The sequence below is a fragment of the Comamonas sp. genome (assembly GCF_009360615.1).
Classification (GTDB): Bacteria; Pseudomonadota; Gammaproteobacteria; order Burkholderiales; family Burkholderiaceae_C; genus Comamonas.
The window spans coordinates 1-53,799 of sequence record NZ_SPEY01000095.1 but is presented as its reverse complement, the minus strand read 5'-3'; the positions used below and the strand labels follow the sequence as shown (position 1 = coordinate 53,799).

General features: G+C 61.4%; 66 protein-coding genes (1 of these 66 only partly in view). 45 read left to right on the top strand and 21 right to left on the bottom strand.

Annotated elements, in window-relative coordinates:
* The 3 genes from rpoH to E2583_RS21510 all read right to left on the bottom strand — a co-directional run.
* Window positions 1-861, bottom strand: partial view of an RNA polymerase sigma factor RpoH gene (gene rpoH, locus E2583_RS21520; RefSeq protein ID WP_291598474.1) — the 5' portion only. It extends 84 nt beyond the left edge of the window; 861 of the gene's 945 nt are visible here — the first part of the coding sequence; the start codon lies at window positions 859-861; its stop codon lies off the left edge, out of view.
* Window positions 862-887: 26 nt separating this feature from the next.
* Entirely contained in the window at window positions 888-1,286 is a 399-nt protein-coding gene (locus E2583_RS21515; protein WP_291598472.1) for a hypothetical protein, read from the bottom strand.
* A 222-nt stretch (window positions 1,287-1,508) separates the two neighbouring features.
* Window positions 1,509-2,252 carry an IclR family transcriptional regulator gene (locus E2583_RS21510; protein WP_291598546.1) on the bottom strand — a complete coding sequence of 248 codons (744 nt, stop codon included), beginning with the start codon at window positions 2,250-2,252 and terminating at the stop codon, window positions 1,509-1,511.
* 230 nt (window positions 2,253-2,482) lie between these two features.
* Here E2583_RS21510 and E2583_RS21505 point away from each other — a divergent pair, with 230 nt between their 5' ends.
* The 5 genes from E2583_RS21505 (at window position 2,483) to E2583_RS21485 (ending at window position 7,085) form a co-directional block, all read left to right on the top strand.
* Window positions 2,483-3,436 (top strand): tripartite tricarboxylate transporter substrate binding protein, encoded by a 954-nt coding sequence (locus tag E2583_RS21505; RefSeq protein ID WP_291598544.1) that lies wholly within the window; start codon window positions 2,483-2,485, stop codon window positions 3,434-3,436.
* Between the two features lie 23 nt (window positions 3,437-3,459).
* Window positions 3,460-4,329, top strand: a complete 870-nt coding sequence (locus E2583_RS21500; RefSeq protein WP_291598471.1) for an amidohydrolase — start codon at window positions 3,460-3,462, stop codon at window positions 4,327-4,329.
* Between the two features lie 98 nt (window positions 4,330-4,427).
* On the top strand, window positions 4,428-5,360 hold the full coding sequence (locus E2583_RS21495) for a tripartite tricarboxylate transporter substrate binding protein (RefSeq protein WP_291598470.1): 933 nt from the start codon (window positions 4,428-4,430) through the stop codon (window positions 5,358-5,360).
* A 38-nt stretch (window positions 5,361-5,398) separates the two neighbouring features.
* The gene (locus E2583_RS21490) at window positions 5,399-6,052 is read left to right on the top strand and encodes an RraA family protein (RefSeq protein ID WP_291598542.1); all 654 of its coding nucleotides are present in this window, start codon (window positions 5,399-5,401) and stop codon (window positions 6,050-6,052) included.
* 208 nt (window positions 6,053-6,260) lie between these two features.
* Entirely contained in the window at window positions 6,261-7,085 is an 825-nt protein-coding gene (locus E2583_RS21485) for a DUF5677 domain-containing protein (protein ID WP_291598469.1), read from the top strand.
* 68 nt (window positions 7,086-7,153) lie between these two features.
* On the opposite strand, the gene E2583_RS21480 is transcribed toward E2583_RS21485, so the two are convergent.
* The 17 genes from E2583_RS21480 to E2583_RS21400 form a co-directional block, all read right to left on the bottom strand.
* Window positions 7,154-7,528: a Mor transcription activator family protein gene (locus E2583_RS21480; protein ID WP_059441391.1), complete on the bottom strand. Its 375-nt coding sequence runs from the start codon at window positions 7,526-7,528 to the stop codon at window positions 7,154-7,156.
* A 13-nt stretch (window positions 7,529-7,541) separates the two neighbouring features.
* Entirely contained in the window at window positions 7,542-8,153 is a 612-nt protein-coding gene (locus E2583_RS21475) for a gp16 family protein (RefSeq protein ID WP_291598467.1), read from the bottom strand.
* Between the two features lie 76 nt (window positions 8,154-8,229).
* Complete coding sequence (locus E2583_RS21470; RefSeq protein ID WP_291598465.1) at window positions 8,230-8,391, bottom strand: hypothetical protein; 162 nt, start codon at window positions 8,389-8,391, stop codon at window positions 8,230-8,232.
* Window positions 8,388-8,780, bottom strand: a complete 393-nt coding sequence (locus E2583_RS21465) for a DUF2528 family protein (RefSeq protein ID WP_291598462.1) — start codon at window positions 8,778-8,780, stop codon at window positions 8,388-8,390. Before E2583_RS21465 ends, E2583_RS21470 begins: the two co-directional genes overlap by 4 nt.
* Window position 8,781: 1 nt before the next feature.
* A complete protein-coding gene (locus E2583_RS21460) occupies window positions 8,782-8,961 on the bottom strand; it encodes a hypothetical protein (RefSeq protein ID WP_291598460.1) in 180 nt (59 codons plus the stop codon).
* Window positions 8,958-9,584: a DUF3164 family protein gene (locus E2583_RS21455; RefSeq protein WP_291598458.1), complete on the bottom strand. Its 627-nt coding sequence runs from the start codon at window positions 9,582-9,584 to the stop codon at window positions 8,958-8,960. The genes E2583_RS21460 and E2583_RS21455 overlap by 4 nt, the downstream gene beginning before the upstream one ends.
* A 14-nt stretch (window positions 9,585-9,598) precedes the next feature.
* Entirely contained in the window at window positions 9,599-9,880 is a 282-nt protein-coding gene (locus E2583_RS21450) for a hypothetical protein (protein WP_291598457.1), read from the bottom strand.
* A 16-nt stretch (window positions 9,881-9,896) separates the two neighbouring features.
* Window positions 9,897-10,301: a hypothetical protein gene (locus E2583_RS21445; RefSeq protein ID WP_291598456.1), complete on the bottom strand. Its 405-nt coding sequence runs from the start codon at window positions 10,299-10,301 to the stop codon at window positions 9,897-9,899.
* On the bottom strand, window positions 10,301-10,540 hold the full coding sequence (locus E2583_RS21440; protein ID WP_291598454.1) for a hypothetical protein: 240 nt from the start codon (window positions 10,538-10,540) through the stop codon (window positions 10,301-10,303). Before E2583_RS21440 ends, E2583_RS21445 begins: the two co-directional genes overlap by 1 nt.
* Complete coding sequence (locus E2583_RS21435) at window positions 10,537-10,719, bottom strand: hypothetical protein (protein ID WP_152668618.1); 183 nt, start codon at window positions 10,717-10,719, stop codon at window positions 10,537-10,539. Before E2583_RS21435 ends, E2583_RS21440 begins: the two co-directional genes overlap by 4 nt.
* 13 nt (window positions 10,720-10,732) lie before the next feature.
* Entirely contained in the window at window positions 10,733-11,992 is a 1,260-nt protein-coding gene (locus E2583_RS21430; RefSeq protein ID WP_291598451.1) for an AAA family ATPase, read from the bottom strand.
* 17 nt (window positions 11,993-12,009) lie between these two features.
* Window positions 12,010-13,797 (bottom strand): integrase, encoded by a 1,788-nt coding sequence (locus E2583_RS21425; RefSeq protein ID WP_291598449.1) that lies wholly within the window; start codon window positions 13,795-13,797, stop codon window positions 12,010-12,012.
* 21 nt (window positions 13,798-13,818) lie between these two features.
* A complete protein-coding gene (locus tag E2583_RS21420; protein WP_291598447.1) occupies window positions 13,819-14,823 on the bottom strand; it encodes a hypothetical protein in 1,005 nt (334 codons plus the stop codon).
* A gap of 17 nt (window positions 14,824-14,840) precedes the next feature.
* Entirely contained in the window at window positions 14,841-15,146 is a 306-nt protein-coding gene (locus E2583_RS21415; protein WP_059441382.1) for a hypothetical protein, read from the bottom strand.
* The gene (locus E2583_RS21410; protein WP_291598444.1) at window positions 15,143-15,622 is read right to left on the bottom strand and encodes a hypothetical protein; all 480 of its coding nucleotides are present in this window, start codon (window positions 15,620-15,622) and stop codon (window positions 15,143-15,145) included. The genes E2583_RS21415 and E2583_RS21410 overlap by 4 nt, the downstream gene beginning before the upstream one ends.
* Window positions 15,609-16,106: a hypothetical protein gene (locus E2583_RS21405; protein WP_291598442.1), complete on the bottom strand. Its 498-nt coding sequence runs from the start codon at window positions 16,104-16,106 to the stop codon at window positions 15,609-15,611. Before E2583_RS21405 ends, E2583_RS21410 begins: the two co-directional genes overlap by 14 nt.
* On the bottom strand, window positions 16,103-16,348 hold the full coding sequence (locus E2583_RS21400; protein ID WP_291598440.1) for a DNA-binding protein: 246 nt from the start codon (window positions 16,346-16,348) through the stop codon (window positions 16,103-16,105). Before E2583_RS21400 ends, E2583_RS21405 begins: the two co-directional genes overlap by 4 nt.
* 162 nt (window positions 16,349-16,510) lie before the next feature.
* Between E2583_RS21400 and E2583_RS21395 the strand changes: the two genes are divergently transcribed.
* The 35 genes from E2583_RS21395 (at window position 16,511) to E2583_RS21225 (ending at window position 48,054) form a co-directional block, all read left to right on the top strand.
* Complete coding sequence (locus E2583_RS21395; RefSeq protein ID WP_291598438.1) at window positions 16,511-16,945, top strand: helix-turn-helix domain-containing protein; 435 nt, start codon at window positions 16,511-16,513, stop codon at window positions 16,943-16,945.
* Between the two features lie 2 nt (window positions 16,946-16,947).
* Window positions 16,948-17,676, top strand: coding sequence for a hypothetical protein (locus E2583_RS21390; RefSeq protein ID WP_291598436.1), 729 nt, complete (start codon window positions 16,948-16,950; stop codon window positions 17,674-17,676).
* Window positions 17,677-17,709: 33 nt separating this feature from the next.
* Window positions 17,710-18,249 (top strand): hypothetical protein, encoded by a 540-nt coding sequence (locus tag E2583_RS21385; RefSeq protein WP_291598434.1) that lies wholly within the window; start codon window positions 17,710-17,712, stop codon window positions 18,247-18,249.
* A 614-nt stretch (window positions 18,250-18,863) separates the two neighbouring features.
* Window positions 18,864-19,271 carry a putative holin gene (locus E2583_RS21380; RefSeq protein WP_291598432.1) on the top strand — a complete coding sequence of 136 codons (408 nt, stop codon included), beginning with the start codon at window positions 18,864-18,866 and terminating at the stop codon, window positions 19,269-19,271.
* Between the two features lie 3 nt (window positions 19,272-19,274).
* The gene (locus E2583_RS21375) at window positions 19,275-19,898 is read left to right on the top strand and encodes a transglycosylase SLT domain-containing protein (RefSeq protein ID WP_291598431.1); all 624 of its coding nucleotides are present in this window, start codon (window positions 19,275-19,277) and stop codon (window positions 19,896-19,898) included.
* Window positions 19,895-20,422, top strand: coding sequence for a hypothetical protein (locus E2583_RS21370; protein WP_291598430.1), 528 nt, complete (start codon window positions 19,895-19,897; stop codon window positions 20,420-20,422). Before E2583_RS21375 ends, E2583_RS21370 begins: the two co-directional genes overlap by 4 nt.
* On the top strand, window positions 20,419-20,643 hold the full coding sequence (locus E2583_RS21365) for a TraR/DksA family transcriptional regulator (RefSeq protein WP_291598428.1): 225 nt from the start codon (window positions 20,419-20,421) through the stop codon (window positions 20,641-20,643). The genes E2583_RS21370 and E2583_RS21365 overlap by 4 nt, the downstream gene beginning before the upstream one ends.
* Window positions 20,640-20,945, top strand: a complete 306-nt coding sequence (locus tag E2583_RS21360; RefSeq protein WP_059441371.1) for a DUF2730 family protein — start codon at window positions 20,640-20,642, stop codon at window positions 20,943-20,945. The genes E2583_RS21365 and E2583_RS21360 overlap by 4 nt, the downstream gene beginning before the upstream one ends.
* Window positions 20,946-20,954: 9 nt before the next feature.
* A complete protein-coding gene (locus tag E2583_RS21355; protein ID WP_291598426.1) occupies window positions 20,955-21,248 on the top strand; it encodes an ArsR family transcriptional regulator in 294 nt (97 codons plus the stop codon).
* 1 nt (window position 21,249) lies between these two features.
* Entirely contained in the window at window positions 21,250-21,795 is a 546-nt protein-coding gene (locus tag E2583_RS21350) for a phage protein Gp27 family protein (protein ID WP_291598424.1), read from the top strand.
* A complete protein-coding gene (locus tag E2583_RS21345; protein WP_291598422.1) occupies window positions 21,795-23,459 on the top strand; it encodes a hypothetical protein in 1,665 nt (554 codons plus the stop codon). The genes E2583_RS21350 and E2583_RS21345 overlap by 1 nt, the downstream gene beginning before the upstream one ends.
* 166 nt (window positions 23,460-23,625) lie before the next feature.
* Window positions 23,626-25,212, top strand: coding sequence for a DUF935 domain-containing protein (locus E2583_RS21340; RefSeq protein WP_291598420.1), 1,587 nt, complete (start codon window positions 23,626-23,628; stop codon window positions 25,210-25,212).
* A complete protein-coding gene (locus E2583_RS21335) occupies window positions 25,212-26,459 on the top strand; it encodes a PBECR2 nuclease fold domain-containing protein (protein WP_291598419.1) in 1,248 nt (415 codons plus the stop codon). Before E2583_RS21340 ends, E2583_RS21335 begins: the two co-directional genes overlap by 1 nt.
* A gap of 109 nt (window positions 26,460-26,568) precedes the next feature.
* Window positions 26,569-27,045, top strand: coding sequence for a phage virion morphogenesis protein (locus E2583_RS21330; protein WP_291598418.1), 477 nt, complete (start codon window positions 26,569-26,571; stop codon window positions 27,043-27,045).
* Window positions 27,046-27,117: 72 nt separating this feature from the next.
* A complete protein-coding gene (locus tag E2583_RS21325) occupies window positions 27,118-28,260 on the top strand; it encodes a phage protease (protein WP_291598417.1) in 1,143 nt (380 codons plus the stop codon).
* A gap of 37 nt (window positions 28,261-28,297) precedes the next feature.
* Entirely contained in the window at window positions 28,298-28,708 is a 411-nt protein-coding gene (locus E2583_RS21320; RefSeq protein ID WP_275054441.1) for a hypothetical protein, read from the top strand.
* Between the two features lie 29 nt (window positions 28,709-28,737).
* Window positions 28,738-29,631, top strand: a complete 894-nt coding sequence (locus tag E2583_RS21315; RefSeq protein WP_291598416.1) for a Mu-like prophage major head subunit gpT family protein — start codon at window positions 28,738-28,740, stop codon at window positions 29,629-29,631.
* Between the two features lie 33 nt (window positions 29,632-29,664).
* Entirely contained in the window at window positions 29,665-29,916 is a 252-nt protein-coding gene (locus tag E2583_RS21310; RefSeq protein WP_291598414.1) for a hypothetical protein, read from the top strand.
* An 11-nt stretch (window positions 29,917-29,927) separates the two neighbouring features.
* Complete coding sequence (locus tag E2583_RS21305) at window positions 29,928-30,464, top strand: DUF1320 domain-containing protein (protein ID WP_291598413.1); 537 nt, start codon at window positions 29,928-29,930, stop codon at window positions 30,462-30,464.
* Window positions 30,461-30,886: a hypothetical protein gene (locus tag E2583_RS21300; protein ID WP_291598412.1), complete on the top strand. Its 426-nt coding sequence runs from the start codon at window positions 30,461-30,463 to the stop codon at window positions 30,884-30,886. The genes E2583_RS21305 and E2583_RS21300 overlap by 4 nt, the downstream gene beginning before the upstream one ends.
* Entirely contained in the window at window positions 30,883-31,086 is a 204-nt protein-coding gene (locus E2583_RS21295) for a hypothetical protein (protein ID WP_291598410.1), read from the top strand. Before E2583_RS21300 ends, E2583_RS21295 begins: the two co-directional genes overlap by 4 nt.
* 2 nt (window positions 31,087-31,088) lie before the next feature.
* Window positions 31,089-32,027 carry a phage tail tube protein gene (locus tag E2583_RS21290; protein WP_291598408.1) on the top strand — a complete coding sequence of 313 codons (939 nt, stop codon included), beginning with the start codon at window positions 31,089-31,091 and terminating at the stop codon, window positions 32,025-32,027.
* A 54-nt stretch (window positions 32,028-32,081) separates the two neighbouring features.
* A complete protein-coding gene (locus tag E2583_RS21285; protein ID WP_291598406.1) occupies window positions 32,082-32,567 on the top strand; it encodes a hypothetical protein in 486 nt (161 codons plus the stop codon).
* Entirely contained in the window at window positions 32,471-32,920 is a 450-nt protein-coding gene (locus tag E2583_RS21280) for a DUF1799 domain-containing protein (RefSeq protein ID WP_291598540.1), read from the top strand. Before E2583_RS21285 ends, E2583_RS21280 begins: the two co-directional genes overlap by 97 nt.
* A 4-nt stretch (window positions 32,921-32,924) precedes the next feature.
* Window positions 32,925-39,002 carry a phage tail length tape measure family protein gene (locus E2583_RS21275; protein ID WP_291598405.1) on the top strand — a complete coding sequence of 2,026 codons (6,078 nt, stop codon included), beginning with the start codon at window positions 32,925-32,927 and terminating at the stop codon, window positions 39,000-39,002.
* On the top strand, window positions 39,003-39,887 hold the full coding sequence (locus E2583_RS21270; RefSeq protein WP_291598403.1) for a hypothetical protein: 885 nt from the start codon (window positions 39,003-39,005) through the stop codon (window positions 39,885-39,887). It abuts the gene before it with no gap.
* Complete coding sequence (locus E2583_RS21265) at window positions 39,884-41,563, top strand: pyocin knob domain-containing protein (RefSeq protein ID WP_291598401.1); 1,680 nt, start codon at window positions 39,884-39,886, stop codon at window positions 41,561-41,563. Before E2583_RS21270 ends, E2583_RS21265 begins: the two co-directional genes overlap by 4 nt.
* 10 nt (window positions 41,564-41,573) lie before the next feature.
* Complete coding sequence (locus E2583_RS21260) at window positions 41,574-41,996, top strand: hypothetical protein (protein ID WP_291598400.1); 423 nt, start codon at window positions 41,574-41,576, stop codon at window positions 41,994-41,996.
* Window positions 41,996-42,517: a hypothetical protein gene (locus tag E2583_RS21255; protein WP_291598398.1), complete on the top strand. Its 522-nt coding sequence runs from the start codon at window positions 41,996-41,998 to the stop codon at window positions 42,515-42,517. The genes E2583_RS21260 and E2583_RS21255 overlap by 1 nt, the downstream gene beginning before the upstream one ends.
* Before the next feature lie 80 nt (window positions 42,518-42,597).
* Entirely contained in the window at window positions 42,598-43,041 is a 444-nt protein-coding gene (locus tag E2583_RS21250; RefSeq protein WP_291598396.1) for a hypothetical protein, read from the top strand.
* A gap of 244 nt (window positions 43,042-43,285) precedes the next feature.
* Entirely contained in the window at window positions 43,286-44,215 is a 930-nt protein-coding gene (locus E2583_RS21245; protein ID WP_291598394.1) for an NAD(P)-dependent oxidoreductase, read from the top strand.
* A 26-nt stretch (window positions 44,216-44,241) separates the two neighbouring features.
* Window positions 44,242-45,243: a tripartite tricarboxylate transporter substrate binding protein gene (locus E2583_RS21240; protein WP_291598392.1), complete on the top strand. Its 1,002-nt coding sequence runs from the start codon at window positions 44,242-44,244 to the stop codon at window positions 45,241-45,243.
* A 26-nt stretch (window positions 45,244-45,269) separates the two neighbouring features.
* Window positions 45,270-46,247, top strand: a complete 978-nt coding sequence (locus E2583_RS21235; protein WP_291598390.1) for a tripartite tricarboxylate transporter substrate binding protein — start codon at window positions 45,270-45,272, stop codon at window positions 46,245-46,247.
* The gene (locus E2583_RS21230) at window positions 46,244-47,122 is read left to right on the top strand and encodes an amidohydrolase (protein ID WP_291598539.1); all 879 of its coding nucleotides are present in this window, start codon (window positions 46,244-46,246) and stop codon (window positions 47,120-47,122) included. Before E2583_RS21235 ends, E2583_RS21230 begins: the two co-directional genes overlap by 4 nt.
* 11 nt (window positions 47,123-47,133) lie before the next feature.
* Complete coding sequence (locus tag E2583_RS21225; protein WP_291598537.1) at window positions 47,134-48,054, top strand: SMP-30/gluconolactonase/LRE family protein; 921 nt, start codon at window positions 47,134-47,136, stop codon at window positions 48,052-48,054.
* A 138-nt stretch (window positions 48,055-48,192) separates the two neighbouring features.
* Here the strand turns inward: E2583_RS21225 and E2583_RS21220 are convergent, their stop codons facing one another.
* The gene (locus E2583_RS21220; RefSeq protein WP_291598388.1) at window positions 48,193-49,137 is read right to left on the bottom strand and encodes a LysR family transcriptional regulator; all 945 of its coding nucleotides are present in this window, start codon (window positions 49,135-49,137) and stop codon (window positions 48,193-48,195) included.
* Window positions 49,138-49,253: 116 nt separating this feature from the next.
* Here E2583_RS21220 and E2583_RS21215 point away from each other — a divergent pair, with 116 nt between their 5' ends.
* The 5 genes from E2583_RS21215 to E2583_RS21195 form a co-directional block, all read left to right on the top strand.
* Window positions 49,254-50,231, top strand: a complete 978-nt coding sequence (locus E2583_RS21215; protein WP_291598386.1) for a tripartite tricarboxylate transporter substrate binding protein — start codon at window positions 49,254-49,256, stop codon at window positions 50,229-50,231.
* 2 nt (window positions 50,232-50,233) lie between these two features.
* Window positions 50,234-51,283: a 4-hydroxythreonine-4-phosphate dehydrogenase PdxA gene (locus tag E2583_RS21210; RefSeq protein WP_291598384.1), complete on the top strand. Its 1,050-nt coding sequence runs from the start codon at window positions 50,234-50,236 to the stop codon at window positions 51,281-51,283.
* A gap of 60 nt (window positions 51,284-51,343) precedes the next feature.
* On the top strand, window positions 51,344-52,516 hold the full coding sequence (locus tag E2583_RS21205; RefSeq protein WP_291598383.1) for an L-rhamnonate dehydratase: 1,173 nt from the start codon (window positions 51,344-51,346) through the stop codon (window positions 52,514-52,516).
* 11 nt (window positions 52,517-52,527) lie between these two features.
* Window positions 52,528-53,457 (top strand): dihydrodipicolinate synthase family protein, encoded by a 930-nt coding sequence (locus E2583_RS21200; RefSeq protein ID WP_291598382.1) that lies wholly within the window; start codon window positions 52,528-52,530, stop codon window positions 53,455-53,457.
* 113 nt (window positions 53,458-53,570) lie between these two features.
* A partial coding sequence (locus E2583_RS21195; RefSeq protein WP_291598380.1) for an aldehyde dehydrogenase family protein occupies window positions 53,571-53,799 on the top strand: 229 nt, incomplete at its 3' end.

Here is a 53,799-nt window from a genome sequence, read left to right as displayed (position 1 = left end):
TTCGGCAGCCAGCTCATGCAGCGTCATGCCGCCGGAGCCGTCGTCATTGACCTTGAGCCAGCGCTCTTCAACGATGCGGCGGCTGCGGTCATCCAGGCCCTCCAGGGCCATGACCAGACCATCGGTCGCCAGATGATCGCGCTGACGCGATTCAAGCATGGCGGTAGGCTCGTGGCTGGCGTCGGCCAGGTAGGCGATGGGGCCGAAGGCCTGCTCTCCGTCGTCGCTGGGAGAAGGATCCAGCAGCACATCGCCGCCGGCCAGACGGGTTTCCATCTCGATGACTTCCTCGCGCTTGACGTTGAGCTTGGCAGCGACAGCGTCAATTTCGTTCGAGGTCAGGGTTTCGCGCAGGGCCAGTTCATCGTCGGCCATGGCGGCATCGGACTTCAGCTCATGCTTCATCGAGCGCAGATTGAAGAACAGCTTGCGCTGGGCCTTGGTCGTGGCGACCTTGACCATGCGCCAGTTCTTCAGAATGTATTCGTGGATTTCCGCCTTGATCCAGTGCATGGCGTAGCTGACCAGACGCACACCCTGATCAGGGTCGAAGCGTTTGACAGCCTTCATCAGGCCCACATTGCCTTCCTGAATCAGGTCGCCGTGAGGCAGGCCATAGCCCAGGTACTGGCGCGAGATGGAGACGACCAGACGCAGGTGAGACATCACCAGACGCCCGGCGGCGTCCAGATCATTGTGTTCTTTGAGCTTGCGAGCGTAGTCCTGCTCTTCCTCAAGGGTGAGCATTGGCATACGATTGACCGCCGAGATATAGGCATCCAGGTTGCCCAGCGGAGGTACCAGCGCCCAGGGGTTCGCGGGCGCCAGGGCAGTAGCAATGGCGCCGGAGGCAGTTTTCATTGCAGGTTTCCTTTCTTCCATGATCTTCATATTAGCACTCCGTTAGAGGGAGTGCTAAAGACAAAGTTCCCACAGCTTTTGTTGGTTTTTTCAGGGCGCTGGCCGCTGGTGCCGATTTTTCCAGGGCCTGCTGCTTTTTGCGCCGGGTTGGGTATTTCGGCAGAGGGCGGGATTTTAAATGTTTGATTTGATTGGATATTTGCAGAGCTCCGAAGAGCGGATTGCAAATGAATGTGATTGATTTCGAGGAAAATTCCTGAAGGCAGGTCTTTCAGCAAAGCGACGTACCACAGCGCCAACCCTGGCATCGTGGATGTCGTGGCATCTGTCTGGGCTTGCGCGGTCTGTCTCAGGCTTTTTGCGCTGTGCCGCTTCTCGGGATTCGAGAGCAGTGTGCCGAACCTGCACGGAGGGGCTGACTGCATGGCCTGGCACTGCAGGCATGAAGTTCACGGACCGATGCGCATGGAGGTCCAAGATACTGGCAGCCGGGAGGCTGCCTCGGTGATGCGGGCTGCGCATCGTCATCCATGCCCGGTGGCTGCCGGTGAGCGCCCTCTGGGGACGCTGTGAACGCCGCCGACGCTGCGGGCAGCGCTCTTCGACGCCTCGGCCAACAGGTGAGGCATTGCCGGGCATGCACAGGATTAGGGATGCCAGCGGCTGGGCGAAAGCGCCGCCGCAGAGGTGGCCGTGTTCCCCGCCAGCGCATAGGAAAGCTGGCGAGCCGTATCCATGACTGAAGGAGCCAGTTGCTCCAGCTTGTTCGGCGGCAGCCGCAGCTCCGGTCCCGAAATGCACACTGAACCCAGCAGTCTTCGATTCATGCCGAAGACCGGGGCAGACACGGTCGAGACCCCAGGTTCGCGCTCGCCGATTGACCATTGATAGCCTTGCTTGCGAATCTGCTCGTATATTCGTCCCGGCTCGCCGGAAAACGCGAGGATCACTCGGCCCGGCGAGCCCTGGTCGAGAGGAAGCCCTTCGCCCATGCGCACGTGGTGGCGCAATGCCTGCTGTCCTTCGACACGGACCAGACACGTTCGCACATTGCCTTCGCGGACATAGAACGCGGCACTTTCCCCGCTGCTCTGGGTGAGCAGGCGCAGGGCCGGCTCCAGCACGTTTTGCACATCAAAGCCGGCCTGATAGCGCGCACCTAGCCAACCCGTCGAGGGTCCGAGGCGCCATTCACCGTCATCGCGTTGAACCATGTAGCCCGACATGGCCAGGGTTCGCGCGAGCCGCAACACCGTCGTTTTGTGCAGTCCACACCGACGGCTGAGCTCTGCCAGAGACAGGTGGGATTCGCCCAAGGCAAAGGCATCGAGGACTTGCAGCGCGCGTGTCACAGCGATCACGCCGCCTTCGGGGCCGGAATGAGGAGCCATGTTTGCAGCGCTCGCGATGCGGGCTTCGTTGCGATCGGCCAAAGGCATTTCAGGGTTTTCCACGTCTAAATTGTTTCGCTGTGCGCAACGCAATTGTACTGCGTGAAACGTTTTCACAGAATTGCGCCATGCGGTGCCCGTGGCTGGAGATGCCGTGCATTACATGAGGAGACTTTGCCATGCGTTTTTCGATGTGTTCCCCGAACTGGGCTGCCCATGTCGGCACCGCAATGCTCGGCCTGGTAGTTGCAGCCTTTCCTGCGACGTCTGCATTCGCACAATCCGACTACCCCAACAAGCCGATCAGGCTGATCGTTCCGTTTCCCCCTGGCGGCGGAACCGACATGATTGCGCGCGCAGTTGCACAGAAGGTGGCCGAGCAGAACAAGTGGAACGTGGTGGTTGAGAACAAACCAGGAGCGGGCGGCAATTTGGGGGTTGATGCTGCCGCCAAGGCCGCACCTGACGGCTACACCCTGGTGATGGGTCAGACCAGCAACTTGGCGATCAACCCGACGCTGTATCCCAAGCTCCCTTACAAGCCTTTGACTGACCTGGCGCCCGTGGCGCTGGTGTCTTCCTCTCCCATCGTGATGGTGGCATCGGTCACATCACCGTTCAAGAGTTTCGGTGACGTGATGGCGGCTGCAAAAAAAGCGCCCGACTCGTTGACCCTGGGCTATCCGGGCAACGGAACCGTCGCTCATCTGGCGGGAGAAATGGCGGAGAACGCAGCGGGTATCCAGCTGCGTCATGTGCCCTATAAAGGGGCGGCCCAAGCTCTTACGGACGTGATGAGTGGTCAAGTGGCGCTGTACATGTCTTCCATTCCCACGCTGCTGGGGCATGTCCGAAGTGGCAAGGTGCGTCCGATTGTCGTGACATCGGCAAAGCGCTCTAGCCAGCTGCCGGACACTCCGACACTGGCCGAGGCGGGCTACAAGGAGTTCGATGCCATTTCCTGGTTTGGCATCCTGGCACCGGCAGGTACGCCGGCCGCAGTCGTCCAGAAGATCAATCAGGCGGTCAATCAGGCCCTCAAGCAGCCTGACGTGGCCGAGAAGCTGCGCTCCGAAGGGGGCGAGGTACTGGGAGGCAGCCCAGAACAGTTCGCGCAACTGCTGCGAACAGAGATTCCTCGCTGGGGACAGATTGTCAGGAAATCCGGCGCAAGCTTGGACTGAGCCACATCGTTGGTGAGTCGATCATGGAGAACGTGCCCTTCTCTGCGGGTCATCTCGGTCCCGCAAGTCCAGTGCCTTCCGGTGCCTGCGATTGCCATGTGCATGTGTATGACGCGAGCTACCCTGCCGCATCCGGTGCCAAGCTTCTGCCTCCTGACGCGTCTGTTTCGGACTACCGGCAGCTCCAATGCAGATTGGGTCTTTCTCGGGTGGTACTGGTGACGCCATCCACCTACGGGACAGACAACCGTTGCATGCTGAGCGGCCTGGCCGCACTCGGATCCGCGGCGCGAGGCGTCGCAGTCATTGATGGCCTGGAGAGTGACCTGGAGCTGTCCCGCCTGCATGAACAGGGGGTCCGCGGCGTTCGCCTCAACCTGTCGTTAGGCGTTTCCGGCTGCGTCGATCAACTGGTGTCTCTGGCACAGCGCATCGCGTCTTTGGGATGGCATCTGCAGTTGCTGATGCCGCCGGATCTGTTGGCATCCAAGGCCGATGTCCTCAGACACTTGCCAGTCTCACTGGTTTTTGACCACATGGGGCGCATCTCGCCAGCACAGACGGGCATCCATCCCGCACATCGCCTGATTCTCGAGCTGATGGAATCCGGGCATGCATGGGTCAAGCTCTCTGGAGGCTACATCGTCAGCGAACAACGCAGCGTGGAAGACCCTGCTCTTGATGACCTGGCAGCCAGCTATCTGCGCGCTGCCCCGCAACGGGTGCTTTGGGGGAGCGACTGGCCACATGCCACAGCCAGTGCCGGGATGCAGGCCATGCCCGATGACGCACGTCAGGTTGATCGGCTGAGCGAATGGCTGAAGTGCACTGAAGGCGCTCCTACGCTGAAGCAGGTGCTGGTTGACAACCCCAGCGCGCTCTACGGCTTCTAGCTCACTGCGCGAAAAGGAACCATCCAATGATTCATCGCTCATTTTCCTGTCGCAGCGGCGGCATCTCACGTCGTCGCTGTCTTGCCGCGTTGGGCGGCATGGTGGTCGCCGCACAAGCGTCGGCTCAGGACTGGCCGTCAGGTCGTGTCATTACCTGGGTGGTGCCCTATCCACCTGGCGGCAGTACCGATGTATTGGGCCGCAATATCGCTCAGCGTCTGGGCGCGTCTTTGAGCACAACGGTTATTGTGGAGAACAAGCCAGGTGCAACTGGAACCATCGGCGCGGCCTTTGTCGCCAAGGCATCTGCCGATGGCTACACGCTGCTTGGCACCTCGATTGGTCCTCAAGCCATCGCCCCGCACCTGATGGGAAAGCTGCCGTACGACCCGATCGCCGGCTTCGAGCCCGTGATCACCATCGGCACCATTCCGCATGTCCTGGTGGTCGGCACGAATCAGCCCTTCAAGTCCGTGGCAGAGCTGATTGCCGCCGCAAAGGATCAACCCGGAAAACTCGCCTTTGCCTCGGGCGGCAACGGCACGATCCTGCAGATGCAAGGCGAGCTTCTGCAGCAGCAATCCGGCGCAAGGTTTATTCACGTTCCCTACAAGGGCGACACCCCCGCATTGCAGGACACGCTTGCCGGGCAGGTGCAGTTCATGTTCGCTCCCGCTGCTGCAGCCTTGCCTCACGTGCTGTCAGGCCGATTGCGTGCGCTGGCCGTGACGTCCTCCAGGCGCTTGAAGGGGTTGCCGACGGTGCCCACCATGGGCGAGGAGGGGTGGAAGGACTTTGTGGTGGAGCAGTGGCAAGCCGTTTTTGCGCCAGCCCATACACCTGTCGCCATCGTTCAGCGCCTGAACGGCGAAATCGCACGAACGCTCAAGGATCCCGCCGTTGTCGCAATGGCGGACAAGCTGGGCGTAACCCTGGTCGGGGGGACGTCGCAGCAATTGGCCGAGCTGCAAAAAGCTGATTCAGCAAAGTGGGCCCAGGTCATCAAGGACGGAAATATCAAAGCCGAATGAAGTCGGCCCCCATCACCTTTTCTCACAGAAAGCACACCATGAGCCAAACTCCAGAAATCATTCGTGACATCGAGCGTGTTGACGCCGAAGTGGTTCAAACCGCAGCGACGTTCCAGGCTGCCATCCTTGCGGACGTCGCCGGTCGCCGCGGCACCATGCATGCCCGCGTGGCGCCGGTGCATGAGCGCATGCAACTCGCAGGTCCGGCATTCACCGTCGAGGTTCGGCCTGGCGACAACCTCATGATCCATGCAGCCATTGCCCTCGCACGGCCTGGCGACATCCTGGTGATCGATGGCAAAGGGGACCAGACCGCCGCGCTGATGGGCACCCTGATGCTGAGCGCCTGCAAGAAGCGTGGGTTGGGGGGCGTGATCGTCGATGGAGCCATTCGTGACAAGCTCGAAATCCTGGAGCTGGACTTTCCGGTGTTCAGTGCCGGCTTCAATCCGGCGGGCCCGACCAAGTTCGTTCCCGGACGCATCAATCATCCTGTCTCGTGTGGCGGTGCAACGGTGAATCCCGGAGATCTGGTGGTCGGCGATGCCGATGGAGTGGTCGTCATCGAGCGGGCCAAAGCGCCTGCGATGATGGCATTGGCTGTGAAAAAGGTGGCTGATGAAGCGGCCCGTATCGAGGCGATCTCGCGCGGTGACACCGCAGCCAAATGGCTGCCGGCTGAAAGGGAGTGAGATAAAGATAGAGGGAGAGGCGTGATAAATCGAAACGTTGTGGGACTTACCGCGACGTAGTGCAATGGCAACCTGAAATTGAGTTGCAGCCATTGAAACTGCTTAGGCCCTTGAGGCTGAGCCAATCAGGGTCCCTCAGCGCTCAGCAGTTCCAGATGGGCTGATGACCCAGAGAAAGCCCCTTCTGTCATCTGGCTATAGTGACGCCATGAACTACGCCCAAGACTACTCGACACTTCTCAAGCTCTTCGTACGGCTCGTGGAGACTCAAGCAGGAAGAAGCATCGGGAAGAATGAGGAATGGCTGAACGACGCGCAGGTGCTTTCTGTGAAGCTCTTCCGGCACCTTGCCTCAATGCAAATACTAGCGGCTGGTGCGCAATTAAGAGGTGAAGCTGGCACTGCAGCTTTTATAGATCATGCGTCTATTAAGGTGATTTGCCGTGCAGCGCTGGAAACATACCTTGTTTTCTTCTACGTCTATGGTCAGGATGACGAGTCTCTTTGCAAGTTCAGGCATACGACTTGGCGGCTAGCGGGGCTGTGTGACCGCCAGAAGTTCCACGTTACGACCCAAGAGCATCAGGACGTACTATCTGAAGAAAGTTCACTGATATCACAGTTGCAGGCCGAGGTTCAGGCATCTCCCTGGATGAACAAATTCACCCCAAAGCAGCAGCGGGAGATTCTTAAGGGCAATTGGCGGCCTGCAGCTGACTGGAATGATCTAGGCGCAGACGCGGGTTTTCATCCTAAGTATTTCAAGAACGTTTACAGCTACCTCTGTAGCTACTCACATGCAAGCTATCTGAGCGCGCTTCAGGTTGGCCAAGCGAAATCCCGAGATACGCAAGAGCAGCTTTCACAAACGATCCTTGGAATTGGCGTTGTGCTCATGGCGCACTTTGCTTTTAGCTATTCGGGGCTATTTGGCGCTGCAAAAGCAGCGCTCCATGCTGATCAGGAATCAGCCAGGATTGCAGAAAAGTGGTGCATTGGTCATAGCGACATGGCTACGCACTACGGTAGCTGAGCCAGAGCCCTTGCAGCACTAAGCCCGCGCTCTATGTGGAATAAAAGAAAGGCCCCAGATCTGGGGCCTTAGTCGTTGAAGAGGTCTCTGTTACGGCGGTCAGTTGCCGCCGCCATACGCTTTCTGACCCGGTCTAGCAGCTTGCGCATGCTGCGTTCGTGCATATCGTACTTTCGGGCAAGGTCCGCGATGTTGTAGCCGTTGAACTCCGCGTAGATTTCAGCTTCGCGCTGGCTGAGCTTCCACCGGTAGTCCTTGGGGATGTTGATCAGCTGGCCGCCCCAATAATCAGCCAGGTGATCTGTCAGCGAGCCCGCAACCAGGTCGGCCGCTGGGCCGGAGACATGCTCCTGCAGGTGCTTCTTGGCCACGTCCATCAGGTCCGCCAGGAACTGGTTCCTGCGGATCGCCATGTTGGAGTCACGGTCGACGTGAGTGGCCATTGAAATCGGGTCTTCAGATGAGGAATGGACGCCCTGCGGCAGTGCGTAGATTCTCCCATGCTTCCCACTGCACATCAAACCCTTCGCCCTCGTCCGAACGCTTAAAACCGCGAGCAGCGCAGCCAGTCTGCTCTTCGTTCAGCAGCCCCTTGTGATACCTCTCTCGTACTTCCTGCTTGAGCGTGGCCACGGCCGCAGGCAGATAGCGCATGGCCCACTTTTTCAGGGACTCAATCACCGTTTCAACGCGGCGGCCGCTGCGCATCCACTGCACGTCATCCACCTTCGCAATGCGCTTCACATACGCTGTCAACGCCGCTTCTGATGGGTCTTGCACGGCTCCCAGCTCGTGCAGGAACAGCCACAGGGCGCGCACCTTGCTGGCGTCCTTGCCGGTGGCCTGTTTGCGATCGGTTTTTGTCGATCGCACCTTGAAACCTTGGGCTTTGAGATAGTCCAGCACCTTCTGCATGCCGTCGATGGGCATGGCCGCAAGGGAGTCGTTACCGCCTTGGGCGAACAGGATGCCGCGATAGTTGGGTTCGTCCAGGCTCAGGTCGCGGCGGGCTACCTGAATCAGTTTGATGAGCCGGTTGCGGTATGTGGTTTGCGTTGTTGTTGCCATTTTTGACTCCGTTGGGGTATGAAAAAGCCCCCATGGCTCAGCGGCTGCATGGGGGCTTGAGTGGTGGCAGCCGACGTCAATGCACCTGGCGGATCTCGTCGGCCATGGTCTGCGCTGCGGCGATCCAGGCCTGGCGCATAGGCTCTGCCATTTCGTTCCAGGTCACGACGGGAACCGGCGTCAGGCGGTGGCGGAAGGCCTCGTAGGCGGCTTTAGCGATAGATTCAATGCTCTTCATGCTGCAATCTCCAGCTCAACATCGTCAAAGCCGACACTATCGGCAGCAACCTGGATGACCGAGATGCCCAGCTCCTCAGCCTTGGGCCAGCCTTCGCCAAAGTCATCAATGACCTCTTGCGCAGTCCGAAGTCCGGCTGCAGGGGAGCTGTTGGAAAAGTCCCAGCCGCCTTGCTCCATGGCAAGAGAAATAGTCCGTGCACCGAACATACGAATGATGACTCGCACCACATCCTTGCCCTCTTTCAGAAGGCGGTAGCTGGAATCGCTCCAGAAATCATTGATCTCTGTTGCCAGCTCGACCGTCAGGATGCTGTGGTCAACCTGCAGAGTGACCTCGGCATCGTTAAACCAGGATGCCTTCACTGCGTACGTTTTGATATTGCTCATGTCAGTCTTCCTTTAACTCTGCGGCGGTTTTCTCAACCTGGTCAGCCAATGCGCCGAGCTGGTTGACGCAATATTGGTCAATGTCTTCCCATTGCTCGGCCATCGTCATCAGCTGTTCTTGCATGGTCTTCAGACGGCGGGTGTGGCGTGCGGCCAGTTGCTTTTTGGTGGGGGTGCTCATACCGCCGCCAGATCCAACGGAACTGCCTCGTACTGCCCAGACGCCCCCACGCGCCGATAGACGCGCACATAGGTGGCCGTGCCAACGGCCTGGATGCTGCCGCGAATGGCCTCCATGGCGCGCTTCCACTCGCCGTCATCGATCTGCACACGCATCAGGTCGAGCACGGCGGCGGTCTTGAGCTGGCCTTTGCTGTCGGCGGCAAAGGCGCGATCCACAATCACGCGGATATTGGCATCGGCGCCCTCGCTCCAGCGGGCGATGCAGCCGTGGATCAGGGCCTTGGCGGCCTCGATTTCCTCGGTGAACTCGATGCGGTCGGCCACCACGCGCTGCACCCTGAACTCACCGTCGTAGGTTGTCACAGACACATTGCCCTTCTCGCCGCCCAGCGTCACGTCGTAGCGCTCGCCGGCAATCTTCACCAGGTCGGCGATATCGGCTAGCGACTCATCCTTGAAGGCCTTGAGTGCGGCATTCAGCGCGATGGCCTTGGCGGTCAGGCGGCGGGCCGTCTCGTCTCGCAGCAGATCCTGCTCGCGCACCTGGTCGCGCGGCACCAGGTGGCCACGTGCGTTTTTCATGTAGCCGGGAGGAATTTCGGGAATATTTTGTTGAGTCATTTGTCGTTACTCCTTCAGTGCAAATTGGTCGATTGGGCTGGGTTAGGTACGGGCAAGGGCTGAAGCCCTTGCATCAGCTCTCCCGCATAGGCCGCCATGGCCATGGAAAGTTGCCCCTGGGCTTCCGCAGGTAGTTGGCTGGCAACGCTACGATGCACACTCATCACTGCTTGCATGACTACGCCAGTTGACAAAGTGCGGCCGCTCAGAACTGCCAGAAACTCGATTGCCAACCTGTTTGACTCCAGCTCAAACTGCTCTAGCGTCATCTGCGGCATTTCTTGTGTGGTGCTCATCGCTCCTGATCTCCTCTCAACAGCGCACGCCACGGCTGGCAATTGCGCTGAAATCCAGTGATCCCTGACGGGGTGGCGTGAATGGCTTGGGCTTGTAGTCCTCGCCCCCCATCACATTGATTTCTCGTCTTGCAGGCATTTCGCCCATGGGCTTGGGCGTTCCCTTGCTAGTCCTTCCTGGTGTCAGGCCCAGGTCAAACAGTGGCGCGGCCACGCTGCAGATGTTCCAGCGCAGCTCCGGTGCGTCTTCCACAATCTCCAGCCAGCCGCCTGTGCGCAGATTGCGCAGGCGTTTGACCAGGTCGCTTTCCAGTTCGCCCGTCACCGGGCGCAGCTGCGCGAGGTTCTGCGGGCCATGAGCCTTGATGTGGTCCAGCAGGCGCTTGCTGTCCTCACTCAGGCGGTTCTTCTTCAGTGCCATCAGATCACCCCCATTCCCAGCTCAAACTGCACATAGCCCGCCAGCGAACCCAGGCAAGCGGCGGCGGCCGCCACCATCGCGCCCAGCAACACAAAGTGGCCGATGGAGTCAGAGGGATGCCTGCCAAGCGCCGCCTGGAGCAGACCCTTGAAAGCCTGCAGACCGCGCTCCAGGCGGGCGCGCAGGCCGCGCTTGCGGTAGCACTGGACTGCGCCAGGCTCAAAGAAATAGCGCTTCATGCAGATACCTCCTCTTGAACACGACGGATTGCGCGGTTGGGCAAGGCCTTGCCGTTGAAGCGGTACCAGTCCTGGGTGGCTTCAAGAACGGCCGTAGCCCGGTCTGCGCTGAATGCGCGCTGCAGCACGCGGGCGCGGCGCTTGATCCATACAAGGCGCAAGGCCTTGTAAGCAGCCATGGATGCCACTTTTTTATGCATCGCCGGCCCCCTGGAACGCTGCATGAATCAAGGCCGCATCCACCTTTTCGGCACCAATCAGCACTGCCTGGTTCATGGCGCGGGTAACCAGGTTGTTGACAGCCAGAGGGTGGCACTTGGACACGTCCTGGGCGGTGCGCTTGCCGCCAAAAGTGCGGTTTTCGGTGCGGCGCAGCGCAGTGCGGATGGCGTCGATGGCGTCAGGCTCCAGCACCCGCGCCATGTCATGGCCAGCGCACTTGAACTTGTGCTGCAGGTACGCGCCCAGGTTCTGGTCCAGGGGCGGCAGCGTCACCAGCTCACAGCGCTGGACCACCTCGCGCACCTCTGCAGACTTCTCGCTGAGCTTCTCGGCCAGCTCGCTCTGGCCCACCAGGATGATTGACAGTAGCTTGCTGAACCCGTCTTCCAGCTCGTAAAAGCGCTTCATGGCCTTCAGCGTGGGGGTGGCCAGGTCGTGGGCCTCCTCAATGATCACCACATGCTTGCGGCCAGCGCGGGCGCTTTCCTTGAGCAACTGGTGCATCTGCTCGGTGCGGGCCTCCACCGAAACGCGTGCGCTCTTGCCGGGTGCAACGTTGCGGATGATGGCCCCGGTGATATCGGCGGCCACCAAGGGGCGGCCCGACTTAGAAGCGCTGCTGGTATTGACCACATAGGGCTCAATCACCGTAATGGGCGCGCCGCTGGTGTTGATCCACTCCTGCAGGTCCTTACGGATGGTGCTCTTTCCCGCACCGGAGTCACCCACCACACCCAGCATGCCGCCATGGCTGGCGGTCTGGCGAACGGCTGCCCGGACATAGCGGATGTCTTCGCTCTCAAAGACGTCAGCGCTGGAGCGGAGCTCGTCAATAAAGGGGTCCTTTAGAATCTTGAAGTGTTGGCGGGCCTCTTGGGTCAGGCGTTGGTGGCGAACATACATCTCTTGGTCCTCTTGTGTTGTGGCCTTCTGGCCGTGGGAATGAAGGGCACCTGGTGCGCTGCAACGCATCGGGTGCTCTCCCTCGAATAACTCGTCAAAGGCGTGAAGTACCTGCTCTTCGGTGGCACCGTGGCAGCGCAGGAACTCTTCAATCAGCGGCCGCAAGGCCGTCTCGTTGGTCTTGACCGACCTGGGCCACTTGCCGAACTTGCAAATCAAGTTGATCGTGGCCGGGGACACACGGCAGTGCCGTGCCAGGTGGGCTTGGGACTGCTTGAGCTGCACCAACGTGGGGTACAGGTTCAGCTTCACGTACTCACTGCTCATAGGGTTGGGCTCCTCCTTCAGACAGCACGCAGGCCACCGGCAGCGCGAATCGGCTGATCCTGGTCGGCATGGGCCGGGTTCTTGAACTGCTCAATCAGCGCCTGCAGCTGGTCCTCTGGCACGCCATCCTTGAAGCGGCTGCGCATGAACTGGTTTTCTGCAGTGGTCAGGTTGCGGCCCAGCTCGGTGCGAATGCGCAGCATCACGGTCACCGCGCTCAGCAGCGCAGGCGCTGCAGGCTGGGCGTGGGCCGGGGTGGCGATATCCACACCAGGGCGCTGCAGATAGCTGGGCTGTTGCACTTCCTGCAGGTAGCTGTGCGACTTGATCTCGCCGCCGAAGGGCACCACCTTTTTCTGGCGTGCCTGGTCGGCGTCCTGGCCAGGGAAAGCCAGCTCGTCCATGGCCTTGCCAGACTTCTCGGCGGGCGTGTCGGCGTGGGACTTCATTTCCTCGCCAAACACGGCGGCAGACAGCGAGCGGCCAAAGGCGTCGTACTCCAGCTCGGGCTCTACGCGGTACACCAAAGGCTCGCCGTCATAGCGCGGCAGCTCAATCTGGATGGCCAGCTCGCCATACACCAGGGGGCGCACCGCCACCATGTCGCCCACGTTCACGCCATCCATGCCCTTGAGGCTGTATGTCATGGAGCGGTCGGCCTTGGGGTGCTTGAAGCTGATGCACTGGTGGCCATCCACCTTGCGCTCGGCCTCCTTGCCCGTCATCAGAGCCTGGCACACATCCACCGGGGGCAGCAGGCGCAGCTGGTCAGACTTGATCAGCTGCCACAGGTCATAGCGCGCTACGGGCACCGTCAGGCCGGTGCGGCGCAGACGGGTGTCCTGGCCGGGAATCAGATTGGCGTTGTAGGACTCGCTCCAGGCCTGGGCAGCGCGGTTGAGGCCTGCCACATCGTCCACAGGCTCAAAGCGCAGGCGGCATTCAAACTGGGTCTCAACAATGTTGTTACCGCCTTCCACGCCGCCCTTGGCGCGGGCGTTGCCCGCCTCATGGGTGCGGCTTTCGCATTCCAGGCTGCGCAGCAGGCACTGGATTGCCGTCGCCATGTTCGCGCTGCCCTTGTCCCAGTACAGGTACTTGGGCACGCCATGAAACAGACGGCCTTCCTGCTGGCCCCAGGCATGCATCAGGAAGCTGAACATATTGGCCTGGCTCTCGCCTGCAGCCTCGCAGTACCAGACCTGAATCGCGCCGCTGGCCATATCCCACAGCACGTAGCGCCAGACCTTGAACTTCACCTTGGCAAAGTTCTCCAGCTTGTTCTTGTAGAACTCGCGGTCTTCCATGATCTGCTGGCGACCGTTCAGGTAGTACACCAGGCACAAGCTGGGGTCCACTTGATGCACATGGTTCGGGTGCAACGCACGCATCTGCTGTGCGGGTGCAGCCTGCTGCTGGGCTTCCACATTCAGGGAGCGGTCGCGCATCAGGCGGTTCAGGTGGGCGTTGCTCACACCAACCTCCAGGCCATTGGCCTCCAGCACACTGCGCGCCACAGGCGTCTTCATGGTCTGCTTGCCGTTGTCGCGCACGCTCTCTCGCTGCATCGTGGCCAGGGTCAGCAGCGCATCGCTATCCACGCTGGTGCTGCCCTTGTCGGCGCGGGCCTTGCGGCCGCTTTCCCAGCCAGCCACCGCCTTCAGATGGCGATAGATGGTCTGTTTGCTCATGCCCAGAAACTGGCCTGCGTCGTCCAGCAGTTGGCCTGCGCCACCATGGGGGGCAGCATCCAATTTGCGCGCCAGCTCCCGCAGGTAGTCACAAATCGCTGGTGTGAGTGCCATGGAATCGTCCTCCGCCATGACTTACTCAACCTGAGCCTGGCCAGCTTGGCCGGGGATCACACCGGGCTGCATCACATAGGTGTGAGCGGCTTGGATTTCGTGGCCGAAGCGGTCAAAGACCAGGTGCTGCAGGCTGCCAACTGCTGCAGCAATGCGCTCGGCGTTGTCGTGCAGCTTCTGCGCCAGGGCCACCAGCTCGGCGGGCATGGGGACTGCGTCACCGGGTTCATAGCCCGGCTGCTTGACCATCTCGTCCATCCACCATTGGTCGATGGACTTAATCTGGCCGCTGATCTGCAGCAAGGCCTCAGATGCTGCCTTTTGCACCTTGTCGACGTCTTCGCTGATCTCTTCCAGCCGCTCCGACAGAGGCGGCGGGGCCTTGGGGCCGCCAGCCTTGAGGGCCTTCTCAGCCTTTTCGGCGCGCTCGCGCTCCTTGGTTTGCTGCTCGCTGGCGTACTTATGGTCCTGCTTGGACTGGCGCAAGGCCAGGCGCAGCTCCTTGACGGACATTGTGGCAATGTCATCCAGCTTCAGTTCGCCGCTTTCGCCAGTGAGTGCCAGCTCATCAATCTGTTCATCCTCCAGGACCAGCATTTCAAACAGCTTGGTTTGGTTGCCGATGGCCTTGGTCAAATGCGTCGTCAACGCCGCATTTGAGAACTTGGCAGCGGCTTGCATGAAGCGCTGCGCTACACGAGTTTCAAGACCAAGAACGTCCAGTCGGCTCATAAAGCTGCCGTGTTGGCAAGCTGCTTTCAAGGCAGTAAGACCGCGTCCAACCTCCAGGCAGGCCTCCACGCTGCGGCGCATATTGGCAGCGATATCGCGCTGGATCAGGTCGGGGTCAATGCAGTCACCGGGGAGCTGGTAGCCAACCTGCAGGGCCACGGCCCGCACGCGGGCCTGCATCTGCATTTCATCGATTGCCAAGGCGTCCTGAGCACCTTCGATTTGAGCGACAGCCTTGGGGCTCAGCACGATATCGGTCACGGGTTCTTGTGTTTTTGTTGCTGCACGGGGCATGGGTCATTTCTCCTGAATTAGTGGGAAGTCATGGACTGGCGGCGCTCGTCAAAGCGGCGCTGCGCCCGGTCAAATGAGTCAGCGACCTTGAAGGTCAGACGGGTGAACTTCGATGTGGGGTAGAAGCGCTCTGTTTCCTCGCATTTGCGGCACCAGCCGAAGGCAATGAGGGTCTTGGTGGCTCGGGTGATCACCACGGCGGTGGTCTTGCAGGCCTCAGCCAGGTCCTTGTTGGTGACGCCTTGCTCGGCGAAATCGCACAAGACCTCCATCACAAGCAACACAGGCTGGGCGCTTTTGGTAGTAGCGGGGGACATGCTCATGACCCAAACTCCAGTTCTGGCGCGATGTACTGGCCCACGTTGTGGTGCTGAAAAGCGACCTGTTCCAGGTGACGCTGCAGCAGCTCCATCAGCGCAGCGGTGTCCACCTTGGTGGGGTCGGCGTAGAACGCTGCCAGCTGGGACATGGCGTTGGAGCAGTCCGTAGTGATCTGCATCAGCTCTGCCTGGCTGGCCTTGTGGCCCTTGGGCATGGCGATGACCATCCGGCCGGATGATGCAGCGAGCCACTCGCTCACAAAGTAGGCCCCGCACACCATCTCAAAGGTAGGGATCAGCACCGCAGGCATGCGGCCTTTGCTCAGCCAGCCATACAGTGTTTCCTCAGTCACGTCGCCCATCAACTCGGCAATGCGGGGCACAGACAGCTGGCGCTTTTCCAGCGCAAAGTCTTTGCAAGCACGCATGGCATCACGCAAGTTGTTGGCACGAAAGCGTTTCCAGTTACGTGCGGCCATTGGAAGCACCTCCCAGAAGCTTGTTCAAAACAAAAATCCGCATGGAAATGCGCGACGCATAGACACTGGGGACCAGCAACAACCTGGAGCGAACCAATGGGCGAAAACGTCGAGACTTCCCTGCTTGAGAGACTGGTAGAGCGCGCAGTGCAAAAGCAACTGCTGCCGCTTCAAAATCAGCTGTGGGCACACCACTGGCTGCTGACGGAGATGGCAAGGCAACTACCCCGGCCTGCGTTGCTGGCGACTGCTCAGCGGCTGGAACAGATGCGCCAACTTGCGCCACCGCAACAAAGGGAGGCGTTAGAGGACGTTGAGCACCAATGGCACCAGTACCTTTGCCAGCTAGGTGCTTTGATAGATGGCGAAACGCCTCCAACACTGAGCCCAGGGCAGCCAGTTCCTGCACGTCAGCGACCGGTACTGTGAGTGCATGGCAGTACGCAAGCCACGCATCGCTAAGGCGATAGAGCGGGCTCTTCATGCTGCAGCGCCCTGCATAGCCAACGGTGAAACGCGTGCAGGACGGGTGGTCACAATGCCTTCCTTCATGCCCAGCAAGACGGCAATGTTGTGGCTTTCGCCACGCAGGCACTTCTTATTGCCCGCCAGGACCTCTCGGACCAGGCTGTCGCTCTTCTTGTTCTCACGAGCCCACTGGGCAATCGTGATGCCTTGGTACTCAAGCCATGCGCGGGCTTCAGCGGGGGTGCGTAGCTTCTTCATGTCAAAATGTGTCTGTTGATGTGAATAGGTGCAGTTGCTCTGTGGAAGGGGCTGCTGCTTTTTTTGCCCTTAGTGCGGTGTAGTTAGGTCGCACTAGGTTGGCGTTGGTGCGATTATGGTTCAATTATTTGAACCATGCAATATTCATGGTGCAGATTTTTTATGAACTTGCATGAACGCTTGAAAGCCGAACGTGAGCGGCTAGGCTTCACGCAGCCAGATGTGGCCACGCTGACCAAGGTGGGTAAAACCACAGTCATCAATTGGGAGAAAGGCAGTTCTTCTCCGACGGCTGTTCATTTGGAGCAGCTAGCAAAGGTCGGGATGGATGTGCTCTTTGTCGTGACCGGCGTCCACGCGGGTGGAGTCGCTCCGGCTCCGACCCTTTCAGCGGAAGAGAGCACCATGCTGAGTTACTTTCGCAAAGCGAGCGCCGCTGTGCGAAAGGCCGCCTTAGGAGCATTGATTGGTGCTGAACCCACCGCTCTAAAGTCCAAGAAGGAAACGAGCGAACCGCGATATACGGTGAGCTTTGGCGGAGCCCAGATCGGTCAGGCGGCTGCGGGTGACATCGTCAACAAGGGGAGACGGAAGTAGGCATGGATACAGGGAGCGTTCGTTTCACCGGCAAGGTAGAACAAGCGGCAGCAGGAGACGTAATAAACAAAGCGCCGCAATACAGCAACTCGGTCAACGTAAATATCGCTCCAGGCGTTGCCCCTGTGAGGTCTGGCGAATACCTGACTTCGCAGCAAAAGGACGTTCTCGGCAAGTTGGTGCTGGAGATAGCTGCCCTGAAAAAATGCGAGCAACTGCTGGTCTGGCGTGGCGTTCTTGCGCGAGCCAACGCAAAAAGGGTCAAAGAAATTCCTATCGAGGAATATCGACAGCTTGAAGACTTCTTGCGCTTGCAGTTGGCCGAATTGGCAGCTTCTGCTGTGGTGCAACCAGTTCCTGTAGTTGCACCTCAATCCGTACCCGCTTCTGCTGATCCGTCCCACCCATCACCTGCAGAGAAGGTGATTTATCCGCAATCTCATCCGCCTGTTTCTAAAGTGCCTCTTTGGCTTGCTGCCTGCGGCTTGCTACTGGCCGTTGCCTCTGGCGCTGCGGTTATTGACACCCGCTCCCAACTGGGCCAAATCTCGGACCGAATGATGCAGCAGAGCTGTCAGTATGCTGGACAGCCTTACTCTCTTGGGAGCGTAGTCTCCCACGCGGGTGGGCCTATGCGCTGTGAAGTGGCCGAGGGAGCTTTGGATGCCTTTGCACGCTGGAATCCAGCAGGTACTCAGCGTTCAAGCCGGTCGGCTGTACAAGCGCGCTAGACCATTTAGCCGACATATTGACCGGGGGAGAGCATGCCTAGAAACGTCAAATTCAGTGGCCATATCAGCCAAGCTTCGGCGGGAGACTTCTACTACTTTGGCGATTCACCACACACAGTTCATGAGTGGGCCGTTCAAAGAGATTTTCAGAAAGCAACAGGGATTACTTGCAGAAGAGATGCCCGCGAGTGGCTAACGGATCTGATGCAGGTTCACGGGTTTACTGGGCGGGAGCTGGGCAACGCTTGGCGCTTTGGCTCTATCGGCTGGGACAAACGGACAAATGAGCCCAGAGTAAAGATCAGCAGGGCTGAACCTTACTTTGCGTGGTTCTGTATTGCCATAGTCACGCTTTACTTTGCTGCGGTGGCCTCAGTCTTAGTGATTGGGCCTGCCTCTGAGCATAAGTTTGCAGTGCCGATATTGAATGCAACTGGCCTTATGTATTTAGGCGTGATCGTCTTGTTAAGAAAGGCGCTCATGGAACCGCGTGCTGTTGCTCTTCGCATCAAGGGTGCCGTTGCGGTCACAGCTAATGATTCATTGCAAGATGTGGAAAAGGGGAACCTGTGACGCGAATATCTAGCCTTGCTTTCATCACCTTGACGATTACTGCCTCACCGGCATTTGCGCAGAAAAAAGTAGACCCGCTACCTTCTTTCAAAAAGTTAGCCGTGGCCTGCCAGGCTCAGGCCCGTAGCTGGCCCTCCGACACCGTGCGACTGGTCAAAGACCAGTGGGTTCGCAACTTCTTGGAGGTGGGCTCAATTTCCCACGACGTTAAGCGTACAGACTCGCTCATCTCGCCTTTCACGGGTTACATCAAAGTTGAATCGGTAAGCCACTCCATACGTCGTGCAACTGAAGACGAGGCACGAGCAGCAGGAAAGCAAGACGGCTCGACTTATCGCCGGACCGACGTCCTTCACTATGCGTTTCAAGACTCAAAATGGAAGCTGGTGAATGGCTCAACGCAAGGGGAAATGAGACTTCCCGGCGAAGTGGACTTTAATGACCCTATAGGGGTCGTGAAGCTTGACGCAAGCGACATCTCTAACAGCCCCCGCTGGGCTCGCTGCGTGCCCTAAGATATTGGCGGGCCATAGTGCCCTCGGCCAAAAGACCAATCCCACTCTGACGTCCAGAGTGTGGGCTTTCAAACCCGAAAGTTCACACCGAGGACGTTCATGTCATCCACTTCCGCCCAAAGCCCCCGCAAGTCCAGACTGCCGCGCCTGACCCTTTGGTGGTTTATTGCCACGGCGCTCTCGTTGGCTGTCTTTTGGATAGCCCCTCAGCAGCTGCCGGTCAGCCTTTACAAGCTCAACCTGATCTCATTGGCTGCCCTGGCTGGTTACTGGATTGACCGCGCGGTCTTTTTCTATGCCCGCCCCAATCTGGACGCGCTACGCCTGCTGAGCCATCCCGGCACCGCTCAGCCAGCCGAATACAGCTCTGATCCAGCCTCTCCTGGCGAGTCATGCGTGCTTGTGTCCTGGCCGGATGCTGCCCCTCTGTACTTCATGCTGGGCTGCATGCTGCGCCGTGCGCTCATCATGTCGGCCGCCATTCTTGCCATCAGCCTGGGCGGTTGAGCCATGCACAGCCGTCATATCCGTGCTGCCATCCTGGTAGGCGTGGCGGTGCTCTCGGCCGCGCTGGGTTACTGCCGCAGCGCGCAGGCCCAGGTGCCAGCTGCCGCCCAGCCGCATAGGGCGTTGCTGGTACGCACTGCCAACTCCATCTGGGGCTTGGGTGCCCCGGTGGCAGTCTTCGCCGCACAGGTACACCAGGAATCTGCCTGGAAGCCCGAGGCCGTCAGCCGTGTTGGTGCTCGTGGATTGGGCCAGTTCATGCCTGCAACTGCTTCCTGGTGGTGCGAGCTGAACAAGCTGGCTCCGGCCGACTGCCAGCCTCACAACACCACCTGGGCCTTGCGCGCCCTGGTCGGCTACGACAAATACCTCTACGACCGCACGCCCACTCACTACGGCGCTTACGACCGCATGTGGGTGGCCCTGCGCGGCTACAACGGCGGGCTTGGCCATTGGCAACGTGAAGCAGCGGTTTTCGGGGCCGCCCAGCCCACACGGCAGCAAGTAGATGCGGCCTGCGGCAAAGCCCGCCGCGCGGCCGTCCATTGCCGTGAAAACCTCGGCTACCCCCAGCGCATCCTGGTCGAGCTGCAGCCGCGCTATCTGAGCTGGGGGCCTGGCCTATGAAGCCCGCAGCGCGCTATCTGCTGGTGGCTCTGGTGGTGGCCGCAGCTTACTGGGGCTTCGGCCTGTACCAGGACCATTTGATCGCCCAAGGTGATGCCCAAGGCGCAGGTCGCGTGCAAAAGGCCTGGGACGACCAGGAACGCCTGCGCAGCCAGGTCACCGCTGCAGGCAACACCCTGCGCCAACGCAATGCCGAGAAAGTCGCCCATGACCAAACCGAACGCGCTGCGGCCAGCCAGGCTGCTGCTGACTCTGCTGCCGCTGCTTTGCGCAGCTTGCGCGCAGAGCTTGCCCGCCTCAAATCCCGCGCCAATCCTTACCCAGATGGAGATCCCGGCCTTACCGCCTGCGCTGGCGAAGCCGCCACCGCCCGAGAGCTATTCGGAGAAAGCGCAGAAGCGTTTGTCGACCTGGCTGCAGAGGCTGACCAGCTCCGAGACCAAGTCGCAGGACTGCAGCAGTTCGCAGTCAGCGTCTGCCACGCAGGACAGCCCCTGCAGCCCGCCGTAGGAGCTGCAGATTGACCGACTTCTTTGACCGTGCCCAGGCCCGCGAGCTGCAGTTGCGAGAGGACGCGCTGCGAGACCAGGTGCGCCGCGCAGGCCTTGTGGGTAAGACCATGGCCGACTCGGCCACAGAGTGCATCGACTGCGATGCCCAGATCCCCAAAGCCCGCCGCTGGGCAATGCCAGGTTGCCAGCGGTGTGTGAAGTGCCAGTCCATTTTTGAGCAGCCAAAACCATGAATTTTTCCGACATGACATTCAGCTCCGAGGCCGTGCGTTGGCTGGTCATGGCCGCGCTGGGCGTCTATTCCTGGTTCGTGGGCCGTCAGGCAGCCAGTGCGGCCGAGCTGCTGGACCTACGCACCCGCATCACCACACTGGAAGCCCAGATGAAACAGGTTCCTAGCCAGCAGCAGCTGCACGAGCTGGGCACCAATCTGGCAAGGCTGGCGGGCTCTGTCGAGGCCGTCAGCCAGCGCATGGACCCCATGGCACGCGGGCTTGAGCGTGTCGAGAGCTATCTACTCCACAACTCGAAATAGAGCCAAGACATGAGCAACTACGCCCAAGTCCTTACCGAAGACCGTCGCCTGGTCATCCTGCGGGCGCTGGCCGAGCTGCCCTCGTACAAGAGCAACAGCTCCATCATCTGCACGCTGCTGGAGCGCTGGGGTCACTCACCCAGCCGCGACCAGGTCAAGACCGATTTGCGCTGGCTGGAAGAGCAAGGCCTGCTCAAGGTTGAAGAAGTCGAGTCGGTGTTCCTGGCCACGCTAAGCGAGCGCGGCATGGATGTGGCCAAGGGCCGCGTCGTCCAGCCTGGCGTCAAGCGCCCCGGAGCCTGATATGGGCCGCAAGTCTTCTGTATCGCGCCTGGACCCCGAGGCCCGAAAGTTCCTCGAAAAGCTCATCCGCGACGGCCGCCACACGCTGGACGAGCTGCTGGATGCCATGCGCGTCAAGTACCCCGCAGCCGACATCAGCCGCAGCGGCATCCACCGCTACCGCGTCGGCTTTGACGAAATGATGGGGCGCATGCGTGAGATTGAGACGGCCTCGGCCGCTCTGGTGGACGAGCTGGGTGAAGGCGTAGGCGACAAAGCCGGGGCACTGCTCGCCCAGGCCGTGACCACGCTGGCCACAAATGCGGCGTTGAACGCGCATGGCAACGCAAAGGTCAGCATCAAGGAAGTGTCCGAGCTGGCCCGCGCCGCTCGTGCCGCCATGCAGGCCCGCACCATGAGCCTGAAAGAGCGCGAGGCCATTGAAGAGCATGCCCGCCGCAGGCTCCTCGAGGAGCAGCAAGGCAACCTGGAAAAGATCGCCAAGACCCAGGGCATGAGCCAAGAGCAAGTGGACTTCTGGGTCAAGGAATTCCTGGGGGTGCGCTGATGGCATCTACCGTCCAGCCCTTGAGCAGCACCGTCCGTATTGTCGAGTGGGACGATTTGCCCGCCCGTGTGCGGGAGATTCCGGCCGGTTTCAACCCCTTAGACGAAGGCGTGCTGATGGCGCACCAACGCGAGGTGGTGAAGCTGCAGCGCTCCATCGTTGCCGTTCCCAAGGGCCGCCGCACAGGCATCACCTTTGCAGTCATGCTGCGCAAGACCCTGGTGGCTGCTGCCAGCAAGGTGGCGGGCGGCGACAACGTCTACTACATCGGTGACACCCGCGAAAAGGGCCTGGAGGCCATTGGCTATGTGGCCAAGTTTGCCCAGATCATTGCCCGCGCTCAGGGCTCCGTGTCGGACATTGAAGAGTTCCTGTTTGAAGACCAGGACCCCGAGACCGGCAAGACCAAGCACATCACGGCCTACCGTATCCGCTTCGCCAGCGGGTTTCAGGTCTGTGCGCTGTCCAGCCGTCCTGCCAATATCCGGGGCCTGCAGGGCCATGTGGTCATTGACGAAGCCGCATTCCACCCGGACGTCCAGGGCGTGCTGGATGCAGCGACCGCTCTGCTGATCTGGGGCGGCCAGATCACAGTCATCAGCTCGCACAACGGCAAGAACAACCCATTTGCACAGTTCTGCCGCGACATCGAGGCTGGGCGCTATGGCGACGATGCGGCCGTGTACACGGTCACGTTTGACGATGCCGTGGCCAACGGCCTGTACGAGCGCGTCTGCTGGATGAAGGGCGAGGAAGCCACGGCCGAGGGCAAGAAGAAGTGGTACGCCAAGATTCGCAACGGCTATGGCGTTCGCAAGGCTGCCATGCGCGAGGAGCTGGACGCCATCCCTCGCGATGGCTCTGGTGTGCGCTTGCCCGGTGTGTGGGTAGACCGCGCCATGGTGCTGCCAGAGACGCTGGTGGTGCGGCTGGCACTGAATGACGACTTCGTCAAAAAAGACATGGAGGAGCGCAAGTCGTGGGTGGACGACTGGATCAAGCGCGAGCTAGACCCGGTGCTGGCCACGTTGGACCCGAGCGTGCGCCATGTGTTCTCCCAAGACTACGCACGCCACCGGGACTTCTCCTGCTGGGGCGGCCACGCTCTGACACTGGGCCTGCGCCGCCAATGCCGCGTAGTCATTGAAATGCACAAGGTGCCTTTCGCCCAGCAAAAGCAAATCACCCACTACGCCATCCGTAGGCTGCCCAATCGCTGCGGCGGGGCGATGGACGCCACCGGCTCCGGTGAAGCACTGGCCGAGGTCACTGCCGATGAGTTTGGCCATGAACATGTGCACCAGGTCAAACTCAACCGCGCTTGGTACAGCACCTGGATGCCCAAGTTCTTGCAAGGCTTTGAGGACGGCATGCTGGACTTACCCAAAGACGCCAACATGGCCCAGGACTTGACGGCCATTGAAGACGTCGAAGGCGTTCCCATGGTCAGCAAGTTACGCCGCGATGACTTGAAAGACCCCGAACTGCAGCGCCACGGCGACAGCGCCGTCATGCTGGCGTTGGGCTGGTTTGCCACGCTTAACCTGCACGCCCCCATCGGCTACATCGCCGTGCCAACTCACCCCAGAGGCTTCGACAACATGCAGGCCGGTGACATGCGCGAAGACCTGGACTTCCCGCTCATCGAACACGAGGGCTGGTGATGCAAAACCGACAAGCCCGAAAACGGCGATTTAAGCGATTTTTAGCCGGTGGACATGCAATGCCCCCGGTTTGCTGCATCCAGGGCCTTGTAAACGCGCCTAAACGTCTTCCCGCCGAAGGCGCGCTGCATACGCCCAACTGCAAAACACAAAGCGAGGTGCCGACATGGCAAAAAGCATGATTCTGGGCGCTGACGGCCAGCCCATCGACCTGGCCAGCGTGGACACACCGCAGACCTCTCAGCTGGGCCATCTGCAGCGCGAACTGCAGACTCACCCGACCCGAGGCCTCACACCCTCAAAGCTGGCCACCATCCTGGACGCGGCCGAGCAAGGTGACCTCACGGCCCAGTTCGACCTGTTTGAGGACATGGAAGAAAAGGACGGTCACATTGCCAGCGAGATGGGCAAACGCCGCCGCGCCCTGATTCTGGACTGGGAGATCACCGCACCCGACAACGCCAGCGCCCTGGAAAAGCGCAACGCCGAGCAGTTGGGCGAGCTGGTGCAGTCCATCCCCGACTTTGAGGACGTGATCTTTGATGCGACCGACGCCATCGGAAAAGGCTTTGCATGCCTTGAAATCGAATGGCATCGGGTCGAGGGCTTCTGGCTCCCGAAGACCCTCACGCACCGGCCTCAGTCCTGGTTCCAGTTGCACCGTGGCTACCGGCAGGAGCTGCGCCTGCGCTCCAACACTACGGACGGGCAAGGGATCCAAGGCGAAGCCCTCAACCCCTTTGGCTGGGTCACCCACATCCACAAGGCCAAAAGCGGCTACCTGGAGCGCACAGCTTTGTTCCGCCAGTTGGTCTGGACCTACCTCTTCAAGAACTACAGCGTGGGCGACCTGGCCGAGTTTCTGGAGATCTACGGCATCCCCGTGCGCCTGGGCAAGTACCCGCCCAATGCCAGCGAGCGCGAGAAGGCCACGCTCCTGCGTGCCCTGGTGGGCATTGGCCACAATGCGGCCGGCATCATCCCCGAGGGGATGCTGATTGACTTCAAGGACGCTGCCACCGGCGACCCCAAGGCCTTTGAGCTGATGATCAGCTGGTGCGAGCGCAACCAGTCCAAGGTCATCCTGGGCGGCACGCTGACCAGCGGCGCAGATGGCGCGGCCAGCACCAATGCCCTGGGCAATGTGCACAACGAAGTGCGCAAGGATCTGCGGGACGGCGATATCCGCCAGCTCAACGCCACGATCACCCGCGACCTGGTCTATGCCATTGCGGCCATGAACGGCCTGGCACCCGATGGCATCAAGCGCTGCCCACGCTTCGGGCTGATCACAGGCGAGACTGAAGACATCCAGGTGCTGTCCGAAGCGTTGCCCAAGCTGGTGGGCATCGGTGTGCAGGTTCCGCAGGACTGGGCTAATCAGAAGCTGGGTATCCCCATGCCTCAGCCTGGCCAGGTGGTGCTTGGGGTGACGCCCGTGGTCCAGGCGGCCCCCACGGGCACGGCAGCTCTGACCGCTGTTCTGCCTGCCCCTGCTGCCCAGCCCCTGACCGTGGCCCAGACCATGCAGCCACAGCTGGCCAGCAACGTACAGCAAGCCACCAGCCCCTGGTTTGCGCAAATTCGCAAACTGGTCGAATCTGCAGGCAGTCTGGAGCAGATCCGCGACGGCCTGGAGCAGCTCATCCCCAACATGACGCAGGACCAGTTCGCCCTGGCCATGGGCGAGGCCATGGCGGCCGCGCAACTGGCCGGGCGCTATGAGGTGTTGCAGGAAGCGGGAGCCCTCTGATGGCCAGCGCTGCGTTTGGGGCCTTGCCCTTCAGGGAGCAGATTGGCTTTTTTCAACGCAAGTTGAACCTGCCCACCACGGCCTGGACGGACATCTACACCCAGGAGCACGACTATGCGTTTGTGGTGGCGGGTGCCAACCGTGACGCCATCGTCTCGGACTTCCGCACGGCCGTGGAAAAGGCCATCGTGGACGGCACCACGCTGGAAGAGTTTCGCCGCGACTTTGACCGCATCGTGGCCAAGCACGGCTGGGACTACAACGGCGGCCGCAACTGGCGCAGCCGCGTCATCTACGACACCAACCTTTCCACCAGCTATGCGGCGGGCCGCTGGGAGCAGCTGCAGCACGCGCCGTACTGGCAGTACGAACACAGCGACTGGGTGGCGCATCCGCGTCCTCATCACGTTGCGCTACATGGCTTGGTGCTGGAACGCGACAACCCATGGTGGAAGCTCTACTTTCCACCCAATGGCTGGGGCTGCGAGTGCAAGGTCAAGGGCTTGTGGAGCCGCGACCTGGAAAAGCTGGGCAAAACCGGGCCTGACCAGGCCCCCGAGGTCAAGTATGCGGAGCACATCATTGGCGTGCGCAGTCCCAACGGCCCGCGCACGGTCAAGGTGCCAGAGGGCATTGACCCCGGCTTTGAGTACTCGCCAGGCAATGCCCGCCTGCGCAGTGCCATCCCACCAGAGCGGCCAGATCCCCCCGTGCCTGGCAGTGCGGGTGGCCACGGTCTGCCCAACCAGCGCCCAGACTGGCCTTTGCCCCCAGCGCGTCCGTTCGCTGCTACGGACTTGTTGCCTGCGGGCCTCCCGGCCGAAGACTACGCAAGCGCCTACCTGGCCAAGTTTGGAGCCACGCTCACCCAGCCTGCCGTCTACCAGGATGTGATCGGCGAGCGCCTGGTGGTGGGCGCAGAGCTGTTTACCGATGCCAAAGGCAACATCAAGGCCACCAAGCGCGGCCGCGAGGTCTTCATGCCCTTGCTGGCCCAGGCCCTGCAGGACCCTGACGAGATCTGGGTGCGCCTTGAGTGGATGCACGCCCTGCAAAAGTCCGTGGTGCGCCGCCGCTACATCGCAAGGTTTCAGGTGGAGGGCGAAGAAACGCCAGCATTGGCCGTGTTTGAAGTCGGCAGCGATGGCTGGGCTGGTGTGACCACATTCCCCGGCACAGGGCAAAGTGAGGCTGACTGGCGTGTGGGCGTGAACCTGTATCGACGCCTGCAGGAAGACCAGGAATAAAAAAGGCCAGCGGAGCGCTCTCCGGCTGGCCGTATCACGCAGGGTCGGTGGACAGAGGCGCTGCCTTCTACGTGACGAACCCATTCTACGATGACTGCCAGGAAGCACCATGGCCACCCTTACCGGCGCAAGAATTACCGTCACAGCCAGCGATGACCAACTGCTGCGCAATCTGCAGGACTTGGCAGAAAGCCCGGACACGACGCCGCTGATGTACCGCCTGGGCGAGTACTTCCAGGGCAGCACGCAACAGCGCTTCACCTCCCAGACAGATCCACAAGGCGTCGCCTGGAAGCCTTTGTCGCCTGGCTACATCAAGCGCAAAAAGAAGAACACCAGCCTGATCCTGACGCTCAACGCTTACCTGCGGCGGTACATCCAGTCCCAGGTGCTTGCCGCTGACACCGTGGCTTGGGGCAGCAACCGCGTGTATGCAGCCATCCACAATGCGGGTGGCAATGGGAGCGGCATCAATGGCAATATGCCGCCGCGACAATTTTTGGGCGTGTCTGACGAGGACAATGCCGAAGTCCTGGCCATCGTCCAGGACTGGCTGCACCGCAAGATGAACGGTCTGCCCGACTGATCACCCGGCCGTGGCACATCTTGTGCCCTCGGCCAAAAGACCGCGCAGCCCCGCCCGCCGACCATGGCGGGCATGCCTTCCAAAACCTCCCTCATCGCAGTCTGCACCGGTGCCGCACCCGCAGGCATCGCCGTTGCAGCGTGCACATATCAGATCCCCGCTGCAGGTGAGGACGGCTTAACTCTCATCCAGTTCACGCCAGCAGGCGAGTTCAAGCCTGGTGACGGCCGTGCGCTGGATGTGCCCGCCTGGCGCATTGACGCGACCCAAGCTGAAGCGGTCATTGCGCGTCACGCCGCCCGTAAACAGCCTGTGGTCATCGACTACGAGCACCAGACGATCCACAAGGAAAAGAACGGCCAGCCCGCTCCTGCCGCTGGCTGGCTGAAAGAGCTTCGCTGGGTTGACGGCCAGGGATTGTTCGGTGCAGTCGCATTGACGGCCAAGGCACGCGCCGCCATCGATGCCGAGGAATACCTCTACTTCTCCCCCGTCTTTGAGTACTCACGTTTGGATGGCTCCGTTGAAGACATCCATATGGGGGCATTGACCAACAACCCCGGCATCCATGGGATGCGGCCCCTTTCCCTGTTGGCTGCTGCAACGGCGGCCTTTATTCCCGCCCACCAACCTCAGGAGCAATCCGTGAATCTTTTGCTGAAAGCATTGCTGACCGCACTCGGCCTGGCTGAAAACACCTCCGAAGAAGCCGCTATCGCCGCTTTGACGGCCCTTGGACCCATTAAACCCCTGCAAGACCGTTCCGTCGCAGTCTGCTCCGCGCTGAATCTTCCTGCCGACGCCACTCCCGAAGCGCTCACGGCCGCCTGCACCAGCTTGCGCACTGCAGCGCCTGACCCCGGCAAGTTCGTCCCCATCGACGTGGTCAACAAGATGCAGGCGCAACTGGCCGTTCTGACTGCTCAGCAGCAATCCGACCAGGTCGAAAAGCTGATCCAGCCGGCATTGGAGGATGGCCGCCTGATGCCGTTCCAAGAAGCATGGGCACGCGATCTCGGCAAGACAAACATTGCTCAGCTGACGGCCTTCCTGGATACAGCCAAGCCCATTGCTGCGCTGACCAGCACTCAAACGGGGGGCCTGCCTCCCTCTGGCACGGCCAAGGGCGACGGCCAGCTCAGCGCCGCCGAGTTGGCCGTTTGCACGGCCCTGGGCATGAGCCCCGAGGAATACAAGGCTGGCGCAGCGGCCTGATCAGGCCTGGATCAACCCTTTCTATAGCGAGTAACTCATGACCGCTCTCACTCAAGACCGCAACACGCTGTCTCGTAACGGCGACCAGAAAGAGCCCCCTGTTGCGGCCAATGCGCGCATCTTCGGCGGCTCGCTGGTGGCCATCAACGCAGCAGGCTTTGCAGTGGCTGCATCCACTGCTTTGGGGCTAGCTGCCTGCGGCTGTGCCGAACACCGAGCCGACAACACCGGCGGCCCGGCTGGCGCGATCCGCGTGCGAGTCAGCACGCGCCCCAGCCAGTTCGCGAACTCTGCAGCGGCTGATGCCATCACCCTGGCCGATATCGGCAAGGACTGTTTCATCGTGGACGACCAGACCGTAGCCAAGACCGACGGCGCTGGCACCCGCAGCCGCGCTGGCCGAGTGTTTGACGTGGATGCCGATGGCGTCTGGGTCGACTTCCGCTGATTCAGTTTGCCTCTAGGAGCGCTTCCCAAATGATCATCAATCACGCCAATCTCTCCATCCTCAACCAGGCCTTCAACGGCGCATTCCGCCTGGGCCTGCAGTCGGCGGCTCCGATGTGGAGCCAGCTGGCCACATTGGTGCCCAGCACCACCTCCGAAGAAAAGTACGGCTGGCTGGGCAATTTCACCAAGTTCCGCGAATGGGTCGGTGAACGCCAGTACCAGAACCTGAAGGCGCACGACTACTCCATCAAGAACAAGACATTCGAGAACACCATCACGGTCAATCGTGACGAAATCGAAGACGACCGATACGGGATCTACAAGACCGTCGCACAGCAGCAAGGTCAGGACGCTGCGACCCACCCCGACGAGATGGTGTTCGAGCTGCTCAATCGTGGCTTCTCGACGGCGTGCTACGACGGGCAGTACTTCTTCGACACCGATCACCCTGTCGGCCAGCCCGGCAAGCAATCCAGCGTGAGCAATTTCCAGGGCGGCTCTGGCACAGGCTGGTTCCTGCTGGATACCAGCCGAGTGCTCAAGCCTCTGATCTACCAGAAGCGCCGCGATTACACCTTCGTCGCCAAGACCAGCCTGAGCGACGAAAACGTCTTCAGCCGCAACGAGTTTGTTTGGGGCGCTGACGGTCGCGGCAATGTGGGCTTTGGACTGTGGCAGATGGCATTTGCCTCCAAGGAGGACCTGACCTCGGCTTCCTACAAGGATGCCCGAGCTCAGCACCAGAGCTTTGTTGGCGACAACGGCAAGCCCCTGGTGATCAACAGCAAGGAGCTGTGGGTTCCCCCGAGCCTGGAAGCCCAAGCCCTGGAAGTGGTGCAGGCCGAGCGCCTGGCCAACGGTGCCACCAACGTGATGCGCAACACCGCCAAGGTCGTTGTGTGCCCCTGGCTGGCCCAGTAACCCGATACAGCGTAATAAGCAAGGAGAGCCCCAATGGCACAGCCACGCAACAACACCAAGGCTTCGGCCTTCCGCAAGCCCAAGGAAGCCGAAGGCAAAGCATTGCGCGTAGTCGCAAAGCGTGACGGATTTCGTCGTGCAGGCCGCGAATGGCATGGCGCTACGGTGGTCCCGACCAGCGAACTGGACGACCAGCAGTACCTGCAGCTGACTACTGATCCCATGCTGGACGCGATCCTGGTGGATCTGCCTGCCGAGTCGGCTTCGGATAGCAAGACCGAGTAAACAGACGCGCCATGCCCTACATCTCCCATGCAGAGCTGGCCGAGCGCCCAGGCGCTCGTGAGCTGGCCCAGGTGGCCACACCGGACGGCAAGGCCGTGATTGCGGACGATCTGATGGACGCCACGCTGCGCGGGCTTGACCGTGGGGCATGGAGTGCAGAGGACATTGCCGATGCTGATGCAGCCCTGCGCCGCATTGACGACGCCGTGTCTGAGGCCGATGCCGTGATTGACGGCTACCTGGCCAAACGCGGCTATGCCGTGCCCATGGATCTGTCGGCGGCATCCACTCGAAAGCTGATTGCGGGCTGGTCCCGTGCCATTGCCCGCTATCTGCTGCAGAAGGACGGCATCAGCGACGAGAAGACCTCGCCCATTGCCCGTGACTACCGCGACGCACAGCGCCTGCTGCAGGCCACGGCCGAGGGCAAGTTCAGCCTGGGCGCGGACGATCCGCAAGCCGGTGGCAGCGCAGGTGCCAACACGGACGTGCGTTTCAGCTTCCCTGACCCCGTGTTCAGCCGCCGCCAGTTGGGGGCCTTCCGATGAGCATGGTGAATGCCGTCAAACAGCGCCTCAAAGCCCAAACCAGCCTGCGCATGGTGGATGGGGCTCTGGAGCTGGCGGCCGCGCTCAAAGCCCCGTCTGTGGCCACACCCGCCGCCTTTGTGGTGCCGATGGCTGACCGACCTGGTGCTGACGCAGCCTTCAGCGGCAGCGTGCTGCAGGCCGTCGAAACCACGCTTTCCATCGTGCTGGTCCTGGACAACAAGCGCGACAGCACGGGCAGCGCCGCCAACGACGAGCTGGAGCGGCTGCGAGGCGAGATCCGTGAAGCCCTGCTTGGCTGGGCACCTGACGGTGTTGACAGCCCCCTGACCGCAGGCAGGGGGCAGCTCATCGACCTGGACAACGGCCGGGTCTGGTGGGGTGACGAGTTCCACATCGAGCACTACTGGAGCAGCAAATGAGTACTACCAATGGCAAAGCCAAAGAAGGGCAAACGCCCAGCACTGCCGCAGGAGCCGATGCCTCCCTGGCCGTGGTTCAGCCCACGCAGACCGCCACGAATGACGCCACGGACGAGTTCCATGGCCAGGGCGGCCTCTACCAAATCATTGACGGCAAACGCCAGCTCGTTGCCGACAAGCCCGTAACTTCCGAGGAGTAAGCATGGCGAAGTACATCAACAAGCTGGCCATCCTGGCCATGATCGAAGCCGTTTCCGGCACCCTGGCCGCTCCCACGGCCGCCAATGCCATCCAAGTCAGCGACGTGACGCTGACGCCTCTGGAGGGCGACGAGGCCAGCCAGGGCGTGATCCGCCCTTACTTTGGTGCCTCTGAAAAAGTCCTGGTCACCATCTACCGCAAGGTGTCATTCAGCGTGGGCCTGGCCGGTGTGGGCGTGGCAGGCGATCTGCCTGGCTACGAAGCACTGATTCGCGCCTGTGCAGCCAGTGCCACCAATACGCCTGCGCCCAGCCCTACGGCAGGCACTGTGTTTGCCCCGGTCACCGACAACCTGCAGAGCCTGACCATCATCGCCACGCTCGATAAGCTGGTCTACAAGATGAGCGGCGCACGCGGCAACTGCAAGGCCGTGATTGATGCCAAAGGCATCCCGAAATGGCAGTTTGAGTTCACGGGCGCATTCATTCCGGTGGAAGACGCCGCAAGCATGCCCGCCGTGAACTACGCCAAGTTCCAGCGCCCTCTGGGCGTCAACAAGCTCAACAGCACATTGAGCCTGGACGGGTACCAGGCAGAGGCCAGCAGCTTCAATCTGGACTTCGGCAACAAAGTGGTCAAGCAAGACCTGATGAAGGTGGATGACACCGACATCACAGGCCGCGAATCCACGGCCAGCGTGACCTTCCGTAATACGGATGTGGCCACCAAGAACTGGATCGAAATGGCCCGCACCGGTGCCAAGGTGCCGCTGGTTCTCAAGCATGGCCAGGCGTTGACGAACACCGTCTCTATCGCTGCCCCGCAGGCCCAGATCGGCAAACCCAGCTTCAGCGACCAGGACGGCATCCAGATGATCACCATCCCTCTGACGCTGATCCCAAGCAGCGCAGGCAATGACGAATGGACCATCACGGTCTGATCGCTACGCCCTGAGCCCCCAGTTCCCTGAAAACCCGTTTCAAAGAGAGTAGTTATGGCCGTCATCCTTCCATCCGTCGCCTTCTGGACTTCTGTCACCTTCGCCCGAGTGGGCGACGATGACAAGCCCGAGGTGCTCAAGTTCCGGGCGCGCTTCAAGCGCCTGAAGAAGTCCGAGCGTATTGCGCTGGACCATCGCATTGCGGTCTCTGGCCTGCTGCCAGACACCCGCAAGATGCTGCAGGAGAAGATCGACAACCCCGAAACCGAGGCCGGTACGCGCGATTTCCTGCGAGCACGCCTGGCGGCCCAGCCCACCAATGACGCCGAGGTCCTCAATGAAGTCCTGGCGGATTGGGACCTGAAGGACCACGAAGGTGGGTTTGTTGCCTATACGCCTGCTACGCGCGCAGAGCTGGAAGAGGACCTGGACGGTCTGGAAGGCTGCTTGGTCAAAGCCTACCTGGAAGCCACGGGCAAGCCTGTGTCTGTCGAGGACGTGGAAAAAAACTCCGAAGCGCAGTCCGTCACCACCTCCTGACCGGGCCGCGCAGCACTGAAGAGGAAGACGCCGAGCTGCGGGAGCAGTGGAAAAAGCTCGGTGTTGACCCAGACCTGGTCAAGCAGGCCCAGCCACAGGAGATCGAGGAGGACCAGGACGAAGACCTGGAGCTGTCCGCCGACCTCTGGCCCGCATGGGAGTGCTTCCTGTCTACCTGGACCCAGTGGCGTGTTATCGCTGGATTCGCCAAGGTGTTCTACGAAGGGATTGACTACGCATCCCTTCTTGCTGTGATGGACATGCACGGCATCAAGCCTAAAAAGCGGCGCTCTGTACTCATGCAGGTGCGCATCCTGGAAGACGAAGCGCGCAAGCTGCGCAACAAGCAATAGCACTATGGCTAGCAGCAATAACACCGTCGAATACCGCGCAAAACTAGACGTCAGCGGCGTCAAGACTGGAGCGGCCGAGGCTGCCAAAGCCATTGCGGGAATCGACGGTGGGCCAGCCGAGCAAAGCTTGCAAGGGGTGGGCGCAGAAGCCGCACGCATGGGCAGCCAGGTCCTGGCAGGCGCGAATGAGGCCAGCAAGGGCCTGAATCAAGTCGCTAAGGGTAGCCAAGAGGTCACCGGCAGCCAGGTCCAGGCCAGCCAGGCTGCACAGCAGTTCCTGGCAACCCTGCGCGAGCAAATTGCTGTCTCAGGGAAATCTGCTGATGAGTTGCTGCGCTACAGGGCCACTCAGCTCGGTGTTGCCTCTGAAGCTGCAAGTCTCATCCTGCAGTTCCAGAACCAGAAAGCCTCCCAGTTGGCAGCGGCCGAAGCCGCGCGACAGGAAGACGCTGCCCAGCGAGAGGCCACAGCAGCCAAGATGCGCGCAACGGCTGCGCAGGACAGTTTTATGGCCAGCCTGCGTGAGCAGGTCGCTTTGCAGGGCAAATCCTCCTCCGAGGTGCTGCAGTATCGTGCGGCGCAACTGGGCATTTCTGAGTCCGCGGCGCAATACATACAGGCCCTGGACAGCGCCAACAGCGCCAACAAGCGCGGCACCATCAGTGCTGGTCAACACGCCCAGGCCATGCGCATGCTCCCCATGCAGATGACGGACGTGGTCACCAGCATTGCTTCGGGCATGCCCGTGTGGATGGTGGCAATTCAGCAAGGCGGGCAGATCAAGGACAGCTTCGGCGGGGTGAGCAACGCTGCTCGCGCCATGCTGGGCGCTATTACCCCGGTGACAGCTGCCATTGGTGCGCTGGTGGGTGTCGGTGGCCTGATGGCTGCGGCCTATTACCAGGGTTCTGCAGAGGCCAGCGGCTATACCCGCGCCCTGGTGATGAGTGGTAATGCAGCAGGCACCACGGTCAATCAAATGACCGACATGGCCCGCGCTGCAGGCGATGTGATCGGCTCTCAGCATGAAGCCTCCAAAGCCTTGACTGCGATGGCTGCCAGTGGCGTGGTGGCCAGGGACAACTTGCAGCAGTTCAGCATCGTGGCAGCGGATCTGGAGCGCTATGCCGGCCAGCCCATCAAAACGACAGTCGAGCAGATGTCCAAGCTGGGCGAGGCTCCAGCCCAGGCCAGCGCAAAGCTCAATGAGCAGTATCACTACCTGACAGAGGCCGTCTACCGGCAGATCAAGGCCCTGGAGGAAAAGGGCCAGAAGGACGAAGCCGCCGCGCTGGCGCAAAAGACCTATGCCAGTGCCATGGCAGCACGGTCCGCTGAAATCAAGGGCAGCCTGGGCACGCTCGAGCGCGCATGGGAGACCCTGGGGTCAGTCGCGCGCAAGACCTGGGATTCCATGCTCAATGTGGGGCGCGCAGCGACACTTAGCGACATCCGTGCCAAAGTGGATGAAACGACCCGTGAACTCAATGGGCTGCTCACCACTACAGGCTCGACCACAGAGGGCGGCGCATACGTCGACCTCGGCGCTCGTCAAAGGGCACGCAAGATCGCTGCACTGAAAAAGGAGCTTGGAGATCTGCATGCCCAGGCCGCGCCACTGGAAGCCGCAGAGGCTCAGGCGCAAATCAAAGCCGAGCAGCAGGCCACTGAAGACGCCAAGGTGCAAGCACGCCAGCGCACGGATGCCCTCAAAAAAGAGGTGCGCTCACGCTCTGAGATCCGGCAGCAAGAGATTGAGCAGCTCAACCGAGACCGAGCGACGCTGGCGCTCAGCCAGCAGGAGTACGACAAGCTCCTGTCGGGCATCAATGAAAAATACAAGGACCCAAAGCAGCCCAAGGGCGCAGTTGGTGTTTCCCTCTCTGACACCCAACTGGCCACATTGCGCAGCCAGCTGCAGGCAGCCCAGCAATACCATCAGCAACTGGTGGCCACCGGCATTGGCGCTTCCGATCTGAACACCGCCGAGCGCGAGAGCCTCAAGATTGCCGAGCAGTTGAAACTGGCCACTGACGGCAAAACCATTGCCAAGCTGAAGGAAGCCAAGGCCACGGCCGATGCATTGGCAGTGCAACTGCGCAGCAATGACGGCCTAGAGAAGTCGCTCAAGGCTCACCAAGCCATCATTGACGGCAACTACAAGGATGCCGATGCCATAGTGCAGCGGACCAGGGAGCAGGAAGCTGCCAACGAAGTGTTTGGCAAGGGCCGAACAGCAATTCAGCAGATGACGCTGGCTACGCTGGAGCATCAACTGGCCGAGGCAGAGAGCAGCGGCACGTTCGACCCGAAGTACATCGAAGGGCTGGAGCGCAAGATAGCTGCTCAGAAGCGATTCGTCGCAGCGCTTGGCCAGGCTGACTACAAGGCCGTCAAGCAACAGGCTGATGAGTTGCTGCGCAATGCCATGGAAATGGGCAAGTCCTACCAGCTGGAGTTTGAGCTGTCCGGGGCCAGCGCGCAGCAGCGCCAGATCATTGCCGCCCAGCGCCAGGTGGAGCTGCGCTATGCCAAGGAAATCGCGGCCGTAGACAAGCTCAACCTGGATGACGCCGGGAAGAAGGCGGCCCTGGCCACACTGGAGCAGGCCCGCCTGCAGGAGCTGGCCAACGCAGGCGCAAAGGTCAATTTGCAGGTCTGGAGCGAGTCCGTTCAGCAGTATGACGATGTGTTCCGCAAGGGATTTGCGGACATGCTCAATCGCGGAGAGGGCAAGTGGAAGTCTTTCACAACTAGCCTGGGCACGACCTTTAGAACCACAGTTGCGGACCAGCTCTACAAGGCCTTTGCACAGCCCTTTGTGGTCCGCATCGTCGGCCAGATGCTGGGCATTACGGGCGGCGGCGCTGCCGGTGCCACTGGTACGGCCGCCAGCCTGGCTGGCAGCTCGGGCATTCTGAGCAGCGGCAGCAACCTGCTCAATGGCGGCTTTGCCGACTGGTCGACCTGGGGTGCCAAAGGCAGCACCTGGATGATGGACCAGGGCATGAGCCTGGTTACCAAGGGCTGGGAGTCTGCTGGCTCGTCCCTGATGTCGCTGGGCCAGACGGTGCAGTCGGCCGACGCGTATCTGAAGACATTGCCTGGCTTTGAGGGCGGTCTGGGCTCGGCCGCTGGCTACCTGGGAAGCATCTACAGCCTTACTCAAGGCCAATACGGGTCAGCCATTGGCTCAGCCATCGGCACTTACATCATGCCGGGCATTGGCACCATGATCGGCTCAGTTCTTGGCGGCTTGGTCGACGGCATGGGCATCTGGGGCGGAGAAGTCACGCAGACCGGCTCGGGCATCACCGGCAGCCTGGGAGGGCAGCTCAGCGGCTATGCCGAGTTTGAGCGGGACGGCGGCTGGTTTGGAAGTGACCGCAGCTGGAGCAAGATTGGCAAACTGGAGGCCAACGCCGCCCTGCAGGAGACCTTCAAGGGCCTGCAGACCAATATTGGCGAGCAGGCCAAGGCCCTCGGCCTGTCTTCTGACGCGGTCAAGAAGTACACGCGGGACATTCGTTTCAGCACGGAAGGCCTGACCGGCGACCAGATCACGGCTCGCCTGCAAGAGGAAATGGCGGCCGCAGGCAACACCATGGCCGCCCTGGTGCTGGGCACCGACAAATACACCAAGGCTGGTGAGAGCCAGTCCGCCACCCTGACGCGCTTGTCCACCAGCCTGGCCGCCACCAATGCCACGTTTGAGACTCTGGGCATCAAGCTCTACAGCGTAGGCCTGACCGGCGCAGACATGGCCAGCAAGCTGGTGGCTAACTTTGGCAGCGTGGATGCCTATATCTCGGCCTCCGAGGCTTATTACAAGACCTATTACAGCCAGGCTGAGCGTGCCAACAACAGCACGGCCGCCATGACCAAGCAGCTGTCCGAGCTGGGCCTGGCGCTGCCTGGCACGCAGTCCGAGTTCCGCGCGTTGGTCTCCAGCCTGGACCTGACGACCGACCACGGCCGCAAGGCATACGCCATGCTGCTGCAGATGGCCCCGCAGTTTGACGAGACGGCCAAGCAGCTCGATGAGCTGGCCAAGGCGGCGGCCGCAGACCTGATTTCGACCTATACCCGTGCGGCCGCAGTGGCACCTGGCATGCAGATCGCCCGCGAGGCCATGAGCGGCACCACCAGCCAGGCCCAGACGCTGGGCGGCAGCATGTCCAGCATCAACAAGATTCTGGGCGATAGCTCCAGCGGTGTGCTGACCTGGTCCAACCAGGTGCAGTCCACCACGACCGCGCTCAATCCCGCCCAGGCGGCAGTTGGCCTGCTGCGCAGTGAGATTTACGCCCTGCAGACCTCGGCCAGCGGCACCGTGATCAACATCGACGGCCTGGCCAAAGCCCTTGCGAGTGTCGACACCAAGACATTTACGGCCACGATCACCAGCGCCTTTGAGCTGATCGCCCAGCGCGTCAAAGACGATCTAAGCAGCATTGCCAGCGAGCGCCAGGCGGTGCGTGAGGCCGCCATCAGCATTCTGGGCCCCACGGTCATGACGCCCGCGCAGATCCGCGCCCAGATCCAGCAGCAGACCGTCTCCCTGCCAGGCCAGACCGGCATTGCCAATGCCCAGTCCGCCCTGGCCAAGGCCGACGCCCTGGTGAACCAGCGTCAGAACGAGTACGCCACGGCCTATGCCAACAACGCCAACAAGGCACCTGGTCTGCAAAGCAGTGCGGCCGCACTGGACGCTAAGCGTGGCGATGCGGCCCGTGCGTTGGTGGCCACCTACCTGCGCCACGGCAATATCCAGTCGGGCATTCAGGGTGAGTACGTGCCGGGCAGCCTGCAGGGCTTGGCTACGTATGAGGACACCCAGGCCAATATGCTGGCCAAGCTCCAGAACCTGCCTACGTCTGAAATCCAGGCCTTCGCGGACCAGCTGACCAGGCTGGGCACCTCGGGCCTGCGCTCTGGCCTGGGCAGCACCAATTCCTATCTGAACGCCATGGCCGCCTATCAAAAGGCCATGGACGAAGAGGCCGCCAACCGCGCCAAGGCACAGTCTCTGCGTGACCAGGCAGCCACCCTGGCCAACAAGGTGACCACGGCTGAGCAGGCCCTGGCCGCTGCCCGCGCTGCACAGACCAACGCTTCCAATAATGCGCAGAAGGCCCAGCTCGACTACGTCGCCGCCCTCCAGAAATACAGCCTGGACAGCGGCAAGGCGGTATCGAACCTGAGCAAGCTGCGCGAAGAGACCGTCGCCTACTACCAGTCTCAGGCCCAACTGGCGCAGGCTATGAACGCCTCGGCCAGCGGCCTGCGCTCCACCGTGGCAGACATTCGCTTCAGCCAGATGAGCACGGCGGGACAGTTTGCCAACCTGCAAGAGCGCTACAACGTGGCCTATTCGATGGCCATGTCCACGACCGGCGAAACCCTGGCGGGCTATGGCTCTGAAATGAACTCGTTGTTGCAGCCCCTGCTGCAAAAGGCCCAGGAGGCAGGCCTTGGCGGTGCCGAGTACGCCAGCCTGGTCAATACGCTGCTGGCCAGGGCAGAAGCCATCGCTGGGCGCATTGAAAAGGACGCGCCCAAGAACTACCAGGAAGAGTCCCTGGGCCTTCTCGGCCAGATCGACAGCACCCTGGCCGCCCTGGAAGCCGGTGCCAAGAGCAGCGACCAGGTCATGACCGAGGCCATCAAGGCCGGTACCGACACCACCCGCGACGGCCTGCGGGCCGTGATCGCCGCTCTGCAGGGGCGGCCTGTACCCGCCTTTGCGGCCGGTGGCCTGCACTCCGGTGGTCTGCGCCTGGTCGGTGAGCGCGGCCCAGAGCTGGAAGTCACGGGACCGGCCCGGTATTTCAGCGCTGACATGACGCGCAGCATGCTGGCAGCACCCAGCCAAGGCTTTGACCTGGCTCCGCTGCTGGCCGAGCTGGTACGTCTTCGCCGGGTGGTTGAAGTGCTGAGTGCCGAGCGCCGCGCTGATGCCGGTGCCATTGCGACCAACACAGGCAAGACCCATCGAATTCTGGACCGCCTTTCCGTTGAAGGCTTCCCCGTGCGCAATGCCGATGGCCAGCGCTTTGTGATGTATTTGGAGGCCGTTTAAATGCTGTTGATACGGCCTACGAAGATCACCCCCACGATGGTCACCGTTAGCAATGCTGGCGCGGCCGACGCCGAGTGGATGGCCAGCACCAGCTATGCGCTGGGCAACAGGGTGTTTCTGTCTGCCACCGGCAAAACCTACGAGTGCGTGCAGGAGCCAGCTCTGGACAAGAATCCCGCAACCGAGGCGTTGTACTGGATGCTGACCGCTCCCTCGAATCGCTGGTCTATGTACGACTCGGAAACCAGCACAGTCACGGTTACGCCGGGCAATCTGGCCACGACGCTGACCATCCCCGGTCGCGTCAACGCAGTGGCCTTCTTTGGGGCCATCGGCTCCAAGATCGTTGTGACCCAGCTGAGCGCTGATGGCGCATTGCTCGCCCAGTTCTCCAAGGTGCTGCAAACCCAGCCAGCGGACTGGTACGAGTACTTCTTCGCTGTGCCCGAGCAAATACCGGATGTGGTGTTTACAGGCCTGGTGCCGTCCAGCGGTAGCCGCCTGGAGATTGAGATCACTGGCCCGGCCGCATGCGCTGCGGTGGTTGTCGGTAACACCTTCGACTTGGGCGATGCCCAGTGGGGTGCTACGACTTCGATCATCGACTACAGCCGCAAGACCACCACAGCCGAGGGCATCCAGTCGTTCGAGCCTGGCCGTTTCTCCCGGCGCATGTCTGTTCGCCTTGAGCAGCCGCGCGAGCGTTACCCAGCCGTGCAGCGTGCCCTTGAAGCAGTGCGCGCGACACCTTGCGTCTGGCTGGGCGTGCCTGGCAGCGAGACATACAGCCCCATGACCATCTACGGCTACTACAAGGACTTTTCCCTGGAAGTGGCGTACCCGACCAAGCACCTTTGCTCCCTTGAGATTGAGAGCCTGACATGACGACGCTGATTCCTCCATTGCCTACGCCGGTCCCGCAGTCCACCGACCCGCAAAATTTCGCTGCCCGCGCCGATGCCTTCCTGGCCGCGCTGCCGCCATTCGCGGCGGCCGCCAATACTCAGGCCCAGGAAAACAATCTGCTCAATGCCAGCACAGTGGCGGCGGCAGACGTCGCCAAAAACGCCTCCGATCTTGCGGTCGCGGCGATTGGGGCCAGCAAGTTTGACCCTGCTGTTACCTACCAGTCCGGTGCGCAGGCCTGGAGCCCTGCCACTGGCAAGGTGTATCGGCGCCTGGTCGCAGGCCGAGCGTCTGCAGACCCGAGTACAGATGCTGCCAACTGGATCTTGACCGGCTCTCCCGCTGGTCTTGCAAACGGTACCAATCTGGATGATGTGACTGGTTTAGGCGAGTATGTCTGCGGTACATCCTCCGCCAGTGCCACCATCATCAACAAGCCTGTCGGCTTGGGCGGTGGAGCATTCGGCATGCAGGTGTACAACGCCGGCGGCCAGAGCGGCGGATCTGTACGCGTGCGCCAAGTCATCTCCAGCTATAGCAGCGGAGCGCTGCCCAAAATCTGGACGCGCACGCGCAGCGATAACGGCGTCTGGACGCTGTGGGATCAGATCCTCACCAGCAGCACGTCTGCCGAGCGTATCCTGATCGATGCAGGCACCGTGGCCGCACCGTCACTGTGCTTCTCTGCAGACCAGTCCACTGGCTTCTATAAGCCTGCTGGCGCTATTGGTGTGTCCTATGCCGGGGTATCGGTCGCGTCCTTTCTGTCACTCGGCATGTGGTCCAACCGCCTGGCACTGGGAAGCGCCACCGCCAGCTCGAATGTGTTGCTGGCTGCCGGTACATCTGGAATGGACCCCAATGTGGATGTGAGAGGCATCTCGGTTGATATCAGTACTGGCCCAGGCGCGCTGACAGCCTCGCATACCTACCGTGGCGGCTGGTTGCGCGCAACCGGCGATATGACGGCACAGGACAAAGGCTCGTTTGCAGTCACAGTCATGGGCTCGCTTATTGAAGCCCGAAGCGCGACCACAATGGGGAATGCGGGGGAGGCGACTGAGCTGCGTGGGGTGCATGCGCAGGCGACAGATAGTGCCGGCAAAACCACCGCTCTGAACTTCGCTTACGGCGCGTACTGCTACTGCAATCACACGGGCACCGGGTCCGTGACCAACTCCATCGGGGTGATTGGCTTTGTGCAGAACAACAATGCAGGAAACACCATCAGCACCGTGGAAGGGGTGCGCTCTGCCGTCACCAACAGTGCAGGCACGGTAGATACCGCTCATTTGTTCCGGGGCACCTACACCGGCACATTCGCGACCAAGTGGGGCTTTCGGCTCAGCGGAGACTCCCAGAACCAGATTGAAGGCTGGCTCAACATCACCAACACGACCGCGAGCACCAGCTCCACGACCGGGGCCTTACGTGTCTCTGGAGGTGCTGGCATCGCGGGTGACATGTTCGTGGGCGGCAGCCTGACGGCTTCTGGGCCGGTACGGGTTGGCCAATACACGCTGACCACTCTGCCCAGTGCCTCGGCCTTCAACGGATATGAAATCGATGTGACCAATGCCACGGGCGGCTCCAAGCGCTGCCGCAGCAATGGCTCGGTCTGGCAAATCCTCAACACCACCACCACTGTCTCCTAAAGGAATTCACATGCTTACCAAGCGTACGCGCCCCTATTGGACCCAAATCCTTCACCGCGACGACGGGACCATCGGTGCTCAGCACCAGACCATTACCGAAATCCTAGATGGCGACACCATCCTGCCCGGCGCATCGATCAGCGAGCCTCTGCCGATCTCTGGTCAGGACCTGGACCAGGTGCTGGGCGCTGCCACTGTTGCGGCTCTGGCCCAGGTGGAGGCGCTGAAGGCCTCTCTGACTCAATGTCAGGCGCAGCTCGATCAGACGAATGCAGCTCTTGCTGACGCGGCCCAGACGCTGGCTGAGCAGCGCACACAGTTGGAGGCGGCTGCCGGGCTAGCGACCCAGCAGGCGCAGACGATTGGGGCGCTACAAGCCACGATTGCAGCGCTGCAGCAGCTGGATAAACAGGCCGCACCGGAGTCTGAGTGATGCTGATCGCCAGCTACAAAGCCACACGGCCCGGTCTGCAGGGGCTTTTCAATCGCATCATCCGGCTGCGCCTGCGTGGCAAGTACAGCCATTGCGAGGTGGTATTTGAGCCAGGGGATGGCGTTCGCCACCTCATGCCCGATGGCACGACTGAGTCCGACCAGGACGGCGCACTGTGGTGCGCATCCAGCGTGGCGGCCGAGGCACTTCCCGAGTTTTCTCAGCGCAGGGCAGGAAAAACAGGCGGCGTGCGCTTCAAGCGCGTGGTACTCGACCCCAGCCGCTGGGACGTCGTCAAGGTCAACCTGGACCCCGTGGCCACGGCCAACTGGTTCAAGCAGCACGAAGGCGAAATGTACGACTGGCAACTGATCCTGGGTTTCCTGAGCTGGGTGATCCCGCAAAAGGATCAACGCTGGACCTGCAGCGAGGCCTGTGCCGCTGCCCTGGGCAGCCCGGCGCATGACGCCTGGCGATTTGATCCGGCCAGCTTGCCCGCTGCTGCGATTGTTTGGGCGTAGAGGCACCTCGATCAACGAAGTCAATTTTCTGATGCCATCTCTGGCTAAGATCAGCTTTCAACAAAAGAGAGGATCAGAGCATGAAGGTGGGTAAAGACAACGTGCTGGTAGGAGACTTCCCCGAAGGCACTGTGATTGGCGATGGAAACGTCATTTGGCGTGCTACCGATGCATCGGGAAACATCAGGCTTGACAAGCCAATGGCTATGGGCAACAGAGCAAGGTCTTATAGAGACACCATTGCTGTCGGTGCCTATGCAGGCAGCGGGCTCAGTCCAATTCCCCTTGAGGAGCTTCTCTCAGAACTCACTGCGCTGATTCAGAAAGCCGTAGCAGTAGGCACAGCGGATGCCAATAAAGCCGTCATAGAAGCAATAGCTCTGCGTGACGCAATCCAGCGGCCCGATCCCGACATGGGCGCCCTGGCGACATCTTGGAAAGCGGTCGAGATGTTCGCCACTGCCTGCGGTGTAGTTGATGGCATCGACAAATTGAAGCAAGCCTTTAGCGGGATGCTACCTTAGGCGGCAGGGGCTGCAGTCTGGCCGTGGCGTTACCTCACGGTCGAGTTCTGCCCCCATCACCCAGAAACAGCAAAGCCGGCATCTGCCGGCTTTTTCGTGTTTTTGCTCTATTTCTGTAATTCCTTTGCATCAGGTGAAATAGAGCGGCGCACGATTTATCACACCTCAGCGCCCCCAGTTTTCGCGCCGCGCTTCAGCCGGCAGCACTGCGCGCCGCAGGCGTGCTGAAGGAAGGGGAAGCACTGTGAAGCGCGAATGCATTCTCATTACTGCCGCCGATCTGGCTCCGCAGGCGCTCGCTCTGCTCACGGACTACGAAATCATCTATGCGGGCAAGACCCCGAGCGAAGACGACATTGTTGCCCTGTGCCGTCAGCATGACCCTGTCGCCATCATCGTTCGATACAGCAAGGTAGGTGCCGAAGCAATGGACGCCGCGCCATCGCTCAAGGTCATCTCCAAGCATGGCAGCGGAACCGACACCATTGACAAAGACGCTGCCAGGTCACGCGGCATCGAGGTGGTGGCGGCCGTCGGAGCCAATGCCGCGGCAGTGGCTGAGCAGGCACTCGCGCTGCTGCTGGCGTGTGCCAAGTCTGTCCCCCAGCTTGATGTGCGAATGCACCAGGGCCACTGGGACAAGGCTACGCACAAGAGCCTCGAGCTGGGCGCACGGACGATTGGTCTGATCGGGCTGGGTGCGATTGGACTGCGCTTTGCGAAGATGGCAGATGCGCTGGGAATGCGGGTGATTGGCTTTGACCCTTTTGCCAAGAATCTGCCGGATTGGGTACAGCCCGTGGACTTGACCACGTTGTGGCGGGACAGTGATGCGATTTCGCTGCACTGCCCGTTGACGAGTGAGAACCGAAACCTGCTGAACGCGGAAACGCTGGCACTTTGCAAGCGCGGCGTGATCGTGGTTAACACGGCCCGGGGTGGATTGATCGATGAGCCTGCGCTGCTTGCCGCCGTGCGCAGTGGCCAGGTGCTCGCTGCAGGGCTGGACAGCTTTGCCGTGGAGCCGATGCCGGCAGATCACCCGTTCCAGCATCAGCCCGGATTCATCCTGAGCCCGCACATTGGAGGCGTGACCAGCGACGCATATGTGAATATGGGTCTGAGTGCCGCACGTAATGCATTGAGGGTTCTGAGACAAGAGGCAGCCGTCTAGGTCTCAAAACGATCAGGAGACATTGCATGCAGAAAATTCAGAAAAATACGCGGTGTTCAATTGCAATCCGTTGCGTTTCGCTGACCGCGATACTGGCGGCCTCGGGCAGCGGCTTTGCGCAGGCGAGCCCTTATCCGGTAAGGCCGGTGCGACTGGTTGTGGGGTTTGCTGCAGGCGGTCCGACAGACGTGGTTGCCAGAGCCTTCGCCGATTACGCAGGGCGTACTTCAGGACAGCCATTCGTGGTGGAAAACAGGCCGGGGGCCAACACCATACTGGCTGCGCAGGCCGTTGCTGGCTCTCCGGCCGACGGATACACCTTGTTGTTCGGCGCAACCAATCTCACGATGATCCCCGCCTTGTACGGGGCGCGTGTGAAGTTTGATGTCGTGAAGTCCTTTCAGGCCATTTGCTCTGTGGCAACGAGCCCGACCGTTCTGGTGACCGGGCCTGCAGTCCAGACCCGCACCTTGAAGGACTTCATGGCCGCAGTGCGTGCGCAACCCGGCAAGATCACCGCGGGCTCGCCCGGTGTGGGAAGCTCGGGCCATTTTGCAACCGAGATGTTTGCGCGCGTCAATGACCTGCATTTCAACCACGTCCCCTACAAAGGCGCTGCACCGGTGGTCACCGACTTGATGGGTGGACAACTCGACAGCTCGTTTGCCACGCTGGGCTCGGTGTTGTCCCAGATCAAGAACGGAAAGCTCCATGCCCTGGCAGTGGCAGCTTCCAAGCGATCCACACTTCTGCCTCAAGTGCCCACCTTTTCGCAGGCAGGCGCTGGCGAATTCACTGCAGATGCCTGGTATGGGGTCTTGACACCGGCGGGAGTACCAGCCCAGGTCGTCAAAGTGCTGGAGGATGTGGCCCAGGGCTTCTCAAAGAACGAAGCGGCCGCCGAACGGATGCGCAGTCTGGGCATGGAGCCTGAATCGCAGTGCGGTGCGCCGTTCGCAGCGCAGGTGCTCCGCGAGGTCGCGACATATTCCCGCGTGGCACAAGCGCTGGACATCACAGCCGAGTGAATTCACTGGCGCAAAGGAAATCTCTCATGAATCGCATGCATCTCTCCTCTATCCTGTGGCTTGCTTGCGCGTGCGCTGGAACGCCCGTGGGGGCATTCGCTCAAGCCAGCTATCCCGCCAAGCCCGTGAAGATCGTGGTTCCTTATCCGCCAGGTGGCGCTGTGGATCAGGTAACGCGGCGTATTGCGCAGAAACTGACCGAGCAGACCGGCCAGAGCTTCTTTGTCGAAAACAAGGCCGGGGCCACGGGAACCATTGGTGCTTCACTGGTCGCGCGTTCGCCTGGCGACGGCTACACGCTACTGGCCAACGACACGACCTACTCCATCCTGCCGCAAGTTTTCAAGAAGCTGCCGTGGGATCACGCCACTGACCTGGTGCCGGTCGCGGGCTTCAACTTCGCTCCCACGGCGGTGGTGGTGGCCAGCGGATCACCGTTCAGGACACTGGCCGATTTGATTGCCTATTCGCGCTCTCATCCGGGCAAACTCAACTACGGTACGGGCGGGGCGGGCACCATGCCGCATTTCGCGACAGAAGCGCTCAAGACCGCCAGCGGGCTGAACGCGACCCATGTCCCATACAAGGGGGCAGGGGAGGCGACCATGGCGCTTCTGGGGGGCTCCATCGACTTTCAGATCGCCTCAACTCCGGGTGTGATGGGCCAGGTGCACGGTGGCAAGGTCCGACTGCTTGCCGTGAGCGGCGAACAGCGCCTGAACTCCCTGCCCGAGGTACCGACATTCGCACAGGCGGGCTCACCTGGCTACAAGGTGGTCAACTTCACGGGGCTTTGGGCACCCCGGGGCACGCCAGAGGCTGTTCTCCAAGTGCTCCGCAAAAACATCGAGCAAGCCATGGCCTCCAACGACATGCAGGCATTTGCCCAGGAGCTGGGCGCTGTGCCGAATGCGCTGAGTGGAAAGGCGTTTGCCGAGAAGCTGAAGTCCGATGCGCTGCTTTGGGAATCGGTCGCCGGAAAACTGGGAATGGACAAGCAATGATGGCTGGAGAAGTGCCGCATTCTTCCGGACAGAATCGTCCCCAACGTGTTCTGCCCGCGAAAGCCTGCGACAGTCACATGCATATCTTTGACCGGCGCTTCTTGCCGTCGCCGCACTGGATTCGGCAGCCTCCAGAGGCGCCAGTGTCGGCCTATCGGCCACTGCAGGCGCGATTGGGCACTCAGCGAGCGGTGGTTGTGACGCCATCGACGTATGGCACGGACAACGCCTGCATGCTCGATGCACTGCAAGAGCTCGGAGAGGGGGCTTGTGGCGTGGCGGTCGTTGCAGATGAGGTCAGCGATGCGGAACTGAGCCTGCTTGCCGCTCGCAGGGTGCGGGGCTTGCGCGTGAACTTTGTCACCCCTCAATCCTGGGGAAAGACAACCCAGCAAATGCTTGCCACGCTCGCCAGAAAGGTGGCTGAACATCCTGCATGTGGACATTGGCATATTCAAGTTTTTGCGCATCCCGAGCAGCTGGTTCAGATGGCGTCTTTGCTCGCTGCGCTGCCCGTGCCGTTGGTCATTGACCATCTTGGCCATATCGACCCCAAGGAAGGCACATCAGGGGCTGCCTATGAGGTTTTGCGCCGCCTGCTCGACAGCGGCAATACCTGGGTCAAGCTCTCGGGGGCCTATATGCGCTCCACTGCGCAAGACCGTGCCTACGCCGATACGCTGCCACTCGGCCGAGCGCTGGTGGAGGCGGCTCCCGAGCGGCTGGTTTGGGGGAGTGACTGGCCTCACACGACGGCACCCCCCGGCTCGGTGAATGATGCGGACCTGCTGGATCTGCTGATGGCGTGGGCCGTGTCCCCGTCAAAAATGGAGCAAATACTGGTGGACAACCCGGCGCAGCTGTACCGCTTTTGAAAGAATGCCCAATGTTTTTTCTACATCCTCCTGAAGTTCGAGAGCTGGAACTGTTCAGCGCAATGCCCGAGTCTTTTCGCCGTCGCGAGCGCAGTGCATGGGCTGATGCGAACCGTGCCGGAGGCATCGCCGACTCATTCCTGGAAGGGCCTGTGTTTGATGACTCCGGCCATCTTTATGTCACGGATATCCCTTGGGGCCGCATCTTTCGCATAGATCCGCTTGGCAATTGGTCCCTGATCGCGGAGTATGACGGCGAACCCAACGGCATGAAATTTCTGAATGCCGGTTCGCTGCTCATTACCGACTACAAAAATGGGTTGATGCGCCTGGAGATCGAAAGCGGGCGAGTCTTCCCTTATCTGGAGCGTCGCAACAGCGAGCGCTTCAAAGGAGTGAACGACCTGATTTTCGACAGCCAGGGCAATCTGTATTTCACCGACCAGGGGCAGAGCGGTCTGCATGATCCTTCGGGCCGCTTGTATCGCTTGCGTCCCGACGGACAACTGGATCTGCTTTTGTCCAACGTGCCCAGCCCCAATGGTGTGGCCTTATCCCCGGATGAAAAGCTGCTCTACCTCGCCGTGACCCGAGGCAACTGCGTGTGGCGAGTGCCTTTGCTCGCTGACGGCAGTGTGTCAAAAGTAAGCCAGTTCTTTACCTCTCATGGCCCCAGCGGCCCGGACGGCCTGGCGGTGGACGCCGGGGGGCGTTTGCTGATCGCCAACCCGGGTTTGGGCTATGTCTGGGTGCTCAACAGTCGCGCAGAACCTGTGCAGGTTCTGCGCAGCCAGCCCGGCATCTCGACGACCAATCTGGCTTTCGGAGGTACAGATCGCTGCGATCTGTATGTGACAGATTCCACGCGAGGGCAGATCTTGAGAGCGAAGATGGACGTGCAGGGTCTGCCACTGCACCAGCGCAAGTCCTGACCTGCAGCGCGATGTCTCGAAGCGTTGCAGTGGCAGCTTGATGCGCTGTCCGCGACCGCTTCCGGGTCCGGGTGTCTCCTTGACCTTGGCGAAAAAAGAGCGCATGTCACGACCGGGCCTGCCCGGCCTCGTCACGTATCAAGCCGCTGCTTCGTGGCAGTGCAGCAGATCCAGGAACATCTGTGCCGAGCGGCTGACGGGCCGGTCCCTGCGTACCAGACTGCCGTAAGCCTCGAGACTGCGTCTGGTCCGATACGGCAGGATCTGCAGCATGCCGTGCGCGGCATGCAGGTCCGCCACCGTGCGCGGAATCACGCCCACCATGTTCGAGCTTCGCACCAGATTGATGGTGGTGAGTATGGAGCCGGTCTCGATCAGGCCGCGTGGCAGGGGCAAGCTGTGCTCGCGGAACTCCTGCTCGATCAGTGTGCGCATAGGGCTGCCGGGCGGCTGCATCACCCAGCCATGCCCCTGCAGGGCCTCCAGGCCGGGCCGCTGCAGCGACAGCAGAGGATGTTCCTCCCGCACGATGAAGGCCAGTTGCTCGTCGTCGATGGCGCGGAAGCGGCAGTCGCCGCCCGCCTCATGGGTCATGCGCCCGATGACCACTTCAAGCACCCCCTCGCGCAACTGTGCCAGCAGGCGATCGCTGGTGTCCACGGCCACTTCCAGCTCCAGCAGGGGCAACTGCTTTTTCAGCGCCAGCAAGGCCTGGGTGAGCCGCCCCGGTGATGCCGCCATGATGCTGCCCACGGCGAGCCGCCCGGAGCTTCCCTCGCGCAGCTCGCCCAGTTCGCGATTCAGGGCTTCGATATTGCCGCGCAGCGAGCGGAAATATTCCAGCACCCGTTCTCCCGCCGCATTGCGCTGCAGACGGCGGCCCAGGCGCTCGAACAGCGGCTGACCCAGGGCGTCTTCAAGCTCCTGCAGCATTTTGGTGGCGGCCGGCTGGGTCAGACCGAGCTCGGTCGCTGCCGCACGCAAGGTCTGGCGCTCGTCGATGGCCAGTATCAAGGCCACCTGACGCATGCGAAGCCGGTTCAGCAGCTGTGGCGTGTTGTCACGTTTGTCGATCGATCCCATGGCATGGCTTCTTATTGCTTCAGGTTATCGATTAATCAATAACTTTCAGTTTACGCATATCAGCGGCTTCCCTAGGATCGGGCTGCAATGCAATAAGAAAAGCCAAGGAGACCAATGTGCAGAGACGTCATCTACTTTCCATAGCCGCTTTGTGCGGCACCGCTGCGCTGCCCTGGCAGGCCCAGGCACAAGACTCTGCGAGCTGGCCTGTCAAGCCTGTGCGCATGCTGGTGGGTTCTGCGCCCGGAGGCGGCACCGATGCCATGGCCCGTGCCGTGGCCGACCGACTGGGACCGCTGCTCAAGCAGCCGGTGATCGTGGAGAACCGGCCCGGCGTCTCCAACACGCTGGCCGTGGACATGACGGCCAAGTCCACGGATGGCCACACCATGGTCATGGGCGTGGTCACGGCCCATGCCATCGCGCCGCATCTGCTCAAGCTGGGATACGACAACAACCGGGATCTGGTGCCCGTGGCCTTTGTCGGCTCGGTGCCCAATGTGCTGGTCGTGGGCAATTCGGTGCCGGCCAGCACGGTGGCGGAGCTGGTGGCCATGGCCAGGAAGCATCCCAATCAGATCAACTTCGCCAGCAGCGGCACAGGCAGCACCCAGCATATCGCAGCCGAGGTGTTCAAGGATGCCGCAGGCATTCAGATCACCCACGTGCCCTACAAGGGAAGCGCTGCGGCCCTGGTCGATCTGGTCAGTGGCCAGGTCCAGATGAGCTTCGACACCATGCCCTCGGTGATCGGCCAGATCAAGGCGGGCAAGCTGCGCGCGCTGGCGGTCACGTCGCCCCAGCGCAACCCGCAGCTGCCCCAGGTGCCGACCATGGCCGAAGCGGGTCTGCGCAACGTGGAAATCAGTGCCTGGTACGGCATCTACATGCCGGCTGCCACGCCCAAGGCGGTGCAGCAAAAAGTGCATGACGAGGTCAACAAGGTCATCGCCATGCCCGAGACCAAGACCCGTCTCGAAGCCGTGGGGGCCGAGCTGCGGCCCATGCCCCAGGCTGATTTCGGCAGTTTTCACCTCGCCGAGTACAAGCGCTTCGGCGACATCATTCGCAAGAACAACATCAAGCTGGACTGAGCATGAGCAAGGCTTCTCTTCCCGTTGTGGCCCTGACCCTGGGCGATCCTTCCGGCATCGGCGCCGAACTCATCGCACGTTTGCTGGCCAGGCCGCAAGCCACCGAGCAGGCGAACCTGGTGCTGATCGGGGATGCCTGGCTCTGGGAGCAGGGCCAGCGCATCGCCGGACTGCAAGTGGCAACCGTTCCGCTGACCGGCCTGTCGGCTGCGCGCGAGCGTGCCGACACGCGGTTGCCGGCCTTTGTGGCCATGGACACCGTCGCCCAGGCCGATGTGGTGCAGGGGCAGGTGGGTGCGGCAGGCGGCCGCTCGGTGCTGCAGGTGCTCGACCAATGCATGGATGCGGCCCTGGCCGGCGATATCGACGCCATCTGCTTTGCACCCTTGAACAAGCAGGCGATGAAGCTGGGCGGCCTGCGCCATGAAGACGAGCTGCACCATTTTGCCGAGTACCTGGGCGTGACCGGCTACTTCTGCGAGTTCAACACGCTGGGCGATCTCTGGACCTCGCGCATTTCCTCGCACGTGCCGCTCAAGGACGTGGCCAGCTACCTGAGCCAGGAGCGCATCACCCAGGCGGCCGAGCTGATCTACGACGCCTTGCGCGCCAGCGGCCTAGCTGCTCCCAAGGTGGCGATTGCCGGCTTCAACCCGCACAACGGCGATGGCGGAACCTGCGGCCGCGAGGAAATCGACATCATCGCGCCCGCCGTCCAGGCCCTGCAGGCGCGCGACTGGCCCAGCGATGCGCCGTTCCACGGCCCGTTCCCGGCTGACACGATCTTTCTCAAGGCCCAGGCCGGCGAGTACCAGGCCATCGTGACCATGTACCACGACCAGGGCCAGATCGCCATCAAGCTGCTGGGCTTCTCGCGCGGGGTGACGGTGCAGGGCGGCCTGCCGATTCCCATCACCACACCGGCCCACGGCACGGCCTACGACATCGCGGGCCAGGGCAAAGCCAATGTGGAAGCCACCTGGCAGGCGCTGCAGATTGCCGCGCGCATGGGGGCCGCCCACCGCGATCGCCAGGTCGCCCCAACTGTCTGAGCCCATTTTCCGGGCGGCCTGGGCCGCCTGTCCTACCCACTCTTTGCTTCCGAGGTCTGTATGAAGATCAAGTCCGTCCGCGCCCGTGTCTATGAATGGAAGGGCAAGACCGTTCCGCCCCAGGGCAACTTCTGCTCCAACGCCATGGATCTGGTGTACTCCAACACCGAGTCCATGAGCACCTTCCGCTTCCATTCGTGGACCGTGGTCGAGATCGAAACCGATGACGGCATCATCGGTCTGGGCAACGTGGCCCTGGCGCCAAGAATAGCCAAGGCCATCATCGACGAGTACCTGGCGCCCCTGGTCATCGGCCAGGACCCCTGGGACTACGAATACCTGTGGCAGCGCATGTACCGCGCCACCCATGCCTGGGGCCGCAAGGGCGTGACCATGGCCGCCATCTCGGCTGTGGACCTGGCCATCTGGGACATCCTGGGCAAGAGCGTGAACAAGCCCGTGTTCAAGCTGCTGGGCGGGCGCACCAAGGAAAAGATTCCCTGCTACTACAGCAAGCTCTACCGCACCGACCTGAAAGAGATGCAGGACGAAGCACAGAAATTCCTGGATCAGGGCTTCAAGGCCTTCAAGATGCGCTTCGGCTACGGGCCCGCCCATTTGCAGGACGGTGTGAAGGAGAATCTCAAGTCCGTCGAAGCCATCCGTGAAGTGATCGGCTACGACACCGACCTGATGCTGGAGTGCTACATGGGCTGGAACCTGGAGTATGCCAAGCGCATGCTGCCCAAGCTGGCCAGGTTCGAGCCGCGCTGGCTGGAAGAGCCCGTGATCGCCGACGACATCGACGGCTATGCCGAGCTCAACGCCATGAACATCATCCCCATCTCGGGCGGCGAGCACGAGTTTTCGCTCTACGGCTTCAAACAGCTGCTGGACAAGAAGGCCGTCTCCGTCGTGCAGTACGACACCAACCGCGTGGGCGGCATCACGGCGGCGCACAAGATCAATGCACTGTGCGAAGCCTATTCCGTGCCCGTGATCCCGCATGCCGGCCAGATGCACAACTACCACCTGACCATGAGCACGCTGGCCTCGCCCATGGCCGAGTACTTCCCCATCTTCGACGTGGAAGTGGGCAACGAGCTGTTCTGGTACATCTTCGACGGCGAACCGGTTGCCGACAACGGCTTCCTGCAGTTGCGCGACGACGTGCCGGGCCTGGGACTCACGCTCAAGACCGAGTACCTCGACCAGTTCCACATCATCGAGTAAGGAGCCGCAGCATGCCCGGACTCTCCAATCCCCGTTACCGGGGCATCTTCCCCGTCGTGCCCACCACCTTCCACGAGGACGGCACGCTGGACCTGGCCAGCCAGAAGCGCTGCCTGGACTTCATGATCGACTCGGGCGTGGACGGCCTGTGCATCCTGGCCAACTTCTCCGAGCAGTTCCTGGTTTCGGACGAGGAGCGCGAAATCCTCACGCGCACGGCCCTGGAGCATGTGGCCGGCCGCGTGCCCGTGATCGTGACCACCACGCACACCAGTACCAGAATCTGCGCCGAACGCAGCCGCCGCGCACAGGACATGGGCGCCGCCATGGTCATGGTCATGCCGCCCTACCACGGTGCCACCTTCCGCTTTGGCGAAGCCCAGGTGCAGGACTTCTACCAGGGCGTGTCCGACGCCATCGACATCCCCATCATGGTCCAGGACGCGCCGGCCGCGGGCACGCCACTTTCGCCGGCCTTTCTGGCCCGCATGGCCAGGGAGATCGAACATGTCAGCTACTTCAAGATGGAAACCGCGGGCGCGGCGGGCAAGCTGCGCGAGCTGATCGCACTGGGCGGCGAAGCCATCGAAGGCCCCTGGGACGGCGAGGAAGCCATCACCCTGCTGGCCGACCTGGAGGCCGGAGCGACCGGCGCCATGACCGGCGGCGGCTTTGCCGATGGCATACGCCCCATCCTCGAAGCCCACCGTGCAGGCAACAAGGACAAGGCCTTCGAGCAGTACCAGCGCTGGCTGCCGCTGATCAACCACGAAAACCGCCAGGCCGGCTTCCTGGCCGCGAAGGCGCTGATGAAGGAAGGCGGCGTGATCGCCTGCGATGCGCCGCGCTCGCCCTGGCCGCCCATGCATCCCGAGGTACGGCGCCAGCTGCTGGTCATTGTACGTCGGCTGGACCCGCTGGTGCTGCGCTGGGCCCGTTGAGACGACGATGAATACAGGAGCTGGTTGGGCCTGTTTATTGAAGAATTCAGATACTTTAATGCTGAGTTCTATGAATAACGAGCGCAGCAAGCTCCTCTATCAAGAGCATATCCATGACCCCACACCACAACCTGATCAACGGCCAGTGGACGGCTGCTGACAGCTACTCCCCCAACACCAACCCCAGCGACCTGTCCGATGTGATCGGCGAGTACGCCCAGGGCGGTGCAGCCGATGTGCAGGCGGCCGTGGCCGCTGCCACCGCCGCGTTCCCGGCCTGGTCCACCTCGGGCATCCAGGCGCGCTCCGACGCCCTGGACAAGATCGGCACGGAGATCCTGG

Excerpts from the sequence above, each read along its gene's own strand:
- E2583_RS21500 (WP_291598471.1), top strand. The coding sequence starts at position 3,460 with ATGGAGAACGTGCCCTTCTCTGCGGGTCATCTCGGTCCCGCAAGTCCA.
- E2583_RS21400 (WP_291598440.1), bottom strand. The coding sequence starts at position 16,348 with ATGAAGAAGCTACGCACCCCCGCTGAAGCCCGCGCATGGCTTGAGTAC.
- E2583_RS21435 (WP_152668618.1), bottom strand. The coding sequence starts at position 10,719 with ATGGCTGCTTACAAGGCCTTGCGCCTTGTATGGATCAAGCGCCGCGCC.
- E2583_RS21305 (WP_291598413.1), top strand. The coding sequence starts at position 29,928 with ATGCCCTACATCTCCCATGCAGAGCTGGCCGAGCGCCCAGGCGCTCGT.
- E2583_RS21320 (WP_275054441.1), top strand. The coding sequence starts at position 28,298 with ATGACCGCTCTCACTCAAGACCGCAACACGCTGTCTCGTAACGGCGAC.
- E2583_RS21445 (WP_291598456.1), bottom strand. The coding sequence starts at position 10,301 with ATGGCACTGAAGAAGAACCGCCTGAGTGAGGACAGCAAGCGCCTGCTG.
- E2583_RS21205 (WP_291598383.1), top strand. The coding sequence starts at position 51,344 with ATGAAGATCAAGTCCGTCCGCGCCCGTGTCTATGAATGGAAGGGCAAG.
- E2583_RS21270 (WP_291598403.1), top strand. The coding sequence starts at position 39,003 with ATGCTGTTGATACGGCCTACGAAGATCACCCCCACGATGGTCACCGTT.
- E2583_RS21460 (WP_291598460.1), bottom strand. The coding sequence starts at position 8,961 with ATGAGCACCCCCACCAAAAAGCAACTGGCCGCACGCCACACCCGCCGT.
- E2583_RS21275 (WP_291598405.1), top strand. The coding sequence starts at position 32,925 with ATGGCTAGCAGCAATAACACCGTCGAATACCGCGCAAAACTAGACGTC.
- E2583_RS21465 (WP_291598462.1), bottom strand. The coding sequence starts at position 8,780 with ATGAGCAATATCAAAACGTACGCAGTGAAGGCATCCTGGTTTAACGAT.
- E2583_RS21480 (WP_059441391.1), bottom strand. The coding sequence starts at position 7,528 with ATGGCCACTCACGTCGACCGTGACTCCAACATGGCGATCCGCAGGAAC.
- E2583_RS21290 (WP_291598408.1), top strand. The coding sequence starts at position 31,089 with ATGGCGAAGTACATCAACAAGCTGGCCATCCTGGCCATGATCGAAGCC.
- E2583_RS21405 (WP_291598442.1), bottom strand. The coding sequence starts at position 16,106 with ATGAAGAGCCCGCTCTATCGCCTTAGCGATGCGTGGCTTGCGTACTGC.
- E2583_RS21470 (WP_291598465.1), bottom strand. The coding sequence starts at position 8,391 with ATGAAGAGCATTGAATCTATCGCTAAAGCCGCCTACGAGGCCTTCCGC.
- E2583_RS21360 (WP_059441371.1), top strand. The coding sequence starts at position 20,640 with ATGAATTTTTCCGACATGACATTCAGCTCCGAGGCCGTGCGTTGGCTG.
- E2583_RS21235 (WP_291598390.1), top strand. The coding sequence starts at position 45,270 with ATGAATCGCATGCATCTCTCCTCTATCCTGTGGCTTGCTTGCGCGTGC.
- E2583_RS21295 (WP_291598410.1), top strand. The coding sequence starts at position 30,883 with ATGAGTACTACCAATGGCAAAGCCAAAGAAGGGCAAACGCCCAGCACT.
- E2583_RS21385 (WP_291598434.1), top strand. The coding sequence starts at position 17,710 with ATGCCTAGAAACGTCAAATTCAGTGGCCATATCAGCCAAGCTTCGGCG.
- E2583_RS21345 (WP_291598422.1), top strand. The coding sequence starts at position 21,795 with ATGGCATCTACCGTCCAGCCCTTGAGCAGCACCGTCCGTATTGTCGAG.
- E2583_RS21255 (WP_291598398.1), top strand. The coding sequence starts at position 41,996 with ATGCTGATCGCCAGCTACAAAGCCACACGGCCCGGTCTGCAGGGGCTT.
- E2583_RS21410 (WP_291598444.1), bottom strand. The coding sequence starts at position 15,622 with ATGGCCGCACGTAACTGGAAACGCTTTCGTGCCAACAACTTGCGTGAT.
- E2583_RS21375 (WP_291598431.1), top strand. The coding sequence starts at position 19,275 with ATGCACAGCCGTCATATCCGTGCTGCCATCCTGGTAGGCGTGGCGGTG.
- E2583_RS21495 (WP_291598470.1), top strand. The coding sequence starts at position 4,428 with ATGGTGGTCGCCGCACAAGCGTCGGCTCAGGACTGGCCGTCAGGTCGT.
- E2583_RS21200 (WP_291598382.1), top strand. The coding sequence starts at position 52,528 with ATGCCCGGACTCTCCAATCCCCGTTACCGGGGCATCTTCCCCGTCGTG.
- E2583_RS21355 (WP_291598426.1), top strand. The coding sequence starts at position 20,955 with ATGAGCAACTACGCCCAAGTCCTTACCGAAGACCGTCGCCTGGTCATC.
- E2583_RS21510 (WP_291598546.1), bottom strand. The coding sequence starts at position 2,252 with ATGGCTCCTCATTCCGGCCCCGAAGGCGGCGTGATCGCTGTGACACGC.
- E2583_RS21485 (WP_291598469.1), top strand. The coding sequence starts at position 6,261 with ATGAACTACGCCCAAGACTACTCGACACTTCTCAAGCTCTTCGTACGG.
- E2583_RS21240 (WP_291598392.1), top strand. The coding sequence starts at position 44,242 with ATGCAGAAAATTCAGAAAAATACGCGGTGTTCAATTGCAATCCGTTGC.
- E2583_RS21395 (WP_291598438.1), top strand. The coding sequence starts at position 16,511 with ATGAACTTGCATGAACGCTTGAAAGCCGAACGTGAGCGGCTAGGCTTC.
- E2583_RS21450 (WP_291598457.1), bottom strand. The coding sequence starts at position 9,880 with ATGAGCACCACACAAGAAATGCCGCAGATGACGCTAGAGCAGTTTGAG.
- E2583_RS21380 (WP_291598432.1), top strand. The coding sequence starts at position 18,864 with ATGTCATCCACTTCCGCCCAAAGCCCCCGCAAGTCCAGACTGCCGCGC.
- E2583_RS21390 (WP_291598436.1), top strand. The coding sequence starts at position 16,948 with ATGGATACAGGGAGCGTTCGTTTCACCGGCAAGGTAGAACAAGCGGCA.
- E2583_RS21440 (WP_291598454.1), bottom strand. The coding sequence starts at position 10,540 with ATGAAGCGCTATTTCTTTGAGCCTGGCGCAGTCCAGTGCTACCGCAAG.
- E2583_RS21455 (WP_291598458.1), bottom strand. The coding sequence starts at position 9,584 with ATGACTCAACAAAATATTCCCGAAATTCCTCCCGGCTACATGAAAAAC.
- E2583_RS21475 (WP_291598467.1), bottom strand. The coding sequence starts at position 8,153 with ATGGCAACAACAACGCAAACCACATACCGCAACCGGCTCATCAAACTG.
- E2583_RS21415 (WP_059441382.1), bottom strand. The coding sequence starts at position 15,146 with ATGAGCATGTCCCCCGCTACTACCAAAAGCGCCCAGCCTGTGTTGCTT.
- E2583_RS21370 (WP_291598430.1), top strand. The coding sequence starts at position 19,895 with ATGAAGCCCGCAGCGCGCTATCTGCTGGTGGCTCTGGTGGTGGCCGCA.
- E2583_RS21505 (WP_291598544.1), top strand. The coding sequence starts at position 2,483 with ATGCTCGGCCTGGTAGTTGCAGCCTTTCCTGCGACGTCTGCATTCGCA.
- E2583_RS21490 (WP_291598542.1), top strand. The coding sequence starts at position 5,399 with ATGAGCCAAACTCCAGAAATCATTCGTGACATCGAGCGTGTTGACGCC.
- E2583_RS21310 (WP_291598414.1), top strand. The coding sequence starts at position 29,665 with ATGGCACAGCCACGCAACAACACCAAGGCTTCGGCCTTCCGCAAGCCC.
- E2583_RS21330 (WP_291598418.1), top strand. The coding sequence starts at position 26,569 with ATGGCCACCCTTACCGGCGCAAGAATTACCGTCACAGCCAGCGATGAC.
- E2583_RS21340 (WP_291598420.1), top strand. The coding sequence starts at position 23,626 with ATGGCAAAAAGCATGATTCTGGGCGCTGACGGCCAGCCCATCGACCTG.
- E2583_RS21250 (WP_291598396.1), top strand. The coding sequence starts at position 42,598 with ATGAAGGTGGGTAAAGACAACGTGCTGGTAGGAGACTTCCCCGAAGGC.
- E2583_RS21230 (WP_291598539.1), top strand. The coding sequence starts at position 46,244 with ATGATGGCTGGAGAAGTGCCGCATTCTTCCGGACAGAATCGTCCCCAA.
- E2583_RS21315 (WP_291598416.1), top strand. The coding sequence starts at position 28,738 with ATGATCATCAATCACGCCAATCTCTCCATCCTCAACCAGGCCTTCAAC.
- E2583_RS21220 (WP_291598388.1), bottom strand. The coding sequence starts at position 49,137 with ATGGGATCGATCGACAAACGTGACAACACGCCACAGCTGCTGAACCGG.
- E2583_RS21420 (WP_291598447.1), bottom strand. The coding sequence starts at position 14,823 with ATGCCCCGTGCAGCAACAAAAACACAAGAACCCGTGACCGATATCGTG.
- E2583_RS21515 (WP_291598472.1), bottom strand. The coding sequence starts at position 1,286 with ATGCAGTCAGCCCCTCCGTGCAGGTTCGGCACACTGCTCTCGAATCCC.
- E2583_RS21210 (WP_291598384.1), top strand. The coding sequence starts at position 50,234 with ATGAGCAAGGCTTCTCTTCCCGTTGTGGCCCTGACCCTGGGCGATCCT.
- E2583_RS21350 (WP_291598424.1), top strand. The coding sequence starts at position 21,250 with ATGGGCCGCAAGTCTTCTGTATCGCGCCTGGACCCCGAGGCCCGAAAG.
- E2583_RS21430 (WP_291598451.1), bottom strand. The coding sequence starts at position 11,992 with ATGAGCAGTGAGTACGTGAAGCTGAACCTGTACCCCACGTTGGTGCAG.
- E2583_RS21265 (WP_291598401.1), top strand. The coding sequence starts at position 39,884 with ATGACGACGCTGATTCCTCCATTGCCTACGCCGGTCCCGCAGTCCACC.
- E2583_RS21285 (WP_291598406.1), top strand. The coding sequence starts at position 32,082 with ATGGCCGTCATCCTTCCATCCGTCGCCTTCTGGACTTCTGTCACCTTC.
- E2583_RS21300 (WP_291598412.1), top strand. The coding sequence starts at position 30,461 with ATGAGCATGGTGAATGCCGTCAAACAGCGCCTCAAAGCCCAAACCAGC.
- E2583_RS21325 (WP_291598417.1), top strand. The coding sequence starts at position 27,118 with ATGCCTTCCAAAACCTCCCTCATCGCAGTCTGCACCGGTGCCGCACCC.
- E2583_RS21425 (WP_291598449.1), bottom strand. The coding sequence starts at position 13,797 with ATGGCACTCACACCAGCGATTTGTGACTACCTGCGGGAGCTGGCGCGC.
- E2583_RS21260 (WP_291598400.1), top strand. The coding sequence starts at position 41,574 with ATGCTTACCAAGCGTACGCGCCCCTATTGGACCCAAATCCTTCACCGC.
- E2583_RS21225 (WP_291598537.1), top strand. The coding sequence starts at position 47,134 with ATGTTTTTTCTACATCCTCCTGAAGTTCGAGAGCTGGAACTGTTCAGC.
- E2583_RS21335 (WP_291598419.1), top strand. The coding sequence starts at position 25,212 with ATGGCCAGCGCTGCGTTTGGGGCCTTGCCCTTCAGGGAGCAGATTGGC.